The 57,671-nt window shown below is 55.9% G+C and carries 48 protein-coding genes and 2 pseudogenes (1 of these 50 only partly in view); 27 read left to right on the forward strand and 23 right to left on the reverse strand.

All coding sequences use genetic code 11. The features are described from left to right. Positions 1-136 precede the first annotated feature (136 nt). Complete coding sequence (locus tag BM155_RS17060) at positions 137-388, reverse strand: hypothetical protein (protein WP_139223206.1); 252 nt, start codon at positions 386-388, stop codon at positions 137-139. Between BM155_RS17060 and BM155_RS09265 the strand changes: the two genes are divergently transcribed. Continuing rightward, entirely contained in the window at positions 387-2,237 is a 1,851-nt protein-coding gene (locus BM155_RS09265) for an SLC13 family permease (protein WP_067155480.1), read from the forward strand. The two genes, BM155_RS17060 and BM155_RS09265, sit on opposite strands and share 2 nt — an antisense overlap. Positions 2,238-2,292: 55 nt before the next feature. Here the strand turns inward: BM155_RS09265 and BM155_RS09270 are convergent, their stop codons facing one another. Continuing rightward, on the reverse strand, positions 2,293-2,739 hold the full coding sequence (locus tag BM155_RS09270) for a CBS domain-containing protein (RefSeq protein ID WP_231902388.1): 447 nt from the start codon (positions 2,737-2,739) through the stop codon (positions 2,293-2,295). Between the two features lie 493 nt (positions 2,740-3,232). Here BM155_RS09270 and BM155_RS09275 point away from each other — a divergent pair, with 493 nt between their 5' ends. Both BM155_RS09275 and BM155_RS09280 read left to right on the forward strand, forming a co-directional pair. Further along, entirely contained in the window at positions 3,233-3,706 is a 474-nt protein-coding gene (locus tag BM155_RS09275; RefSeq protein ID WP_067155475.1) for a hypothetical protein, read from the forward strand. Between the two features lie 142 nt (positions 3,707-3,848). After that, entirely contained in the window at positions 3,849-4,400 is a 552-nt protein-coding gene (locus tag BM155_RS09280) for a SixA phosphatase family protein (protein ID WP_083421139.1), read from the forward strand. Here the strand turns inward: BM155_RS09280 and cobB are convergent. The 3 genes from cobB to BM155_RS09295 form a co-directional block, all read right to left on the reverse strand. After that, positions 4,336-5,073 carry a Sir2 family NAD+-dependent deacetylase gene (gene cobB / locus BM155_RS09285; RefSeq protein WP_067155470.1) on the reverse strand — a complete coding sequence of 246 codons (738 nt, stop codon included), beginning with the start codon at positions 5,071-5,073 and terminating at the stop codon, positions 4,336-4,338. The two genes, BM155_RS09280 and cobB, sit on opposite strands and share 65 nt — an antisense overlap. A 142-nt stretch (positions 5,074-5,215) precedes the next feature. Beyond that, complete coding sequence (locus tag BM155_RS09290) at positions 5,216-6,523, reverse strand: NAD(P)/FAD-dependent oxidoreductase (protein WP_067155467.1); 1,308 nt, start codon at positions 6,521-6,523, stop codon at positions 5,216-5,218. Positions 6,524-6,595: 72 nt separating this feature from the next. After that, positions 6,596-7,738 (reverse strand): FAD-dependent oxidoreductase, encoded by a 1,143-nt coding sequence (locus tag BM155_RS09295; protein WP_074902736.1) that lies wholly within the window; start codon positions 7,736-7,738, stop codon positions 6,596-6,598. Positions 7,739-8,701: 963 nt separating this feature from the next. Here BM155_RS09295 and BM155_RS09300 point away from each other — a divergent pair. From BM155_RS09300 to BM155_RS09335, 9 genes are all read left to right on the forward strand, one after another. Then, entirely contained in the window at positions 8,702-9,193 is a 492-nt protein-coding gene (locus tag BM155_RS09300; RefSeq protein ID WP_139223207.1) for a hypothetical protein, read from the forward strand. Positions 9,194-9,263: 70 nt separating this feature from the next. Next, a complete protein-coding gene (locus BM155_RS09305) occupies positions 9,264-9,611 on the forward strand; it encodes a hypothetical protein (RefSeq protein WP_139223208.1) in 348 nt (115 codons plus the stop codon). Then, on the forward strand, positions 9,589-10,233 hold the full coding sequence (locus tag BM155_RS09310) for a hypothetical protein (RefSeq protein ID WP_139223209.1): 645 nt from the start codon (positions 9,589-9,591) through the stop codon (positions 10,231-10,233). Before BM155_RS09305 ends, BM155_RS09310 begins: the two co-directional genes overlap by 23 nt. 213 nt (positions 10,234-10,446) lie before the next feature. Continuing rightward, the gene (locus BM155_RS09315; RefSeq protein WP_074902753.1) at positions 10,447-10,752 is read left to right on the forward strand and encodes a hypothetical protein; all 306 of its coding nucleotides are present in this window, start codon (positions 10,447-10,449) and stop codon (positions 10,750-10,752) included. A gap of 87 nt (positions 10,753-10,839) precedes the next feature. Continuing rightward, complete coding sequence (locus BM155_RS09320) at positions 10,840-11,082, forward strand: hypothetical protein (RefSeq protein ID WP_139223210.1); 243 nt, start codon at positions 10,840-10,842, stop codon at positions 11,080-11,082. A gap of 145 nt (positions 11,083-11,227) precedes the next feature. Then, complete coding sequence (locus BM155_RS17065) at positions 11,228-11,458, forward strand: hypothetical protein (RefSeq protein ID WP_139223211.1); 231 nt, start codon at positions 11,228-11,230, stop codon at positions 11,456-11,458. A 108-nt stretch (positions 11,459-11,566) separates the two neighbouring features. Then, positions 11,567-12,055, forward strand: a complete 489-nt coding sequence (locus tag BM155_RS09325; RefSeq protein ID WP_074902757.1) for a hypothetical protein — start codon at positions 11,567-11,569, stop codon at positions 12,053-12,055. 406 nt (positions 12,056-12,461) lie between these two features. Beyond that, entirely contained in the window at positions 12,462-12,779 is a 318-nt protein-coding gene (locus tag BM155_RS09330) for a hypothetical protein (RefSeq protein ID WP_074902760.1), read from the forward strand. A 159-nt stretch (positions 12,780-12,938) separates the two neighbouring features. Continuing rightward, complete coding sequence (locus BM155_RS09335; RefSeq protein WP_074902762.1) at positions 12,939-13,547, forward strand: hypothetical protein; 609 nt, start codon at positions 12,939-12,941, stop codon at positions 13,545-13,547. Positions 13,548-13,796: 249 nt separating this feature from the next. Here BM155_RS09335 and BM155_RS09340 read toward each other — a convergent pair whose 3' ends face one another. Beyond that, the gene (locus tag BM155_RS09340) at positions 13,797-14,564 is read right to left on the reverse strand and encodes a hypothetical protein (RefSeq protein ID WP_074902764.1); all 768 of its coding nucleotides are present in this window, start codon (positions 14,562-14,564) and stop codon (positions 13,797-13,799) included. Positions 14,565-15,109: 545 nt separating this feature from the next. Between BM155_RS09340 and BM155_RS17070 the strand changes: the two genes are divergently transcribed. Then, positions 15,110-15,718 (forward strand): hypothetical protein, encoded by a 609-nt coding sequence (locus tag BM155_RS17070; protein WP_139223212.1) that lies wholly within the window; start codon positions 15,110-15,112, stop codon positions 15,716-15,718. 433 nt (positions 15,719-16,151) lie between these two features. Here the strand turns inward: BM155_RS17070 and BM155_RS17560 are convergent. Then, a pseudogene (locus BM155_RS17560) lies at positions 16,152-16,223 on the reverse strand (nitrogen fixation protein NifB); the annotation flags it as partial. 267 nt (positions 16,224-16,490) lie between these two features. On the opposite strand from BM155_RS17560, the gene BM155_RS09350 reads away from it, so the two are divergent. Together BM155_RS09350 and BM155_RS09355 are read left to right on the forward strand one after the other, a co-directional pair. Then, positions 16,491-16,967: a hypothetical protein gene (locus BM155_RS09350; RefSeq protein ID WP_083421140.1), complete on the forward strand. Its 477-nt coding sequence runs from the start codon at positions 16,491-16,493 to the stop codon at positions 16,965-16,967. After that, positions 16,964-17,230: a hypothetical protein gene (locus BM155_RS09355; RefSeq protein ID WP_074902766.1), complete on the forward strand. Its 267-nt coding sequence runs from the start codon at positions 16,964-16,966 to the stop codon at positions 17,228-17,230. Before BM155_RS09350 ends, BM155_RS09355 begins: the two co-directional genes overlap by 4 nt. Before the next feature lie 71 nt (positions 17,231-17,301). Here BM155_RS09355 and BM155_RS09360 read toward each other — a convergent pair. Both BM155_RS09360 and BM155_RS09365 read right to left on the reverse strand, forming a co-directional pair. Beyond that, positions 17,302-18,025 (reverse strand): annotated as a pseudogene (locus tag BM155_RS09360) (IS256 family transposase). A 120-nt stretch (positions 18,026-18,145) separates the two neighbouring features. Then, a complete protein-coding gene (locus BM155_RS09365) occupies positions 18,146-18,526 on the reverse strand; it encodes a MerR family transcriptional regulator (protein ID WP_083421141.1) in 381 nt (126 codons plus the stop codon). An 82-nt stretch (positions 18,527-18,608) separates the two neighbouring features. Here BM155_RS09365 and BM155_RS09370 point away from each other — a divergent pair, with 82 nt between their 5' ends. The 3 genes from BM155_RS09370 (at position 18,609) to BM155_RS09380 (ending at position 26,984) form a co-directional block, all read left to right on the forward strand. Further along, complete coding sequence (locus BM155_RS09370) at positions 18,609-19,361, forward strand: RBBP9/YdeN family alpha/beta hydrolase (RefSeq protein ID WP_083421142.1); 753 nt, start codon at positions 18,609-18,611, stop codon at positions 19,359-19,361. A 353-nt stretch (positions 19,362-19,714) separates the two neighbouring features. Beyond that, positions 19,715-24,943 (forward strand): DUF748 domain-containing protein, encoded by a 5,229-nt coding sequence (locus tag BM155_RS09375; protein ID WP_074902772.1) that lies wholly within the window; start codon positions 19,715-19,717, stop codon positions 24,941-24,943. A gap of 94 nt (positions 24,944-25,037) precedes the next feature. Next, the gene (locus BM155_RS09380; protein ID WP_074902774.1) at positions 25,038-26,984 is read left to right on the forward strand and encodes an aconitate hydratase; all 1,947 of its coding nucleotides are present in this window, start codon (positions 25,038-25,040) and stop codon (positions 26,982-26,984) included. A 351-nt stretch (positions 26,985-27,335) separates the two neighbouring features. Here the strand turns inward: BM155_RS09380 and BM155_RS09385 are convergent, their stop codons facing one another. Genes BM155_RS09385 through BM155_RS09405 form a run of 5 tightly spaced genes read right to left on the reverse strand, consistent with a single transcriptional unit; the run spans position 27,336 to position 30,553 of the window. Then, positions 27,336-28,154, reverse strand: coding sequence for an ABC transporter permease (locus BM155_RS09385; protein ID WP_074902776.1), 819 nt, complete (start codon positions 28,152-28,154; stop codon positions 27,336-27,338). Continuing rightward, positions 28,151-28,750 (reverse strand): ABC transporter ATP-binding protein, encoded by a 600-nt coding sequence (locus BM155_RS09390; protein ID WP_074902779.1) that lies wholly within the window; start codon positions 28,748-28,750, stop codon positions 28,151-28,153. Before BM155_RS09390 ends, BM155_RS09385 begins: the two co-directional genes overlap by 4 nt. Before the next feature lie 17 nt (positions 28,751-28,767). Continuing rightward, a complete protein-coding gene (locus BM155_RS09395) occupies positions 28,768-29,220 on the reverse strand; it encodes a DUF2214 family protein (protein ID WP_067155406.1) in 453 nt (150 codons plus the stop codon). 11 nt (positions 29,221-29,231) lie between these two features. Next, a complete protein-coding gene (locus tag BM155_RS09400; protein ID WP_074902782.1) occupies positions 29,232-29,828 on the reverse strand; it encodes an imm11 family protein in 597 nt (198 codons plus the stop codon). After that, positions 29,828-30,553 carry an AHH domain-containing protein gene (locus BM155_RS09405; protein ID WP_067155399.1) on the reverse strand — a complete coding sequence of 242 codons (726 nt, stop codon included), beginning with the start codon at positions 30,551-30,553 and terminating at the stop codon, positions 29,828-29,830. Before BM155_RS09405 ends, BM155_RS09400 begins: the two co-directional genes overlap by 1 nt. Positions 30,554-30,687: 134 nt before the next feature. Between BM155_RS09405 and parC the strand changes: the two genes are divergently transcribed. From parC to BM155_RS09425, 4 genes are all read left to right on the forward strand, one after another. Next, positions 30,688-32,937 carry a DNA topoisomerase IV subunit A gene (gene parC, locus BM155_RS09410; RefSeq protein ID WP_067155396.1) on the forward strand — a complete coding sequence of 750 codons (2,250 nt, stop codon included), beginning with the start codon at positions 30,688-30,690 and terminating at the stop codon, positions 32,935-32,937. A gap of 778 nt (positions 32,938-33,715) precedes the next feature. Further along, positions 33,716-34,171, forward strand: a complete 456-nt coding sequence (locus BM155_RS09415) for a MarR family winged helix-turn-helix transcriptional regulator (RefSeq protein ID WP_067155393.1) — start codon at positions 33,716-33,718, stop codon at positions 34,169-34,171. A 1-nt stretch (position 34,172) separates the two neighbouring features. Then, positions 34,173-35,252 carry an HlyD family secretion protein gene (locus BM155_RS09420; RefSeq protein WP_197462988.1) on the forward strand — a complete coding sequence of 360 codons (1,080 nt, stop codon included), beginning with the start codon at positions 34,173-34,175 and terminating at the stop codon, positions 35,250-35,252. Between the two features lie 2 nt (positions 35,253-35,254). Further along, positions 35,255-36,757, forward strand: a complete 1,503-nt coding sequence (locus BM155_RS09425) for a DHA2 family efflux MFS transporter permease subunit (RefSeq protein ID WP_265965729.1) — start codon at positions 35,255-35,257, stop codon at positions 36,755-36,757. 42 nt (positions 36,758-36,799) lie between these two features. Here BM155_RS09425 and BM155_RS09430 read toward each other — a convergent pair whose 3' ends face one another. The 3 genes from BM155_RS09430 to BM155_RS09440 all read right to left on the reverse strand — a co-directional run bounded on the left by BM155_RS09430 (position 36,800) and on the right by BM155_RS09440 (position 40,285). Beyond that, a complete protein-coding gene (locus tag BM155_RS09430) occupies positions 36,800-37,216 on the reverse strand; it encodes a DUF2147 domain-containing protein (protein ID WP_197462987.1) in 417 nt (138 codons plus the stop codon). 103 nt (positions 37,217-37,319) lie between these two features. Beyond that, positions 37,320-38,786 carry a protein adenylyltransferase SelO gene (locus BM155_RS09435; RefSeq protein ID WP_074902786.1) on the reverse strand — a complete coding sequence of 489 codons (1,467 nt, stop codon included), beginning with the start codon at positions 38,784-38,786 and terminating at the stop codon, positions 37,320-37,322. A 29-nt stretch (positions 38,787-38,815) separates the two neighbouring features. Then, the gene (locus BM155_RS09440) at positions 38,816-40,285 is read right to left on the reverse strand and encodes a Ppx/GppA phosphatase family protein (RefSeq protein WP_074902788.1); all 1,470 of its coding nucleotides are present in this window, start codon (positions 40,283-40,285) and stop codon (positions 38,816-38,818) included. Positions 40,286-40,404: 119 nt separating this feature from the next. On the opposite strand from BM155_RS09440, the gene ppk1 reads away from it, so the two are divergent. Continuing rightward, on the forward strand, positions 40,405-42,462 hold the full coding sequence (gene ppk1, locus BM155_RS09445; RefSeq protein ID WP_074902790.1) for a polyphosphate kinase 1: 2,058 nt from the start codon (positions 40,405-40,407) through the stop codon (positions 42,460-42,462). Here ppk1 and BM155_RS09450 read toward each other — a convergent pair. Together BM155_RS09450 and aceK are read right to left on the reverse strand one after the other, a co-directional pair. Further along, entirely contained in the window at positions 42,449-42,946 is a 498-nt protein-coding gene (locus BM155_RS09450; protein ID WP_074902792.1) for a hypothetical protein, read from the reverse strand. The genes ppk1 and BM155_RS09450 overlap by 14 nt on opposite strands. Positions 42,947-43,063: 117 nt before the next feature. Next, positions 43,064-44,815: a bifunctional isocitrate dehydrogenase kinase/phosphatase gene (gene aceK / locus BM155_RS09455; RefSeq protein WP_067155371.1), complete on the reverse strand. Its 1,752-nt coding sequence runs from the start codon at positions 44,813-44,815 to the stop codon at positions 43,064-43,066. A gap of 294 nt (positions 44,816-45,109) precedes the next feature. Between aceK and BM155_RS09460 the strand changes: the two genes are divergently transcribed. Then, complete coding sequence (locus BM155_RS09460) at positions 45,110-46,813, forward strand: cation:proton antiporter domain-containing protein (protein ID WP_067155368.1); 1,704 nt, start codon at positions 45,110-45,112, stop codon at positions 46,811-46,813. 46 nt (positions 46,814-46,859) lie between these two features. Here BM155_RS09460 and pstS read toward each other — a convergent pair whose 3' ends face one another. Together pstS and BM155_RS09470 are read right to left on the reverse strand one after the other, a co-directional pair. Next, the gene (gene pstS / locus BM155_RS09465) at positions 46,860-47,927 is read right to left on the reverse strand and encodes a phosphate ABC transporter substrate-binding protein PstS (RefSeq protein ID WP_074902794.1); all 1,068 of its coding nucleotides are present in this window, start codon (positions 47,925-47,927) and stop codon (positions 46,860-46,862) included. Between the two features lie 144 nt (positions 47,928-48,071). Next, complete coding sequence (locus BM155_RS09470; RefSeq protein ID WP_074902797.1) at positions 48,072-50,000, reverse strand: PhoX family protein; 1,929 nt, start codon at positions 49,998-50,000, stop codon at positions 48,072-48,074. A gap of 416 nt (positions 50,001-50,416) precedes the next feature. Between BM155_RS09470 and BM155_RS09475 the strand changes: the two genes are divergently transcribed. Continuing rightward, on the forward strand, positions 50,417-53,023 hold the full coding sequence (locus BM155_RS09475; RefSeq protein ID WP_074902799.1) for a TonB-dependent receptor: 2,607 nt from the start codon (positions 50,417-50,419) through the stop codon (positions 53,021-53,023). A gap of 199 nt (positions 53,024-53,222) precedes the next feature. After that, positions 53,223-55,052 carry a phytase gene (locus tag BM155_RS09480; RefSeq protein WP_139223213.1) on the forward strand — a complete coding sequence of 610 codons (1,830 nt, stop codon included), beginning with the start codon at positions 53,223-53,225 and terminating at the stop codon, positions 55,050-55,052. 2 nt (positions 55,053-55,054) lie between these two features. On the opposite strand, the gene BM155_RS09485 is transcribed toward BM155_RS09480, so the two are convergent. Then, positions 55,055-55,921 (reverse strand): LysR family transcriptional regulator, encoded by an 867-nt coding sequence (locus tag BM155_RS09485; RefSeq protein WP_074902801.1) that lies wholly within the window; start codon positions 55,919-55,921, stop codon positions 55,055-55,057. A 93-nt stretch (positions 55,922-56,014) separates the two neighbouring features. Here BM155_RS09485 and BM155_RS09490 point away from each other — a divergent pair, with 93 nt between their 5' ends. After that, entirely contained in the window at positions 56,015-56,986 is a 972-nt protein-coding gene (locus BM155_RS09490; RefSeq protein WP_067155350.1) for a YeiH family protein, read from the forward strand. A gap of 4 nt (positions 56,987-56,990) precedes the next feature. Here BM155_RS09490 and BM155_RS09495 read toward each other — a convergent pair whose 3' ends face one another. After that, a protein-coding gene (locus BM155_RS09495; RefSeq protein WP_067155347.1) for an outer membrane beta-barrel protein crosses the window boundary here: on the reverse strand, positions 56,991-57,671 show its 3' portion. It continues 30 nt past the right edge of the window; 681 of the gene's 711 nt are visible here — the last part of the coding sequence; its start codon lies off the right edge, out of view; its stop codon occupies positions 56,991-56,993.

The raw sequence follows: 57,671 nt of genomic DNA on the forward strand, positions 1-57,671 counted from the left end.
GGTGGATATTTCGAAAATGCACGAACACTTCCCCTAGCCCCGACGGATACATCCCTGTATCCGACAGTTCCTAAATATCCATCCTGTCCCCTGGGCTTCTCATCCGCCCCCAGAAAGTGAATTAATCAGAGGTTCCTTAGGCATGGCCTCCTGCTGTCGGCTGGCCCGCACCTCTATTGTCTCTACAATCAGCACCTGCAGCGCCTGATTGGTCGCCGCTTTCTACCAGCGGATAGTCGATGCCCTTCGCGCGCACATCGAGCAGCGGGATATTGTTGAGGAATAATTTTTTAGTAATCAGCGGTGTTCTGGCGCAACGTCCGTCTCTTGAATAAGCACCGCAGTGTAATCTGAATAACGGCGGTAAAGCAGGGGCGCTATTTTTCATGACAATGGATCAGCTGGCCATTCTTACTATTCTCGCGGTCACCATCGGTTTGTTTATCTGGGGACCCTGGCGTCATGACATGGTGGCATTGGCGTCGTTGCTGGCCTGCGTTTTTACTGGCCTGATTCAACCTGAAGATGCCTTTAAAGGGTTTGGTCATCCCGCTGTGGTAACCGTGGCCAGCGTGTTGATATTGAGCCGCGGGCTGCAGAATACCGGCGCCATGGACGCGCTGGCACATCGCGTGGTGCCCACGCGGGGTAGCGCCACTTTGTCGATCGCTGCTCTGACCGGACTCGGGGCTCTGATGTCGGGGTTTATGAACAATGTGGGTGCCATGGCGCTGTTGATGCCGGTGGCCTCCGAAGTGGCGGACAAGCAACAGCTGCCACCGGGTAAGGTGCTGATGCCGCTTTCTTTCGGCACCATCCTCGGCGGTATGACTACGTTGATCGGCACGCCGCCAAATCTGATTGTTTCCGGTTTCCGCGCCAGCGCCGGAGCCGGCAGTTACGGCATGTTCGATTTTACCCCCGTGGGTTTGGCGGTGGCCCTGGTGGGGGTGATGTTCGTATCCCTGATTGGCTGGCGCCTGGTGCCTGCTCGTACCCAGGCGGGGGCGGCGACTTTTGATACCGGCACTTATCTGACCGAAGCGCTGGTGGAAGAAAAGAGCGCTGCGGCGGACAAAAGTCTGCGTGAGATCATGCATATTTTGGAGCGCGAGGACGCCCAGGTGGTGGGCGTGGTACACAACAATGCGCGAGTGTCTCCAGCCATTCCCTGGCAGCGGGTACACGCCGGCGACATTCTGGTGCTGGAAGCAGAACCCGAAGCCCTGTCGACGGCGATTTCCAGTCTGGGGTTGAAATTGGCCGGGGAGCAGGAAAAAGAGGAAGAAAAAACTCGTGGGAAAGATGGCGCGGGGGACGGGCGCGAGCAGGAATCGCCCGCGCCGAAAAAAGAAAAGGAAAAGTCCGGCACAGTGCACGGCGATGTACAGCTGCGGGAGCTGGTAGTGATGCCGGACTCCTCGCTGGTGGGCCGCACGGCGCAGTTTCTGCGGCTGCCGACGCGCTACGAAATCAACCTGCTGGCCCTGTCGCGCCAGGGGCGGCGCTCGATTCGCCGGCTCAAATCCACGCCCTTGTTGGCCGGTGATGCGCTGCTGATGATGGGAACGGACGAGGCCCTCAGCACCTTTGCCCACGAGCAGGGCTGCGTACCGCTGGCCCAGCGGGATATCAGCATTCCCAATAAAGAAAAGGCCGCGGTGGCGCTAGTGGCCATGGCCATCGCTGTGGGCGGTGCCGCCTTCGGCTTGCTGCCCGCGGCCATTTCCTTCGCCACCTGCGCCCTGGCGTTTATGGTCTTGAAGGTGGTGCCGCTGCGGGGGTTTTACGAGTCTATCGACGGTTCGGTGATCGTTTTGCTGGGTACGCTTATCTCGGTTGCGGAAGTGATGGAATATACGGGGGCGGCGGACCTGATTGCCCAGGGAGTGCTCGATACGATCGCCCAGGGCAGTCCGGTGATTGCGCTGGTGATACTGCTGGTGGTGACCATGACCCTGTCGGATTTTATGAATAATGCGGCCACCGCGGCGGTGATGTGTTCCATCGCTCTGTCCACGGCGGCACAACTGAATGCCAATCCTGACAGCTTTCTGATGGCGGTCGCCATCGGCGCTTCCTGCGCCTTCCTGACCCCGGTGGGCCACCAGAACAATACCTTGATTCTGGGGCCGGGGGGATTCAAATTCGGCGATTACTGGCGAATGGGACTACCGATGGAGATTCTGGTCATTCTGGTCAGCGTTCCCGTGTTGCTGAAAGTGTGGCCCTTGTAATGCTGGTACTTCGCAAAAGGGAATCGAAGTGCCGTGTTGAAAGTGCCGTCCGCCCTCAGGCCACGGAATCGTCCACCGGCTGTGTCAGCTCCGCCAGATATTCGCCGCAGAAACGCAGGGCATCGGTCACCGTTACTATGCCCGCCAGCTCCCCTTCGCGCATCACCAATACCGAGCCTATGCCGGTTTCCGCCATTGCCAGCAGTATTTTGTCCAGCGGGTCGTGGATATCGGCGATATAGGGCCGGCGGGCGCAGAGATCGTGAACATACAGCTGTTGTTCTTCCAGACGATGACCCGGCGCCCGGGCGCGTTCAATATCCCGCCGGGAAATGACCGTTTCCAGGTCACCGTCGCGGGTGACCGGCAGGTGGTGCACCTGGTGTGCCTCCATCTGAGCCAGGGCTTCCTCCACGGGGGCGTTGATATCGATATGGTAGGGGAAAGGGGTCATCAGCGCCGCAAGAGTCGGCATATGATGAATATCTCGGGTCTTGGACATGGAACTGAATCCGCTTCTAGACTGTCATGAAATGATTATCTCGATCTTCCCGCCGTCATCGTTTAATCGAATATGACCGGGAATATGCATTGGTACAATATAGCAATAAGTTGTTGATATTTGCCGGTGAAGTCTTATTATTCGCGACCTCGGTCGATTAATATGAACGACATTGCGGTTTGGGCCCGTTTCTAGGCCCTTTTCCGGCTACTCTTATTTCCTGTACTGGCTATTATTGGCGCAGTGTCCGGCTGCGTTACGGCTGGCGGCAGGCAGGTATCGTCGTTTTGTAAACGCATTTTTGTGCCGCGCACTATCGTGTAATACAGTTATTCGCATCGATATATCGCGTAAGCGCTATTGAGTGAGTACAGGTTGCAACGCTGTTTATATCGGCCGGGCAGCGTATGTCACAAAGAGATCTATCGCAAACTCTGTGCTGATAACGGGCACTGGTTGTGTATTATCAATAACAGTTGTAGAGGTTTATTGAATGTTTCACGAGTACGAACAGATAGAACAGCAAATAGCTGAACACCAGGCCAAAATCGAGGAGCTGCAGCAGCAGATGGCGCTTGTGGAGCGCAAAAAACAGGGCGCAATTGCCTTTGATAAGGCACTGATCAACCTCGCTGCCGAGTACGATATGGTGGAAGAGGAATTCTTCGTTGTACGCGGCAAGGAAATCGTCGAGTGGCTGGTTAGCCAGTTAAACGACGAAAATGCTCCGGACTTTGTTCACACCCTGAAGTCCCGGGTTGCCCGCGTGCTGAAGAAGGAGAGCGATACCCCCCGCCGCACCCGCCGCGCCACGGCCAGCAAATCCAGCGAGCCGAAGTTGGAAACCGGCCACTACCGCAACCCCTATACCGGCGCCACTGTGGAAAAGAAAAAGCGTAATCCTAAACAGTTGAGTCAGTGGATTGAGGAGCACGGCCTGGAAACCGTAAAAGAGTGGAAAATCTAATTCCGCATTGATCGAATCCCGGTATCGAAAAATTCGTTACCGGGATTATTTTTCTCTTTATTTTCCTCCATCGGTTCACCGCTATCCATATCGGCGCCGTTTGTCACTTGTCAGGCCGCTGAATTAAACAGGATTCTCGTTGATGCTACGTCTTGTCAGTATTGTAATGGTGCTTCTTGTGGGCGCGCCCTGGTCTGCGGCTCAACAGCTGGCTGAACAGGTGGAGCCCCAGGTGATTTACCTGGTGCGCCATGCAGAGAAAAGTGCAAGCGGCGACCAGCGCGATCCCGCACTGGCCAAGCTGGGCCGGGAAAGAGCGCGACACCTGGCTTATGTTCTGGGCGATGCCCGTATTGAAAAGATATTTACAACGGACTACACGCGTACCCGGCAGACCGTTGAGCCCCTGGCGAACCAATTGGGATTGACCCCAGAAGTCTACGATCCGCGTGTGCTGCGGGAATTTGCACAACAGCTGCTGCAAACCGGCGGGCGCAGCCTGGTGGTGGGGCACAGCAACACCACGCCGCAACTGGTTGCCCTGCTCGGAGGGGATGCCGGCGCGGCGATTGACGAAAAATCAGAATTTGATCGTTTGTATATCGTCATCCGCGACCGTGGCCATGTAACTACAATTCTGCAGCGCTATGGTCGCGAACCTGCCCTCCTAAAAGTTCGCGAACAAACTCCGTAACAACTTGCGAAGCCGGGCCGTGGCGGTGCTCGGCAAAGGCATCGCCGACACTGCTGCGCTCCAGGTTCAGTTCCACGCTGTGGGCGCCGGCCCTGTTGGCGCACTCGACAAAACCCGCCGCCGGATAGACATTGCCGGAGGTGCCGATGCTGACAAACAAATCGCAGTCTGCCAGCGCTGAATAAATCCGCTCCATTTCCAGTGGCATCTCCCCAAACCAGACAACGTGGGGTCGCAGCGTTCCGCTCCGTTTACAGCAGGGGCAGACCGCTTCCACGTGCAGGTCTTCGCGAATAGAAAAGCACTGGCCGCTGATAGCGCACCGGGCCTTCAGCAATTCACCGTGCATATGGATCAGGTTGCGGCTGCCGGCGCACTCGTGCAGATCATCGATATTCTGGGTTACCAGCAGAAAATCCCCGGGAAAATGTTTTTCCAGTTGCGCCAGGGCCCGATGCGCGGCGTTGGGGGTAATTTCCGGTGAAAGCAATTGCCTGCGGCGCTCGTTATAAAAGCGTTGTACCAGCTGCGGATTTTTCGCAAAAGCCTCTGGGGTGGCTACCTCTTCAAGGCGGTGGTTTTCCCACAGCCCGTCGGCACCGCGGAAAGTGCGGATACCGGACTCGGCGGATATACCGGCCCCCGTGAGTATTACGATACGGCTGTATTTCATTGGGGAATCTCTGATTAATTTATGTGAACGCCGGAATTGGTTCCGAGGTGCTCAGGCCTCGAAGTGTTTTTGCCTGCCGGAAGCGTATTAATCAGCGCTTCCCTAGACCTTTTCCCTCATCCCTCCCTAGCCGGGAGGTTCCTCAATGCATTTTCAACGGCGGTTTGACAAAGCGGTTCGCTTTTCCCACCAGATAAATAAGCATGGCCTTGCTCCATCCATGTACCGCAGCCAGGTGCATGCGGTATAGCGAACGATAGGCCAGACCGGCAATCCGCCCCTCAATGGTGAGCCTGCCCTTGACCAGGGTTCCCATCAGGTTGCCCACCGCCGTGTGCTGGCTCAGAGATACCAGAGAGCCGCGGTCGCGGTAGCGGAATGGTTTTAACGGGCGACCTTCGATTTTCGCAAGCAAGTTATATTCGGCCACGCCCGCCATTTGCTGGGCTGCCTGGGCGCGTGGTGGCACTTTTTGCCCAACCGCGTCGATACAGTCGGCGCAGTCGCCAAGGGCGAAAATATTATCATCGTCTACCGACAGAAGATCTGGTTTAACCTTAATCTGATTGATTTGGTTGACGGTGAGGCCGTCCAGCTGGGCGAGGAAGTCGGGTGCCTTGACGCCAGCGGCCCAAACGCGGATGGTGGCCGCAATCTTATCGCCATTTTGAGTGATCAGTCCGTCGGCCGTGGCTTCCGCTACAGTGCAGCCGGTGAGTACACGCACTTCCAGCTTGCGCAGCTCGCGTTCCGCATTTTTACCCAGGCGGGGCGGCAGCGCCGGCAGCAGGTGTGGGCCCGCCTCAATCAGAGTGATATCCAGGGCGTTACGGCGGATATGGCCGTAGTTTCCCATTTGTCGGCAGGCTTCCACCAGTTCCGCAGACAGCTCCACACCAGTAGCGCCACCGCCGACGATAGCGATCTGCAATTTTTTTTCGGTGTGTGTTTCCAATTGCAGAAAGCGATCCAGTAACAGCCGATGGAAGCGCTGCGCCTGTACACTGCTGTCGAGAAACACACAGTGCTCGTGTACGCCGGGGGTGTGGAAATCATTGCTGCGGCTGCCGATACACAATACCAGGTAGTCGTACTCGAGTTCTCGCGCCGGCACCAGCTGCTGGCCTTTGTCGTCTTCGACTGGCGCCAAGTGAATCACCCGGCGCTCGCGGTCCAGCTTCTGCAGACTGCCTAGCTGAAAAATAAAACCGTGGCTGCGCGCATGTACCTGGTAATTGAGCGAGTCCAGGCTGGAATCGAGGGCGCCAGTTGCCACTTGGTGCAGCAGAGGTTTCCAGATGTGTGTGCGGTTCTTGTCGACCAAGGTGACCTGTGCGGCGGGGGATTTGCGTCGGCGTTTGAGGTAGGGGGTGAAACTGAAATAGCGCCCCAATCGTGTGGCCAGTTGCAGGCCCCCCGCACCGCCGCCAACAATGATAATCTTCTTCATACTCACTTCTTCCTCTGCTTTACAACAACAGCGCAGGCGCCTCGTATCTACTCTGTGCTTTAGCCGTAAGTGTCACGAGGGCAGTGGCAGCTGGCTAAAGCGCCGCATAAATTTTCGGTCGATATGGTGTTTCAAGTGCCACAGGCTGGTACCGGCCAGGGCGAAGCCGTTGCGCACCGCGATGGCGCGCTTGTCTCCGCAGGAGAGCAGGCTCAGGAAATGCTTCTGTGGGCGGAAATCCCGGAGTCTTTTACCAGACAGAGCTGCGCGCAGATTGTGGAAAAGCACCGGTCCCTGGCGCACTGCATAAACACCGGCCTTGGGCAGGGGATTGTCAGAGAAGCTGGCGACATCGCCCGCCGCAAAAATATTTGGGTAACCGGGAGCGCGCAACTTTTCATCCACCCGTATAAATCCCCGCTTGTCCAACGCCAGCCCGCAGTCCGCCAGCCAGGGGGGCGCGGCGGCGCTGGTGCACAGTAATACATGATCCAGCGCCAGCCGTTGTCCCTCGGTGCTGCGCACGCCAGATTCACTGATCTCCCCAACCGGCCAGTTGCGGTGCAGATGCACGCCGAGCCTGTTCAGCTCCCGCGCCACAAGATCGCGGGCCCGCGCCGGATAACCTTCCGGCACGCTGTCACCACTGTGGATTAAGTGTATCTGAACGCGGTGTGAACGACGTTGTGTTTTAAGCGCGTAGGCCATGGCCATTGCCACTTCACAGCCGCCGGCGCCGCCGCCGATTACCCCCAGTGCCAGGGATGTGGAGCTTTCGCGCAGACGCTTTTGCAGCTGTTGCCAGTGGTGGTGGAACTGATCTATGGGCTTGACCGGAATCGCCAGCTCCGCTCCGGGCAAATCGCGTGCAGGCGTTGCGCCCACATCCAGAGACAGCAGGCCGTACTCCAAATCCGGATGCCCCTGCAAGAAGATCCGGCCCTCGCAGGGATCGATGCGGTGGGCGCGGGACTGCACAAAGCGAGCACCGGCGGCGCGACAGAGACGCACCAGGTCGATATGGATTTCATCGGGCCGGTAATGCCCCGCAATAAGACCCGGCAGCATACCGGAATAGGCGGTATCAACCTTGGGGGAGACCAGCGTCAGCCGCACACCGGGCAGAGGATCTTCCGCCCACATCCGCAGCACCACGGCATGGGCGTGGCCGCCGCCGACCAGGACGATATCGCGACAATTGGACTGCGCTTGCATAAGTTACCGCTGTATTAATTACAGGATCGTTTATGGCAAAACCAGTGATCGAGGGTGCCGCAGGAGCGGGATAAATGCCAGTGCTTAATTTAGTCGTTGCTGCGGTGGAATTCTTACGGAGGACTTCTGGTGCATTCGCTTGCTGACAAATGGGTATATCACTCCTCCAAATTATGAGTGCCTATAAGCTAGGGAACCTCTGATTACTTCGCGTGAACACCATGGTGGGTTCCGGGGCGCTCAGGCAATAGGCTGGATATTTCGAAAACGCACAAGTACTTCCCTGTAGCTCCGGCGGATACATCCCTGTATCCGACGGTTTCGAAATATCCATCCTATCACCTGAGCTTCTCATCCGCCCACGAAGAATCTCTGCCACCAGAAAACGAATGAATCAGAGATGCCCTGGCTGATTATGTATGCCGCATCTCCTTTGACCAGCTCCCTGTGTCCATCGCAGCTACACAGGAATGCGCGGCGCATCCAGGAGAGACACAACAATAATAGAACGTAGTATCGAGAGAAATCAGTGATTGGTACTAGTGTCTCATTTGGGTCATAGACATGCCTGTATATGTAAACAGTCTTGTCCGTGTAGTAATAAATATTGCAATATGACTGGCGTCAAAAGCGTTTTGTTTTGTAGGTGCTCACAAACTACCTGTTGCGGAGATAGTTATATCAAGTCCGTGCTCAGTAGCCAGTGGCTCTTGTTCACCGATGAGCCGCCGCTAAGTCGTTGACTTTAAAGGGTGTAGTAATAAAAATTTGAGCCACATAAATAAAAAGATAACCGAGCGTCTGGTTCGTTTAACGCCTGAATTTAAATCGAGTTTTAGGTTATCTCATTGATTTCAATGGCGTTTTTTCAGTATGTGGCATTGGGCGCTTGTGGGCAAGGGGCTGGGTGATATAGAGCTACTGGCTTTTGAATAAAACTGTTAAGTTTCAATGGAGGCCCCGATGGAGGCAAAAGATATAATCACGCTTACCATTTCGGGAGGTGCGCTGGCTGTTTCACTTATTTCATTGTATTTCAGCCTTTTCCATAAGCGGACTTCTCTTGTTGGAACTCTTGCAGCGTGGAATCCGAGAACCGAGAATTTTGAGAACTCTCAAGCCTGTGAGGTCGCAATTTCCAATACGGGGAATAGAGAACTTGTTCTTAGAGAAATCGAGATTCTGAGTTTCCCGGAAATAGAAGGTGAATTATTTCCCGTTTTGGAGTCAGAGCAAGTTCCCGCTGTCCTGAAACCTGGCGAGATGAAATTATTGACGTTTCCGATACCGGACCTTTATCTGCAAAAGCTCGCAAAAGAAAAGAGGGTGCTTCGGCTAAATTTCCACATCTTAACAACTGAGGCCACGCTTAAGCTGGCGACAAAGGATTTGACCCCGCCCGTTGGTGGTGCAGATATACCAGAATCCGACTGGAAGCCATTCAAGCTACAATGAAACTTAACAAGGCCAATCACGGCGACAGCTTTTTCGTTACGGCTTCGCCTTCTCTACAAAGCTGCGCGTGTTGGCGGCGTTAGCTTTAAATCGAACTATGATCAGAAAATGTATTTTATTTATGGTGGTTTGTCTTCTTCCGATGGTGACTATCGCAGAAGGAGAAACTGTTGATGTAGAATTTAGAGAGCCGATATTGCCAATCTTTGTAGGTGTGGCTCTAATTACGTGGGGCGCGTATGAGCTCGGTGATGATGTTGAGTCTAGCCAAAGAAACGTTAAGCTTCTCTGGGGCGGTGCTTTGGTAGCTTCGGCGGGTATAATTCTATATCAAACATCTAAAGATAAAGGCTCACAAATTGTTGCGGTTCCAATTTCTCAAGGTGGTGCTTCAATTGCCTATAATTACCGCTTCTAGCCAAAAAGCTAACAAGTGTAGCCACCTGACACAAATAGCAACGTCCTTTTTTGGTGGTCGCGTTGCTCCCAATATACCAAAAAAGTACGTCACTATTTGTGCAGGTGCTACAGGCGTTATGGTTCAAAATAGTATGGCGATGAAAATTACATATTTTATAGTGTTGATATTTTACTTTAATGTTGCAAACGCCATCGAAGTTTCTGATGTAGAAAGCAGTATTAGCAATAAGGGCGCAGCTGCAACGCTGGGTGAACTATCTTGGCCTTATGAAAAATGGAACGCATTTATCAAAGAGGTGGAGTCGGGAGACGCTCGTTGGGTTGCCCTTGCAATCAAGCTCCGTTCCGCATCAGATGCAGGAGCTTCATTTGAGCTGGATCATTCACTTGCGCATGCATATTCTAAGAATCCGAAAGCCTTTTCGGATCATCTAAATCCGAATCAACTATGCAACCCCAATTACATGGAGCTTAGCACCAAGCCAGAAGCTGAAGCTTACCTAAATAGGATGAAAACGATAATTAGTGAGCTTCCAGAATCAGCGTTTAAGAGCGAATGTAATAAGTTAGTTATTCGGTATGAACAATGGGTTTCCGAGTGGGATGGTACGCCACCATAACAAGTTGCTGCACGCTGGCGCATACTGCTACGCTCGTTTTGTTTCTATCGCTGCGCTCCATTTTTACACAAAACGCTCTCCGCAGTATGCGCAGGTGAGCAAAGCGTTATAACCTAAAAGTAGTCCTGTAGCACCTCTAGAAGGAAGAAGAAAAGATGGATTTAACAACTCCAAAGCCGCAACTTATGGCGGCGTTAGCAGCTAGATCTCGTGATGAAAAAAGAATTAGTATTTAGCTTTACTCTAGGTTGCTTCTGCACACTTTTACTTTTTATTTTCATGGCAGGGCTCATCGAAATTCAGGAAAGTGGAGCCGGTAACGATATGAAGTTTTTTGCCCTAGATGAAGACGTCATTTGCTCCTTTCCTTTGCTGTCTGAAAGAAATTTAATAGATGAGCCATGTTCTTGCTGGTTTTTAGGGGAAGGCGAAGGCTTTAGAGGCTGGGGTAACGGCTGTAATGCGCTTCACTTAAGTAGTGAAGAGTTGGGTAAGCTACCCAAGTGTGGTGCCAGATAAGGCTGTTAACAAGTCAAAGCACTCGAACGCAGCAGGGTTGCGCCGGTGTTTGAGGCATTAAGTATTCTTAGTCTGGAGAGAGAGTTCGTGGAAGAAGTAATTGGCAGTGTATTTAGATTTATCGGTCGATTGCTTGTTGAGATAGTCTTCACTGCTATCTTCGAGGTAATATTTCGATTTCCAGGAAACATTATCTGCAAGCCTTTCACGAAAGACGGTGAGGAACCAAATGGTTTTCTTGTGATGATTTCCAGTATTTTGTTTTGGGTGTTGGTTGTTGCTTTGGGCTACTTTGCATATCTTGCGCTTTCTAGCGACCCCAATGTTTAACAAACGAAAGCAGGATGCTACGGCCCTTTTGGCCTCCGCGGGACGCCCAACGCTATGCACGTTTTGTGCGGGTCGTTGCGCTCCCAATTTTGCACAAAACGTGCATAGCATTGGTCGCCAGTGTTGCGGGTGTTAAGAGGCAACAATGCCAAATATCAAAGTAGCACCATATAGTGGTATATATGATGACCGTTTGCTGGTTGATAGGCTTGTTGAAATTGGTATATCTATTTCAGAGGCTAATGAAATGGCTGAGGTCGTGGTGCGTGAAATGGGCCATGGGTTTGGTTTGAGAGCCAAGATTCATGAACACGCAGAAAAATTGGTAAATGCACTTAGGGCTACAGGTCTTGAGGTAAAGTGGGCTCATGGCTAAATATATTCTTAACTGCCAAGCCGCTCTTAACAAGCGCATGTTGTCGGACGGGCTTTACGCTACACTCCAAGCCAGCCGCGAATGCGAGCGTTATGTTCCTGAGGTGTCATGAGAAATTTAATACTTTTTTTCGCAATTTTTCCAATTTTTTCAGCTGCTTATGACACAACCAAATTGCATTCACATTATGTTTATGTGGAGGGCGTTCTCCCTGAACCATATAAGAGTATTTCTGTAAAAATAGATCTTGATCCGGAAGATGATGATCTAAAAGATATTGCTCTGAGCGTAGATGGGAAGTTGGTGAGTTTCTCGGAGTCAGAGAAGGCAAAGCTTACTGACCTTGATCTACAAACAATGGAAATTGAGCACGGTATCTTTAGTGCTCATGATAAAGAGATGGGTGATTTTCTCTATATAAAAATTGCAAAAGGAAAGAGAAAATCAATACAATGCAATTTTGATAAAGAAGATCTAAACCATGGGGTTTACGATGTCGCATTGATTCAGTACAACTTCGAAGACCCACCGATTGTGCGGTTGGATAGTCCGTACAAGTACTATCGGGACCGTTTCCTGTGGTGCTTCGAAGGATGAAAAACCATAACAATCAGCGGCAGAGCGACAGCCAACGCTACGCATCTTTTGTGTTACTCGCTGGCGCTCAAATATTAACACGAAAAGTGCTCCGCGCTGGACGTTATAAATCGAATGAGTAAAAAGAGCGTGAATAGGCTATCTGAGGAAGAAATCGCAAAGCGCTATCCGAATGAAAAATACATCAGAGATTACTCAGCAGTTTCACCATCCTTTTTGTTATGGCTCTCTGTCGGTCTACTTGTGCTCGTTTGCACTCTTCAAGAGTTAGGTGTGTTAGATCCTCTTCTTGTTGAGGTTAAGGAGATATCTAGTTCAGGTAGGTTCGGAGTTCGGTGAAAATTTATAACAAAACCTGGCAATTCGCTCCGGGCCGACGGCCCTCCGAGAAACATCGTTAAGTTCCATGAGTTCCGAAGATCTAAAAAATCTAGCTACTGTCGGTTTTCTCGCTTTTGTGATCGCTCCACTTGTTGTGAGAAAATTGGCTCTAGACATTCTGTGTGCATTCTATGAACCAAATTATCCTGGCGACTACTGGCTAGATTATGTAGAAAAAGGCAAGTTTCATTCTTCTTACAGTGATTTTGAGAAAATTTTGATTAAAGTGTATCTTCGCCTAGACAAGATTTTGATAGAGAAGATCAAAAGTATTCCTATTCTAGTAGTCGTGTTTTCAGGTTTCTTGGCGCTGTGGTTAATCTGGAAGTTTGTAGGAACTTAACAATCACGGGCAGTGAAGCTGCGGCCCTTCGGGCCTCCGCGGGACGGCTTACCTTATGCACGTTTTACGCGGGTCGCTTCGCTCCCATTATTGCGCAAATCGCGCACAAAGTAAGCTGTCCCTGTCGGCGGCGTTACGCGTACAACGGAATTTATTTGCATGATTAAACTGTTGATAAACAATTCGGATTCAGCCGAAATGAGCGAAACCTCTTTTGGTGGGAAGCCGGTCAAAAATATAGGTGAAGATTTTCATTGGCCTAAGTGTGCTTACTGCAAACTTCCAATGCAATTTTTGGCGAAGCTATCAGTTGATGAAAAATTATATCAAATATTCATGTGCCAAAACGATCCCGGAATGTGTGAAGAATGGGATGCTAATGGCGGGAGCAATGCTGTAGTCGTAATAAAGCCCTTCGAACTTGAACTTGTCCAAGAACCATCAGAAGGTGAAACTCTAAGGGAAACAGAGCACTCAGCGCAGGTGGTTTCGGTCGATGGTGATAACTACGAAACAGCAAGAATTGAATGGGCAGAAAAGAATGGCGTTAGCCCTCGAGAGGTTTTAGGTCAAATTTCTGGTGAGCCCTCATGGATTCAGGGTAATGAAACACCAAATTGCACCACGTGTAATAAACCAATGGAATTTGTAGCTCAATTGGAGCAAGGGCCAGACTGGAAAACTGAAATGAACTTTGGAGGCGGCGGGGCGGCGTATTTGTTTCACTGTCGTTGTAATGATTCTGCAAAATTTTTATGGCAGTGCTAATACCAACACGTAACAAGATATTGGGCCATACGGCGAGGAGCAAAATTGGAAAACAAAAAACAAAATTGGACACCCATCAATTGAAAATTTGATGGAAAGGCTCTGCATATTCGGTCCGCTGTTGCTAAGGCGTGCTATTTGGGTAAGTAGTCTCAGAGTCTTGTGTGGAATTGCGCCAAACCGTTTTGTTGTGGCGCAGCGGTCCTTCGTTGAAGTCCGCGATGGTGTTTTTCAAAGAAAGGAAAAACTTTAAGAAGTGATCAGCGGGGAGAGATAGCGTTCACAATCTCGGACTCCGTGGGCCCAGCGCTTGCCGAGCTGCTCGCAGACAGAGCGCACTGAATGGGCGGCACCAACCAGAGATTTGAAGCGGCTTTCGAAGTTACGGTTCAAGTAGAGCCAGTGTCGTGGGTTGATCTGCATCCGGTCGAGAATCGGCGGCAGTTGCTCGTCGATCGCGCCGCGCTTGTCTTCACGAAGGCAACGGCCACTCCAATCTACTAGCTCCAGATAGTCCTGTAACTGAAACGGCAGTCCTATTGGCATAGGTTCTCGTGGGCTACCAGCGAAGGGAAAGAGCTGATGTGGCTGTTTGCCATCCCGAGCTGCTGATGTACGCCGTTGTATGGAAGTGTGGTCTGAGGTTTCGGGTGTATCAGCCATCTTGGCCCGGATTGGGTTCAGGTCCACATAGGCCATACAGGCCGCCAGAGCTCGCTCGTCGAGCAGTGCTTGGGATTTGAATCTACCTTCCCAAAAGCGACCGGTACAGCCATCTTCCCGATTGGCTTGCCGGGCAATGGATTCATTGAGCATCCGCATAAACCAACTGATATCCAGCGCAAATGCCTCGGCCAATTCCAACAGCCGATCTTCGATCCACTGTCTCCGATGTTCGAAGCAGCGCCCGGTGCGCTCATCCCTGCCACACAGGAATGCACGGCGCACGCAGCGGGAGACGCAATGATAGTAGGGCGTAGCTTCGAGAGAAATCAGGGATTTGCGCGGGCGTCCCATTTGGATATTCACATATCTGTATAGATACACAGTATTTTCTATAAGATGAAAAATGTTGCAATATTACTGACGTCGAAAACTTTTTGTTTTATGGGTGTCCATGAACTTATCCATGAACTTATTCCCCAGCCAGTTCCGATAACCGATTTCCTATCCATTACCTCCTATGATCAAAGTAACGCCCTGTGTTTCCATTGCAGCTACATAGGAGTGCGCGGCGTACGAAAGAGGGACACAACAATAGTAATAGTGCGCCTAGTACCAAGAGAGATCACTGCATGGCACGGATGTCCCATTTGAATCGCAAACATAACTGTATATGTAAAAAGTCTTTTACGTGTGGCAATAAATGTTGCAATATGGATGGTGTTGAAGGCTTTATATTATATGGATGTCCATGAAATAGTACTACGCGCCTTTTGTGTTACTCGCTGGCGCTCAAACATTAACACAAAAGGCACTCCGCGCTGGCTGCGCCTGCGCTGAGCGTTATATTCGAAAAAAGTGATCATATTACTTCAAACAAGCAAAAAGGGAGTTTTAATATGCTAAGACAGTTCGGAAGATCTTTTCCTTCGCCATCGACTAGAACAGATCAATACGCTCGCCATATTGTTAATTTGCTGGACGCAATTAATGGAGGGAGTGGATTTATGGTAAGTGTAGGCGAGGTTGAAAATGGAAGATTAATAGTAGCTCTATCAGGAGAGCGGGATGAACTTGAAAACCATTTGGAAAGACAGTTGAGAGCCGTTCCAGCTCCTTATCCGGGATTCCGTCGCTCAGTATTTGAAGGGCAGTCATCCCTTCACAGCAGTATGATGAATTCTTATTCAGGAAGACAGTACGGTATGACCTATGGAGGTAGCAGAAATTGTGCAGAACCAAAAATTATAGAGATGGCGTTCATATTGAGGCAAAGGCTAGTTGCTATGACAACTATCTGGTATGGAAGCACTACTAATAGGGCAGCAAGAAAAGGGTATCATAAGTATATGGATAATCGACTCCCTCTAGGTTTGCCCCATCGGTTAAATTTTGCTTTGCCATGTGAGATTTGCAGTCAAAATGAGGCTCGATTAATGCTCTATTTAGAGGAAGGGTTTCCACAACGAACAGCGCCTCGTTTTGGAAGCTACGAAGCTCCTTTCTAGGTTGTATAAGATTAGCAATATAACAAACGCAGGTTGTCGGATCGCGTTTGTGCTGCGCTTCAAGGCGCCCGCAACTGCGGGCGTTAAAAAGGAAAAATCATGAACGGCTTAAAAGAGTTCGAGGGTGACGCCCGAATCGAAAAGCAAGATGGGGCTGTAATCGGCCCGTATAAGGCATCATTTCGCGGTAAGACCTTTCATTCGCGATGCGAAGTCGGATGTAAAAGAGGGTAACGTTATTCTTCGTGAGCTTCCCCGAGTAAAATTGGAAAACCATCAATCGGAAAAACGATAGGAAGACTACTAGATATTCAGTCCGCTGTTGCTAGAGCTTGCTATTCGGGTAAGTAGAGCCTGAGTCCTGTATAGAATAATGCCAAATAGTTTTGTTTTGCCCGGTTCGTTCATCCCGGCCGCACAGGAAAGCGCGTCACACACAGCGGGAGACGCAATGATAGTAGGGCGTAGCTTCGAGAGAAATCAGGGGTTTGCGCGGACGTCCCATTTGGTCCATTTACGTGTATGTATGAACAGTATTTTCCGTGTGATAAGAAATGTTGCAATATGACTGGCGTCGAAAGTTTTTTATTTTATAAGTTCCCATAAAACGGCGTTTTTTCTGCTATTTAAAAGATTGAACTTCTGTTTATTTTATGAGTATCCTTGAGTCGTGTGTTGCGAAGGTTGCTGCGCGTCTATTTGTACGCACAAGGTAAACCATCTCTGCTTCAGGGCGTTAATATTTGATCCGTTGGAATCATAAGGAGATAGAGTGGAGCAGTTTAAAACAATGGAAGATCTAAGGGATGCAATAAAAAGGCTTAGCAAATGGTTTGCTAGGCCGATTGTGGAGGGCGAGCATCCAACGTTACATCTTAATCCAAATAGTACAAACCGAGAAGTCGTAAATGGTATTCAAAGAGATGATTATATTTTTTCAGCTTGTGGGAACTGGATTATTCCTTCTGCTGAACATGGGCTGTCATTTTCTGCACACTGGCAACATTTAAAGGGTATTCACCGGATGAAGTCTAAACGAAATCCGGGTAAAAGAGTTCATGTGTATTGGGTATTGGAAAAGGCTGATATCCCTGATGGTTTGGAGTTCATCACAGATCCAAGAGATAGAAAGAAGCAGCATTACTTTCTTGCAGTAACAAAGAAAATGACCGTTTCAGAACTGCGCTCAAAACTTGAGTGGATTGCTGATAGAATGTCAGTAATTAGAGATGCACAGGATGCGTTATGATTGAGTTTAAAGATATAAGAGAGAAAGAAATTTTAATCCATTATGCTAATAAATTTGGAGATTCAGGCATTATTAAAGTTATTGAATCCGGTGTTAGTAGTAAAGAAGAAGCGTCTGCTTTGGCAAAATTCTACTGGAAAGTAGTAGATGAAACTGTTGATAAAAAAGATCTAGAGTATGTTTTGGAAAAAATATACACAACTTTGCACATTCATTGTGGTAACAATGGGTATTCAGACGTTTGGGATAGCGAGATACCTTGAGCGCAAACCTGTCCCTGTGGGTGCCGCAGGGTGGTAGTGAGGGTGTTCAAAATTCTGTGTCAGCCAAATAGTCACAGACTGATGTATTTCTCCAAGCGCTCTGGGAAGTGGATCGCCAGCTGTGACAGCGTCAGGTTCCAGTTCTGGATTGGGTGCGTCCAGCGCTCGGAGCGCCTTCAGTATACCGGCGTATAGCAGCTTGAGTAAGCTGTTCTCATTGGCGAAGCCACCCTTGGTTTTGGTCAGTTTCGAAACTGCCGGTGCACGGCTTCAACGGCGTTTGTGGTGTAAATCGGCTTGCGTACGTATTCTGGATATTTGAAGTAGGCCGATAGTGTGGGCCACTTGCTGCGCCAGGACTTGATCACCATCGGGTATTTGTCGCCCCATTTGGCTTCCAGCTCGTCCAGTGCGCTCTCGGCAGCATTGAGTGTTGCCGCCTTGTAGACACATTTGAGATCCGCCATAAAGGCCTTCTGGTTCTTCGAAGCCACGTACTTCATCGAATTGCGGATCTGGTGGATCACGCTGTGCTGGACCTCCGTCTGGGGGTAGATACTCTCGATGGCTTCGGGGAAGCCGTGCTGCCAGCGGAGTTCTTCATGGTCGTAGATGTAAGGCCATTCTTGCGGCTGGGTTTGTCCTCACCTGCGAGGTGCTCCTCCAGCTCCGCCTGTATGGCCGCTTCGGTAAGCTGTTTGATCAGTGGGATCAGGATGCCGTCTTTGCACTGAGGTCTTTGCCTTCACGCAGTGCCTTGATGGCGGCATCCATATCGAAGATAGGTTTGGTCATGGGGCATCTCTTTTTTGCTAATGGTAAAGAAATGACGCAGTATTCTGAATACTATTCAGCCTCTGGTGCTGCAAGTTTTTTAATTTATTGGTGCCCATAGTTGCTTGAATCCAAGAAGGATTATTTGCCCTTTCTGGGTGCTTTTTCTGGGATTAGCTCTTGCAAAAATCCAGCTACTAAATTTCGGCTATCGTTCAGTTCTTTTAATTTTAAATCTAACTTCTCTAATTCCTTCTGAAGGGTGGCTCTAACTTCAGGGCATCCAACAAATTGCGGATATCCTTCTTCACCTGATATACACGGCAATAGAATTTTAATGCTCTTTAGTTTTATGCCTGAATTGCTCAGGTTTCGGATATGACGCGCTAAGGCCACTAAGCGATCATTGTATTCACGATATCCCGTACTGGTTCGCCTAGGTTCAAGTAAGCCCTCTTGCTCGTAGTAACGCAGCATGCGTTGGCTAATTCCTGTTCTTTTCGATAACTCTCCGATACGCAAGATAATTCTCCTACATGCTTGACTCTGACAGTGCTGTTAAGGTTCACAATAACATAAATGAACTGGATAGGAGAAAAAATTTATGAACGTACTTAACACCTTAAGATTGCGAAAGGTAGCAGTACATCGATGTTTTCTGTTCGCTGTTGCATTTTGGGTAGCAATCACGCCACTTACATCCAGCGCATATAAAGAGGAAAAAGCTATGGGTGAGATTAATGTGTATATTGTTCATGGATTTATGGCGTCTCCCTCTGATCACTGGTTTCAATGGTTAAAGGAGAAACTAGAAGAGCGTGGAATTTCAGTAAAAGTTCTGGAGCTGCCAGATTCATCCGCACCTAACCCAATTGTCTGGCAGAAAGCGCTATATGAAAATATTGATAGGCTAAATCGAAACACATTCTTCGTAGCGCACAGTCTAGGTTGTGTATCATTATTAACATACTTGCAAGAAAATATAAATGATAAATCCATTGGAGGACTAATACTAGTCTCTGGTTTCGTGTCCCCACTACCGAAACTACCTCAGCTAAACGACTTTGTAGAATACCAGTTTGACTTTGAAAAAATCATTAGCGCAGTGAAACAACGAGCCGTTATAGGATCGCCTCAAGATTCGATCGTTCCATATTATTTAACTAGAGAGGTAGCTAAAAATCTCGAATCAAATTTGTATTCAATTGATGACGCAGGGCATTTTTTAGCCGATGATGGATATGATACTTTCCCTTACTTGTTAGAGATTTTGTTGACTATGATTTCTAGGGAACCTCTGATTAATTCGCTTCCTGACGGTAAAAATTCTTTGGAGCTAGATGAGAAGCTCAGGTGATAGGATGGCCATTTCGAAACCGTCGGATACAGGGATGTATCCGTCGGAGCTACAGGGAAGTACTCGTGCGTTTTCGAAATGGCCATCCTATTGCTTGAGCGCCACAGAACTAACCAAAGCGTTCACGCGAATTAATCAGAGGTTCCCTTACAATTTTTTACGCCAAAAATAAATGGCGCCAGAAACTCTTCACCTGTAGCAACGGATGCGTAAATGCGTCGGGACTGCTCTGTCAGGCCCATAGAGTAAAAAGGCGTATTGCCGGGAAAGCTGAGTGGCGCTGGTCTTTAATTAGTGGGCATAGCTGTTGGCTCAGGTTTCGCTAAATTCATTGCTTGCGTCGTTTTCCGGTAATGCCACTGAATAATTCTCCGCCTCTCGACATAACCCGGCGCCTGCTTTGGTGGCTGGTGGCGATATTGCTGTTGCTGGGTATTGCCAATTTGGCCGCCGGAACGCTGCTGGCGGCGCAGGTTGAGCGCTGGCTGAAAGAGCGCGGCCTGGATGCGGAAATCGGACATTTGCAGTTGTCTGTTGTGAATTTGCGGCTGGTGGTCAGTGATGTACGCGCAAAAAATGGCAGTGGTCGCGGTTTCCGCGCGCGGGAGTTGATGCTCGACTATAGCTGGTGGCAGTTATTGCGCGGTCGCATCCAGTTACAGCGGGCCTATCTGGACGGTGCCTATATGGATCTGGAATCCCGTTCGAGTGAAAGCGGCCGCCGCTGGGAAGTCGGCGGCTGGGCGCTGGGGCAGGGGCCGCGTCGAGACCGGGATTTCAGGTTGCTATTGGAGCAGGTGCGCATCCGCGACAGCACACTGTGCTACCGCCACCGTCCGGACTGGACCAGCCCCGGCTGTGTGGATTTCGGCGAACTACGGGTGCGGGATTTCCTGCTGGGATTGCAGCGGACAGGTGATGTGCCGCTGGATATTACCATCGGTGCGGACAAGCTCAATTTACGCAATTTGCTTATTACGGAAAAAGCGTCGGGGGCAGTTGATGCCACCTTAGTGGAATTGGCGCTGTCCGATGGATTATACCGCCGCCCCGGCAACCGCATCAGTGCCGATACCCTGAAGGCGCAGATGTTCGGCAGTTGTCCTCCCCAGCGTTGGGCCGATGCTTTACCGGCGCTGCAGCGGCTGGTAGGGCATTGCGGTGTTGCGCGGCGGTTGCAGTTAAAGGGGGATTTGCTGTTCAGTTTCGGCAAGAGCGGGGAGGTGCGCTGGCGCGCGGCCCTGGGGCAGGATATCGCGCTGCGCTACGCGAATCAGGTTTGGCACAATTGGCGTGCTCACAGGCTGGCGTTAAAAGAGTTTCACTACCGCCGCGCGCAGAAAACGCTGCGCTGGCAGAGCGCCGGCGCTTCTGATTTCGATTGGTGTCCGTCGGGCCTGCGCAATAAGCAGCATCACTACTGCAGCCGTGCCGGCACACTGACGCTGCCGGACCCGGTTACCTTTGACTGGCGTAAAAAAATCACGATCAGCACCGGGCCCAGCCGTTTGAAGCGGGTACAGCTGCTGGATTTGGCGCAGAGTAGGCGCAATCCGTTCAGCGCGAATCTGGCATTGCTGGGGGCTCTGGAGTATCGGGGTGAGACAGGTATTTTGTCCATCGACGGCGTGGATCTGGAAAGCGCCTCCGGCTGTATTCCGGGGCAGTTGTGGCACCAGCCGGATTACTGTGTGCGTCTGGCGGGGCTGAGCGGTAGCGAGCAATTCCAGGTGCAGTTCGGTTCGCGTATAGTGCAACGGCCCTGGGGGTTTGCCAGTGGTCCCCTGCGCCTGTCGCAGTTCAGCATGGCAACGGAAGGGCGGCCGCAGCTGCAGCTGCGCAAACTGCATTGGCAGCGCATTAACCTCCTCGGTGCCGGGGCGCCCTTTTTGTTACAGGATTTTGCTTTGCAGTTCTTGTCCGGGTGTTTGCCCGATGGATTGCTGCCGGAAAAATTGCGCCCTCTTTGTGGGGAGCTGGCGAACTTCAATGGCCGCGGTCATTTCGCCTGGCAGCGGGGCGAGGCGGGCTACCTGATCGCGGGCGAGCTGAGCCTCGGGCGGCTGCGACTTGCTGATCAACTGAGCGGCGGTGGTCTGCTGTTACAGAAGCTGCACACGGGCGAGGGGATTTTGCGCCGCAGTGCAGACAGCGACCACCCCTGGGTACAGCGGGGCCTCAGCGGTTCGGTGGATATCCCGATTACCGCAGGCCATCACGAAAATACGCCGGAGGCGATAGAGGATGATTCCGTTGATGAAAAGGGGTTGTTGCCGGAAGAACTGGCGCAGCGGCGCGAAGATGTGCAGACCGGGGACCGGGACGACGGTATGCCGCCACCGGATATCGCCAGTCCCAACCTAAAACTGGACAGCACTTCCCTGAGCCGCCTGCAGGGATGTCTGCCAAAAAGCTGGGCGCGCTTGTTATTCAGCAATCCGCAGCAAATGCCCGGTTGTTTCGATTTGCGCAACTGGCGTCAGCGGGGCCCGCTGGTCGTTGCCTGGCAGGGCGGTATCGATTTTTCCGCGGCGCAGCTTTCCCTGGAAAAAGTCCGAGCCTCGACACCCGCGGGAGCGGAGTTGCTGAATTTGTCCGGACTGCACTTGCCCGCCGCGCGGCTGCGCCACTTGCCGCCGCCCTATCGCAGTACTTTTGTTTCCCTGCCGGATTTTTCTCTGCAAGATTTCTATGGCTGCCTGCCGGTGGGTGTGAATGCGGCGGTGTTCGATATCCGCTGTGCGGAACTGCACAATCTGCACGCGGGCAAGCGCTTTGAATTGACTGTGGACCGGCGAAAAGTTTCTGCATATATGAGTGGCAGCCGGGCGCAGTGGATACTGCTGGCGGAAGAGGGCGAACACCCCATTTTCGAGCTGCAAAAACTGTCGGCGCCGCAACTGGAGGTAGAGTGGCAGCGCGGTGCCAACAGACCGGGAAAACTGGCGTTGAAAGATTTCTACGCGGCACAGCTGCACGCCTGTCTGCCGCAGGAATGGCAACTGCGCAGTGATTTGCCGCGCTGTATTTCCACGGCGGAATTGCACACGATCGGAGAACGCGGCCTGGCCGTCGCTGAAACACTTTTTAAATCTTCCCCCATTGCAAAACCCCTGTGGCGTTTCCAATCCCTGCGCCTTGCCGAGCTATCTCTCAGCGCGGATACGCTGGATCTACTGAATTTGCAGCTTCAGGGTCTGCGCTTCTGTGGTCTTGCGGATTTACTGCCACAAACTGCGCGGCAGTTGGGCATTGCCGACTGCGCAAGTGCGCAACAAATCCACCTCCCGGGCACTAACCGTATCGGTTTGACACCACAGGCACCGCGGATCGCACTGGGACCGCTGGTATCGCAACCCATTACGCTGGGGGAAGGGAAAACGGAAAATACGGGCACCGGCCTCAAACGGCTCAGCTGGAAACAGTTGCGCTGGGAAGGCGGACAGGTGCTCTGGACCACAGACCTGGAAGCTGTGGGGATGAGAGGCTGCGTTGCGGGCAGTGCTGCTGCGGTGGCGGAGGGGAGGGCAGATTTTTGCTGGCGTCTGCAGCAGCTGCGCCTGCCGGGTGGACAGAGGATATCCCTGTCCAGCCCCTTCTCTACGGATGGCTCCATTGAAGCTCTGGGGCTCAGCATCGACAGGGGCAGCGGTGATCCCTTGCAAATTGCGCGTATTCAATTGGACCAGCCCTCCTACGGCGGCGCTTCCGTGGGCAAACTGTCCGGTGCCAGTGGTTGCCTGACGGCCGGCACTCTGGGCGATAACCGCCTGGCGCCCTGCTATCGATTGGGACGGGTAAGCATTCAGGGAATCGATAGGGTCGATACGTCGTCCGGCAAGGTCACTTTACTGCGCGGTGTTGCTATCGAAGGCGTGGAACTGAAGCAGGGGGATTATCCCCAGGGGTTGCCGGCACAACTGTTGCAGCTGGAGCAGTTGCACACGGAGGAATTGCGTCTCGGCAGTGGTGAGATCGCTGTGCGTCAGCTGCGGTTGCAGGGCGTCGCCGGCTGCGTGCCGCCGGGTTATGTGGAAAGGCTAAACCACTGCCTGACACTCGATGCTGTTGATGTCAGCGGCAGCTATCGTTTCTCTACGCGACAATTGGCGCTGGCACAATTACAGCTGCACAAGGTACAGCTACTGACCGGAACGGGGCGCAGCCTGGTGCGCGGTGACAGCGTATCGGTGGAACAGCTGTTGAGTGGAGAATCGGAGTTCCGTTTTCTGCGTGCCGAGGCGGAAGGGTTTGCCATTTTCGATCGGCGCGAGGGGGCACCGGAATACGAGCGCCACTCTGTTATCGGCCGTCTGGCTGGCATGAGTGTTGCGCAATTGCATTACGACAGGCGCGGCAACCGCCTGGAAATCGAAAAAGTGGATGCACTGCGACCGCGCCTGATCGTTATGCGCGACCGCTCCGGCGAATACCCGCTGGCGCGGGATGTGGATGTGCTGACAGGCACACAGCCGCAGGAAAAACCCTTGATCCGCGCCGCAGACGCCATTACTGAAGGGATGAAAGTGCGCTATCACATCCGCGAGCTGGACGTGCGCCACGGTACCTTCACTTGGGTGGACCGCCAGGGCCAATATCGCGCGCGCTTGCCGATACGGGCAATTTATTTAACCCTGCGCAATGTCAGCAATTTGCCGCTTCACCCTCCGGCAACGGTATTGTTCAACGGCCGTCCCGGCGGTTTCGGTGAAATTCAACTGGCGGGCACCATCCGCTACCTCGAAACCAAAAAGTGGAACGCCGATCTGACCGGTTATATCGAAAATACCAACCTGATCCCCGCGACGCCTTATATGGCCAAGTTGCTCGGCTACAAGATTCTGCAGGGGCAGCTGGACGCGCGCCTGGATATCCGTATACGGGAGAACAAGGTAAACGCCTTTGCGGATATGAAATTGAATAAGATCAAGGTCCGCCGTGTGCAAGAGAAGGATAAGCTTCCGGTGAAGTCTTCCATTATCCCGCTGGATATTGCGCTGCTGTTGTTAAAAGACGGCCAGGGCAATGTGCGATTCGATATGCCGGTAAGCGGCGATCTCTATGATCCGAAATTTTCCTTCAGTTTTATCTTCAGTCATCTATTGCAGCGGGCAATTATTGAATCTTTGTTTGCTTATTTCACACCGGTTGGCTTCTATACTTTGGCGAAATTCGCTTGGGGGCGTTTCCGTGCGGTCAGATTCGAGCCGATTTTTTTCGAGCCCGGCAAGAGTGAGCTCGACGCCACAGCCTGGGAGCAGCTGCGGGAAATGGTTGTAAGACTGCGCGAGCGCCCGGACGCGCGCCCCGGCATCTGTGGCATTGCCAATGCCCGCGATTGGTATGCGCTTTATCCGGATTCCACGCCGGGGCTGGGCGGCAGCCGCAAAGCGCGGGAAAAGTTCTACCGGAATCCACCGCTGAAGTTATTTGAGGAGTTTGAACGTCTGGCGCAGGAGCGCAGCCGCAAGATAGAGCGCTTCCTGATAGACGAGGGAATAGGCGCCCAAGAGCTGATTCCCTGTGCGCCCGACTACAATGGACGTGATTTCGACGAACCGCGGGTGGAATTTTCGCGGTAGCGAGCCAGCGGAACCTGTGGTTCATCCGCTTCCCGGCGCTCAGGTTTTTTTCGGACCGGATAAGGCGCTGTAAACACTAAGGAAGGTGAATATTATGGCAATGAACCTCGCCCAAAAGCTGATCCAGAGCCATCTTGTCAGCGGCTCCCTGGAACCGGGCAGCACGATCGCACTGAAGATCGACCAGACGCTCACCCAGGACGCCACCGGCACTATGGTGATGCTGGAATTTGAGGCCCTGGGCCTGCCGCGGGTAAAAACGGAAATATCCGCCCAGTATGTTGACCACAACTTGTTGCAGACGGATTTTAAGAACGCCGACGATCACTTGTTCTTGCAGAGTGCCTGTCGGAAATATGGTCTCTGGTATTCGCGGCCGGGAAACGGCGTCAGTCACCCGGTGCATATGTCCTGCTTCGGCATCCCCGGAAAAACCTTATTGGGGTCCGACAGCCACACCTGTGCCGCCGGATCTATGGGCATGCTCGCCATAGGTGCCGGCGGGCTGCAGGTTGCCATGGCGATGGCCGGCCTGCCTTTCGCGATTAAGATGCCGAAAATTCTCGGCGTAAAGCTGGTTGGTGAACTGCCGCCGTGGGTCAGCGCCAAGGATATTATTCTGGAAATGCTGCGCCGCTATACGGTTAAGGGGTGCGTGAACACGATTGTTGAATATCACGGCCCGGGTCTGAAACAGCTCAGGGCGATGGATCGCCACGTGATTGCCAATATGGGCCAGGAAATGGGGGCCACCGCCAGCGTCTTTCCCGCCGACGAAGCGGTGCGCGCCTTTCTGAAACAGCAGCAGCGCGAAGCGGACTTTGTTCCGCTGCAGGCAGACGAGGGCGCGACCTACGACGAAGAGGACACTATCGACTTGTCCAAACTGGAGCCGTTGATCGCCTGTCCATCCAGCCCGGACAAGGTGGTGCCGGTGCGGGAAGTGGCGGGGCGGCCAATCTACCAGAGCTATATCGGCTCGTCCGCCAATCCGGGACTGCGGGACTTTGTCATACCCGCGCGTATGGTCGCCGGCAGGCGGGTGGATGACAGTGTGTCATTTGATATCAACCCCACATCGCGCCAGTTGCTGGAGGAAATCAGCCGCAGCGGGGATCTGGCGACACTGCTGGAAGCCGGTGCCAGATTGCATCAAACCGGCTGCGGCGGTTGCATCGGCATGGGGCAGGCGCCCGCCAGCGGCCGTATCAGCCTGCGCACCGTGCCGCGCAACTTCCCCGGGCGCTCCGGTACCGAGGAGGATCAGGTTTACCTGTGCAGCCCGGAAGTGGCCACTGCCAGTGCGCTGACGGGAAAGATTACCGATCCCCGCGACCTGGATATGGATTACCCGGAATTCACCGAACCGGAACAGTTGTCCGATATGCGCCCGCTGCTGCAGCCGCCCCAGGAAATCCCCGTTGAGGTGGAGCTGGTCAAGGGGCCCAATATCAAACCCTTGCCGGATTTTGAAAAGCTGCCGGAAGTATTGAAGGGGCCGCTGCTGCTCAAAGCGGGGGACAATGTGTCCACCGACGAAATACTCCCCGCCGGTGCCGAAATACTCCCCCTGCGCTCTAATATCCCCGCCATCAGCCGCTATGCTTTTTGCCGCGTCGACGAAAATTTCTATCAGCGTGCTATGGATCTAAACGGGGATTGCTTCGTGGTGGGCGGTGATAACTACGGCCAGGGCTCCAGCCGCGAACACGCAGCCATCGCGCCCCGCTACCTGGGGGTTCGCTGTGTGATCGCCAAAAGCATGGCCCGCATCCACCGTCGAAATCTGATCAACTTTGGCATCTTGCCACTGCTCTTCGATGATCCCGCGGATTACGACAAATTGGCGCAGGATGCCGAATTGGAAATTGACGCTCCCATGAAACAGCTGAAACCCGGTCAGCCGGTAAATATAAAAAACAACACTTCCGGGGAAACGATAGCACTTCGCCATGACCTTTCCCCCGAGGAGATAGAAACCATAAAGGCCGGTGGTTTAATCAATGAAGTGAGAGAAAAGCATCTTTTGATGGATTCGTAGCAAAATTTAAAAGCGCGAAACTTGTAGTTGGCTCAGGGGCTTCGGGCAATAGGAATCAAATGATGGCCAGACCCAGGGAAACTCTGATTAATTCGCGTGAACGCTTTGGTTAGTTCCGTGGCGCTCAGGCAATAGCATGGCCATTTCGAAAACGCACGAGTACTTCCCTGTAGCTCCGACGGATACATCCCTGTATCCGACGGTTTCGAAATGGCCATGCTATCACCTGAGCTTCTCATCTAGCTCCAAAGAATTTTTACCGTCAGGAAGCGAATTAATCAGAGGTTCTCTAGGGCATTTCTTCCAGAAAGCCAAGTGCGTTATTGTCCGCTTGTATTTTCTGCGTAGATGTTATGTGAAGAAACGGTCGTGCCCAGCTGTTGTCAGCCGATCCACCCGCAACCGTTCCCGCCTGTCAAACAGCCGCCGCGAACAGAGCGCCACCGCGGCAAAGGTACCGAACCCGGTACCGGCGGCGATGGTGAACATAATCAGGATCTGGTATTTAACCGCCAGTGCCGGCGGGCTGCCGGCGAGTATCTGGCCGGTCATCATGCCGGGGAGGGAGACGATGCCAGCGGCGGCCATGGCGTTAATGATTGGCATCAGCCCCGCGCGCATGGCTTCGCGGCGGAAGTCGCCGCAGGCTTCTGACCAGGTCTCCCCCAGCATCAGTCGGTTTTCAATAATATTGCGGGAACGCCGCGCGCTTTCAGTGAGCCGGTCCAGTCCGAGCGCGACGCCGGTCATGGTATTGCCCAGCAGCATACCCAGGAGCGGTATCGCATACTGGGGTTGATACCAGGGCTCGGGGCCGATGACCGCAACCAGTGTCAGCACAGTGACGCTGAAGGCGGAGATAAACATCGATAGTGTGCCTATGGCAAAACTCCAGCCGCCACGAAGCCGATATTTCTGCCGCGCGACAACTTCGCGGCCTGCGAGCAGCAGCATGGCCAGTCCCATCAGCGCCACCCAAAAGAGGCTGCCCACTGCGAAGAGCGCTTCCAGTACCAGTCCGATCAGCGCCAATTGAATGGCGGTGCGCAGCGCGGCGATCAGCAGGGATTTTCCCACGCCCAGGTGCGCCGCGAAGGTGCAGGCGGCCAGTGCCATCACCAGACAGGACGCCAGCGCCAGCTGCCACCAGGACAGGGCGATTGCATTCATTCCTGCAGCTCCAGCAGTTTCGAACCCTCGATGCAAAAGTGCCGCTTGGCCACCCGCCGGATTTGCTCTCGGCTGTGGGCTACCCACAGCACTGGGCGGTTTCGTGCGTGGATTACGGATATCAGCCAATCTTCCACTTGCCGGGTGGTCTTCTCGTCCAGATTGGCGGTGGGCTCATCGAGTAATAGCACATCGGGTTCGCGGGACAGGGCTCGAATCAGTGCCAGGCGTTGCTTTTCCCCGGAAGATAGTCGGGAGACGGACCATTCGCTCACGTCCTCGTCGAAACCCAGAGCGTGAAGGGCTTTTGGCATGGGCTTGTACAGATGTTCGCCGACAGTGTCGAACCACCAGGCGCTCTCCGCAGGCACCATCATCACCGAGCGCCGCCAGCGGTGGCCGGGTACTAAGCCCTGTGCCAAATTCCCCAGTTTCACAGTGCCGCCGTGGGGTTCCAGGTCCGCAACAGCCCTGAGCAGGCGGCTCTTGCCAGCGCCGGAAGGACCGGACAGGCACACTATCTCTCCCGGCGCCACTTCCAGGTTGATATTTTGGAGGGTGCCGATCGACACCTGGTGAAGTATGAGTTTGGCCAATGCACTTGCCTGTCGGTTCAGCCGAAGTAGCCGATTCCTCTCGCCATCATGGCCGCGCACAACAGAATACCGACTACCGCCGCCAGCTCGATATGCACAATGCCGCGCATCCGCTTCCACTGCCGCTCGCTGACATCCGGCAGTTTCCCCTGTTTGAGGGACTTGTTCCAGGAGACAAAGCGAAAGGTTGGGTAAATGGAAAGCAATGCGGCAAGAAAAAACAGCGCCAGCTTTGCGTGGAAGGCGCCGTTGTGAAAATAGTAGGCACTGCCCTTCTCGAAGTAGAAAACCCGCAACAGGCCGACCACCACGAGTAGCCCCGCGGAAATGCCCAGTACCCGATCGACGATTTGAAGCTTGCGCGCCTTCTCAAGCGTGAACTTTTGCCCCAGCAGCACTAGTTCTATGGCGATGGCGGAGACCAGGGCGAAGGCGGTGAGGTGGTGTAGGAATGCGAAAGTCAGAGGCATTTTTTTGAATTTTAGTAGATATTGGATATATCTTCGTCGAAAATCAAACCGTCCAAATCGAATTCTTCACAGGTTTGCTTGAATTCATCCGTGCAAAACACTCCCCCAAAAGATTTTTCGCCCGAGCGGAACAGGAACTTTCCCTGTAGATCGCTCTCACTGAAGACAAGCTTTTCAATTCCATCAGGGAAGGTTCGATCTTCACCGGAATATTGGTAAACGGTTTTTTTCTCGTCTACTTCGACATAGGTAAATAGGTTGAATATAAAGTAGTTGGTTTCCTGAACCTGTACGGGTAGAAACTCTCCATGCGGCTCAAGTATAAGGCTTAGCGCGGCCTTGGCTTTCTCGGAAAGTACTAATGCTGATCCTATCCATATGGAAATATTCGGGATCTTTACTGCAGAGGGGTACATGGGAGAGGCTTCGAAGTCGGATTTGACCCGTTTCCACGGGTGTGGAAATGGCTTGCCGCTAGTGCCCAGATCCGAACAATCAGACAAGCCGGATTCCGAATCTTCCAGGTGGAGCTGTTCATAAAGTTGGACGCAGTCTAAGGAAAGCTCTTTGAACGACTTTTCATCATTCTTTAATCTGTAGAGATTCATTATTTGCCGCTCCACAATGGATCTTTTGGGCTTTCGATTTTTACCGGATAGGTGCCGCTTTTAATTTTCATTTTGACGTCTCTCAATTTGGCGACGAAGGTTGGCCCGGGAGGGATTGGAAGAAATTGGACTGAAATCCAGTGCTCATAGTTTACGCCGTGTATGGATTTATGTGTTGGGGCTTCGGGTGTGGCCCAGTGATTTTTGTGTGTTTTCAAGTTTGGTATCCATACGCCATTTCTCGGATCGTTTATGCGGATGCCGGACAGATGCAGTTTGATGCGAGCCGCTAGCAGGTTTTTCTGCTTCCAGCGCCCTTTCCCCGGTATAAGGTGGTGGGCTACATGCTGTAGGCTGGGTTTTGGTTCTCCTTCTGCAAGCAGGTGACGGGCAAGCACCTTGGTTGGGTGATGCTTTTCCTTACGCATGCGCTCAAGTCTTTGGGAGGATGTCAGGGCGTTGAATTCCATCCGGTATTTAACCAACCCATCTTCAATAGACGCGAGCGTATTGATTCGTCTGCGCTCCTGCTCCAGATGCTCTCGTGCCTCACGCCACTCTCGTAGGCGTTTATCCCGTTCTTGCGGGGATTCATTGCTTAAGGAGGGGGAGTATTGGGCCGCGTGATAGGCATCACACTTCTTTTCAAATTCGTAGATGGCCATTTCCAGGGCTGTTGCGGCTTTGGGTGGGGCATTGGGAGCCGGAGGCTGTTCAAGCCACATATAGCACACTCCTTGCGCAGTGGATTCTTTGCGATTATGGCTAGCGGTCATGGTAGTAGCAAGATGTTGGACTTTGAACCCGGGCTACCTGTCGGCCATAATCCGCTCCTTCCGCACAAGATAACGAGAGTTGTATGACCGATACCTCCGTTTATGAGGCCAGCGAGCGGCAGTCGCTCGCGGAGTACACTGAGAAGGCGTACCTGGACTACTCCATGTACGTGATCCTGGACCGCGCCCTGCCCAATATCGGCGACGGCCTGAAGCCCGTGCAGCGGCGTATCGTCTACGCCATGAGCGAGCTGGGGCTCAAGAACACCGCCAAGTACAAGAAGTCTGCCCGCACCGTGGGCGACGTGATCGGTAAGTATCACCCGCACGGCGACAGCGCCGTGTACGAGGCCATGGTGCTGATGGCGCAGCCCTTCAGCTACCGCTATCCCCTGATCGACGGTCAGGGCAACTGGGGTTCACCGGACGATCCAAAATCTTTCGCCGCCATGCGTTACACCGAGTCGCGCATGGGCAAATACTCGGAAGTGCTCTTGTCGGAACTGGGCCAGGGCACCGTAGACTGGCAGCCGAACTTCGACGGCACTCTGGATGAGCCGGCGGTGTTGCCCGCGCGGGTGCCCAACATATTGCTGAACGGCACTACCGGCATCGCCGTGGGTATGGCCACCGATATACCGCCGCACAATCTGCGTGAAGTGGTCAATGCGACGGTGGCGCTGCTGGAAAACCCCAAGGCCACGGTGGCGGAGCTATGTGAGCATATTCTGGGCCCGGATATGCCCACCGAGGCGGAGATCATCACGCCGCGCGCAGAGATACAGAAGATGTACCAGACCGGCCGCGGCTCGATCAAAATGCGCGCTATCTGGGCTAAGGAAGATGGCGAAATTGTCATCAGTGCGCTGCCTTATCAGGCCAGTGGCGCCAAGGTATTGGAGCAGATAGCGCAGCAGATGCAGGCTAAGAAGCTGCCGATGATTACAGATCTGCGCGATGAATCGGACCACGAGAATCCCACCCGCCTGGTGATAGTGCCGAAATCCAACCGCGTGGACCTGGAAGCGGTGATGAACCACCTGTTCGCCACCACTGACCTGGAGAAGAGTTACCGGGTCAACCTAAATATGATCGGCATCGACGGCCGCCCACAGGTGAAGTCTCTCGATAAGATCCTGGGGGAATGGCTCAGCTTCCGCACTGTAACCACCCGCCGCCGCCTGCAGTTCCGCCTCGACAAGGTGGAAAAACGGCTGCACTTGCTGGCCGGTTTGCTGATCGCTTTCCTCAATATTGATGAAGTGATCGAAATTATCCGTACCCACGACGAGCCCAAGCGCGAGCTGATGGAGCGCTTCGAGCTGACTGACGTGCAGGCGGAATATATCCTCGATACCAAACTGCGGCAGTTGGCGCGGCTTGAAGAGATGAAGATCCGCGGTGAGCAGGCGGAGCTGGAGAAAGAGCGCGATATGCTCACCAAAACCCTGGACAGCCCGCGGCGCCTGAAAACCCTGATCAAGAAAGAACTGCTGGCGGCGGCGGAAGAATTTGGGGACGAGCGCCGCTCGCCGATTGTGGAGCGCGCCGAAGCCAAGGCCTTCAGCGAAGCGGAACTGCTTTCCAGTGATCCGATCACCGTGGTGTTGTCGGAGAAGGGTTGGATTCGGGCGGCCAAGGGACACGATATAGATCCGGCCGCCCTCAGTTACAAAGCCGGCGACCGCTTCAAGCTGGCCGCCCGCGGCAAGAGTAACCAGCCGGCGTTGTTGCTGGACAGTACCGGGCGCAGCTATGCGATCGCCTCCCATACTCTGCCGTCCGCGCGCGGCCAGGGAGAGCCCCTGTCCGGCCGCATCAACCCGCCTTCCGGTGCTGTCTTTGAGGGGCTCTTGATGGGTGCCGATGAACAGCGGGTTCTGCTGGCCAGCGATGCCGGCTATGGCTTTATTGCCAAGCTGGCGGATCTGCAATCGCGCAATAAGGCGGGCAAGGCGATGCTGACACTGCCGAAGGGCGCGCGGGTGTTGCCGCCCTGTGTGGTGGAAAACCCCGGCGAAGCGTTGCTGGCGGCGGTGACCAGCGAAGGGCGCATGCTGGTGTTCCCTGTCTCCGAATTGCCGGAACTGGCGAAAGGCAAGGGCAATAAGATTATTAATATCCCCGCCGCCCGCGCCGCCAGCCGCGAGGAGTTTGTGGTGGGTATCGCCGTGCTGGAGGGGGATGTCCAGCTGGTGATTCACGCTGGTAAACGCCATACCAAGATCAAAATCTCCGAACTGGAGCACTACCTTGGAGAGCGCGGTCGCCGCGGCAATAAACTGCCGCGGGGCTTCCAGAAGGTGGACCGGATCGAGGTGTTGAAAAAATAACGCCTCTGACAGTACCGGGCCCGGTAAATCTTTCCGGGCCCGGAGTCTGAATACGCCGCCTCTGCAAAAGAGGATGAAAGCCTCTGTGTCTGACGCTATGTAGATGGGGAATTGGCTGTAGGCCTGGAAACTCTGTTTTTTGATGACGGCGATGTTGCAGGCCGCTTTCTATTTAAGTCCAAGTTGCAGGGAACTGGCGTGCTCTACTGCTCCTCCTTCAAAGCATTATGTGAGGAGGCTGGCCTGAGAGGGCTTCGATTTGATGAGGATTTGCTTAGGGAACCTCTGATTAATTCGAGGGGATACTACGGTGGGTTCCGGGGCGCTCAGGCAATAGGATGGATTTTTCGAAAACGCACAAGTACTTCCCTGTAGCTCCGACGGATACATCCCTGTATCCGACGGTTTCGAAATATCCACCCTATCACCTGAGCTTCTCATACGCCCACGAAGAATCTCTCCCCCCAGAACGTGAATTAATCAGAGTTTCCTTAGACTTTTCTGACCAAGGGTAAGCAAATAGCGGTTCTGTTGAGGCAGCAGCACTGCCAATGAATTGATTTTTATAGGGGGGAACCTCGGGGGCGCTCCCTTTTTTGTTTTCAATGTGCGATCAACCCCGCTCCCGCCAAAAGTGTGAGCGTCCCTGCGTCAGCCGCGCGCCTGCATCTATTTAACATCGATTCCCTAAGGTCACGGTTGCATCAAAGGATGCACGAATTCTCATTGCGACATTTATAAGCATGCTTATAATAAGCGCCCTTCAAAAGGAGGGGGCATGTCCGAAGATTTCGATGCAGCAAAAGGCAGCGCCGCTGAGATGAGTATTGAGCTGCATTCCGCCGCGCGCCTGTTGCGGCGCAATTTCGATCGCCGAGCCAAGGCCCACGGCCTCAGTCGTTCCCGTTGGCAGGTGCTCTGGCATCTGAGCCGGGAAGAGGGGCAAAAGCAGGCGGAGCTGGCGGAACGTATGGATGTGGCGCCGATCAGTCTGACGCGACAGCTGGACAACCTGCAGCGGGAAGGGCTGGTGGAGCGCCGCCCGGACCCGGAGGACAGGCGTTGCTTCCGCATCTATCTCACCGAAGCCGCCCAGCCGGCACTGGAGCTGTTGCGCGGCCTGGCTCAGCAGACCCGCGCTCAGGCACTGGCCGGTTTTTCGGCGGCAGAGGTGCGGCAGTTGCATGGTCTGCTGGCGCGGTTGCGGGAGAATTTGACACGAGAGGAGGTATAGCTTGAGGGGCAAATTGGGGCTACAGATGGGGAATTTGCCGGCGCGGCAGCTGGGCTTTCTCCTCGGCATTGTCGTCGCTGTGGCGGTGGCAGGTTGGTGTGTGTTTGGCGGTGGCGGCCGCGTGGAGACCGAGAACGCCTATGTCAAAGCGGACAAGATTTCCCTGGCGCCGGAGGTAAGTGGCGTGGTGGCCGAAGTATTGGTAAAGGCCAATCAGGTGGTGGCGCAGGGGCAGCTGCTGGTGCAGCTGGACCCAACCCCCTTCGAGTTGGCGGTGGCCGAGGCTGAAGGGCACCTGGGGCAGGTGCGCAACCAATTACTCGCTCGCCGGGCTGAGTACGCTGAGGCGGAAGCTGCCCTGGAGCAGGCGACCAAAGACGCGGACTTTTATCGCCGCCAGCTGTCCCGCAATGAAAAGCTGAGCGACGTGGCCCTGTCGGAGGCACAGTTGGATGAATCCCGCCAGCTGCTGCAGCGGGCGCGGGCACAGATAGCGATCAATACAGAAAAACTCGCCAGCCTGCGGGCGGAGCTGGGCGGTAATCCGGAGATTCCCCTGGAGGAGCAGGCCGACCTCAAGGTAGCCCAGGCACAGTTGGACAAGGCCCGCTACCAGTTGTCCCGTACCCGTATTGTCGCTCCCGTGGCGGGGGTGATCGCCAACGAGGTCCCTGTGGTCGGGGAGATGATTCCAGCCGGTATCAACGTCATCAGCATGCTCGCCAGCGAGGGGCTCTGGGTGGAAGCGAACCTGAAGGAGACGGAACTCGGGGAAGTGCGCCCTGGTCAGCAGGCTGAAGTGGTGGTGGATGCCTATCCTAATTTCAAGTGGCAGGCCCAGGTGGACAGTCTTAGCCCCGCCAGCGGCAGTGAGTTTGCGCTGATTCCGCCGCAAAATGCCAGCGGTAATTGGGTCAAGGTGGTGCAGCGGGTGCCGGTGCGCCTGCGTCTTTATCCGGCCAAAAACGCGCCGGTGCTGCGCGCCGGTATGAGTGCCCGCGTGCGCATCGACACCGCTGAGGACGATAAGTTAGTGGCAGCGCGCGCGAGCGGCGGCGAGGACAGTCGGGTAGTGCTGTAGCCGTGAGTGGTGCAACGGGCATAACGGAAGGACGGCGCAGGTGGATTACTGTCAGCATTATGTTGGCCACAGTAATTCAGGTGTTGGATACCACTATTGCCAACGTCGCTCTTCCCCATATGCAGGGGAGTCTCGGTGCCGGCAGTGATCAGATTACCTGGGTGCTGACGTCGTACATCGTCGCCGCGGCCATTATGACGTTGCCGGTGGGGTACCTTTCTCAACGCTTCGGCCGCCGTCGCCTGTTTCTCTGGTCAGTGGCCGGTTTTACTGTCACTTCCATGCTGTGTGGTCAGGCGGGCAGTCTGAACGAGATGATTTTCTGGCGCTTGATGCAGGGTGTCTTCGGGGCCGCTCTGGTACCGCTTTCCCAGGCCACTCTGCTCGATACCTATCCGCCGGAGCAGCACGCTTCAGCCATGGGACTCTGGGGCGTGGGCGTGATGATTGGGCCCGTATTGGGGCCGACTTTGGGCGGCTGGTTGACGGAATATTACTCGTGGCGCTGGGTCTTCTACATTAATTTGCCGTTCGGCATTTTGTCGTTGCTCGGTATTTACTTTGCTCTCCCCGAGCGGGAAACCACCAGGCCGCGATTTGATGCGCTTGGCTTTGGCCTGCTGGCACTGGCGGTGGGCGCGTTGCAAATGCTGTTGGACCGTGGCGAACAGGTGGACTGGTTTGAGTCTCTGGAAATTCAGGGCTATGCCATTGCCTCGGCACTGGGACTCTATCTGTTCGTGGTGCACTCGCTGACGACAAAAAAACCCTTTCTTTCGCCGGGCTTGTTCCGCGACCGCAATTACGTATCGGGCTTGGTGTTTATTTTTGTGGTCGGCATTATTTTGTTGGCCACCATGGCGCTGCTGCCTTCGTACTTGCAGCAGTGGAAAGGCTATCCGGTGGTGGCGACAGGATTGGTTTTGATGCCCCGCGGCCTGGGGGTGATGGTGGCGATGATCTTGGTCGGGCGCCTGCTGAAATTTGTCGACGGTCGCGCGCTGATTGTCGCGGGTATGTTCCTGGTCAGTTTCTCCTTACATCTGATGGCTGGTTTTAATCTGCAGGTAAGCCGTTCCGCGTTGGTGTGGACTGGTGTTTTGCAAGGGTTTGGCCTGGGTCTGGTATTTGTGCCAATTTCCACGCTGGCCTATGCGACCTTGCCGGCGCAACTGCGCGGTGAAGCCACAGCGCTGTTCAGTTTGTCGCGCAATCTGGGCAGCAGTGTGGGCGTATCGATTGTGATGGCTGTGCTCACCCGCAATCTGTGGATCAATGAGCAACAACTGGGGGAACATTTACAAGTGCCGCGGAATTTGGCGGGCACGCTGCCGAATACAGGGGAGTTGCAGACGCTGCCGCTGAATATTATGCAGGAGCTGTCGCGGCAGTCGGCGGAGATCGCCTATGTGAACGATTTTCAGCTACTGATGTGGATCAACCTGGCGGCGGTGCCGCTGGTATTTCTGCTGGCGAACCCCCGGCGCGGGCTGGAGGCCGCCTAAGCCGGTTTTCCCTAACGGAAAACCGGTGATTCCGGTGACGGTTTACTCCACTCTCTGCCAGGTTTGGGTGCGGTAGAAGAAGCCGAGGTAGCCACGCACCTTTAGCTCATTCCCCTCGAGCCAGAATTTGCAGTCGTAGGTTTTACCTTTGGCCGGGTCCAAGATTTGGCCACCCTCGTAGGTATCACCTTTTTTCATCATATCGGTAATGATGTCCATGCCGACGATTCTCTGCCCTTTGCGTTCGCCGGGGCATTTGTCGCACACGGTGTCATCCGGCTTCATCAGTAGGTCCACCACACGACCATAGTATTTGTCGCCCTTTTGGTAGATTTCGATGATGGACTTGGGCTGGCCGGTTTCGTCGTCGATGGTACGCCATTTGCCCACAACTTCCTGGGCTCCGGCCTGCAGGGCGAACAACAGGCTGCACGCAGCGATTATTAGTGTTCTCATCATGTCGCTTACCTTTTTGGTTGAGTGACCAGGATATTACACCAGGTCACGCAAGAAGACAGAATCCCGTGTCCAGTGTAGTAGCGGTCAGGCATTGCCGTCGGCTTCAGGATGAGCAGCTGATCGGCATATGCTTGCCGGACTCCGGTGGCGCTGCGGCCCAGAACTCGTGTTGCGGGTGCTCGTCGAAGGGGTTCTGCAGCAGCGTCACCATCGTCTGCAAGGGCCGGTAATCGCCGGTCTCGGCGGCCTCTATCACTTTCTGTGCCAGATAGTTGCGCAGTATGAACTTGGGGTTCACGGCGAGCATGGCGCGGTTGCGTCGGCAGAAATCGCTGTTCTCGTGGGCCAGCCGCCGGTCGTAACCCTCCAGCCAGTGGCGTAGCGCACTGTGCCCCGCTGGGGGCAGCAACGCCAGTAACGCCGAAGGCGGGCGTTCGCCGCGGTAGTGGGCCAGGGCGCGGAAAAAATTGGTGTAGTCGACCCGGTTGTTGGCGAGCAGTTGCAGCAGATCCGCGCAGAGTTTCTGGTCGTTTTCTTCTTCTGTAGTCAGGCCCAGTTTGCGCCGCATCAGGGCGGCGTAGGTGTTGATCAGGTGTGGCTGGAATTCTTCCAGACACTCGCGCAGTGTCTCGGCACCGACGAAGGCGGACAGGGCATGGGCGAGGGCATTGAGGTTCCACAGTACTACGCCGGGTTGCTGCTCGAAGGCATAGCGGCCGGTGTGGTCCGAGTGGTTACAGATAAAGGCGGGTTCATAATCGTCGAGAAAACCGTAGGGGCCGTAGTCGAAGGTGTCGCCGATAATGGACATATTGTCGGTGTTGAGCACCCCGTGTGCGAAGCCCACCGATTGCCAGCCGGCGACCAGCTCAGCGCTTCTGCGCGTCGCAAAGCGCAGCAGTGCTTCAGCCTGTTCGCTGGTGCCCATGTCTCCGGTGTCGGGGATAAAGCGCTGGCAGACAAAATCGATCAGCCGTTGCAATGCCTCCAGTTGCTTGGTGTAGAAGAGGTACTCAAAGTGGCCGAAGCGTACATGGGTTTCCGCTACGCGGATCAACATGGCGCCGGTTTCGATTTCCTCCCGAACCACCGGCTCGTCGCTGCCGACAATGCACAGGGCGCGGGTGCTGCGGATACCGAGGGCGGTCAGTGCTTCACCGGCCAGATACTCGCGGATGGTGGAGCGCAGTACCGCGCGGCCGTCGCCAAAGCGAGAGTAGGGGGTTTTGCCGGCGCCTTTCAGGTGCAGTTCCCAGAGTCTGCCGCGGGCTTCTATTTCCCCCAGTAAGAGGGCGCGACCATCGCCCAGATCTGGGTTGTAGACGCCGAACTGGTGGCCGGTGTACTTCATTGCAAAGGGTTTGCTGCCCTTGAATAACTTTTTGCCGCAGCCGAGCTGCGCCCAGTCGGGATTGTGTGCCTCGCTTGCGTCTATACCCAGCAGTTGCAGCACCGCTGGGTTCACATGGATCAATGCGGGGTGGGCGAAGGGCGTGGGGGTGGTGCGGCTTCCGAAGGCCCCGCCCAGATCAGCGTATTGGTGTGTGAGGGTGACATCGCTGAGTTTCATGGGAACCTCTGATCAATTCGTGGGCGGGCTCAAACTTCGCTGATCTCCAGCGCCTGGGGTTGCGACTGCCAGTATTCCTCCTCCTGCCGGAGAAGGTCTTCAATCGCGGGGTTCTGATCCAGCCACTCCCGGGGCAGGCGCAGCCGGTAACCGTTGTCGCGGGCCTTGAGTTTGATGCCATCCAGGCCGCGGTCGGTGCGGTCGCGGTGGATAATACAGGCCAGGCGCAGACACAGCAGCAGGTCGGGGTTGGGGTGGAAGCCATAGTGTTCCCGCGGCGGCTTGATACGCCCGCGCTGATTGCGCAGCAGATAGGCCAGATATTCCTGTTCTGTCTTGGCGAAACCGGCCAGGTCCGCGTGCTCGATCATATAGGCGCCCAACTTGCGGAAGTCGCTGTGGGACAGTGCCAGGCCTATTTCGTGCAATTGCGCCGCCCAGCGTAGCCGCTGCAATTCCTCGCTGCCCGTTTTTGGGCGCAGCTGGTGCAGCAGGGCCAGGGCGGTGTCGCCAACGCGTTGGGCCTGTGCCGTGCCTACCTGCCAAAGTTGCATCAGCGCCGCCACTGTATCGGCGCGGCGGTCCCCACCGTGCAGGCGCCCGGCCAGATCGTGCACTATGCCCTCGCGGATGGCGTAGGGGGAAACCTGCATTGTCTGGATATCCAGCTCACAAAAGGTTGCGTGCAGTATCGCCAGGCCCGCGGCGAATACCGGGCGCCGCTCGCTGTCCAGGTCGGGCAGGTCCAGGTCGGCAATGTGCTTGGCGTCGGCCACTTTTGCCGCCAGCTTGTCGATATCCTCGCGCTTGATCTCCGCAAGCTCGCCGCCATAGAGAACCCTCGCCACCGCCTTGATGGTCCCGGAGCTGCCGATCACTTGAGCCCCTTCCGCCAAGTGTTGGAGCTCTTGTAGTTCCGCCCGAGCGGCGCGGTGGGCGCGGTTAAAATGGTTGACGGAGTTACTGGAGACGATGCCGTCGGCAAAGAAGCGCTTGCTGAAAGACACGCAGCCCATATAGAGGCTTTGCAGTTGTTGCGGCGTTTCGTAACCGCGCACCAATTCGGTGGAACCGCCGCCGATATCCACTACGCAGCGCAGCCTCGGGGGGCCGTCGGCGGCGGCCATAACGCCACTGTAAATCAGCCTGGCCTCTTCTATACCGCTGATAATTTCGATTGGCGCGCCCAGGATGGATTCGGCGGACTCGAGGAAGCCGTCGGCGTTGGCGGCGGCGCGCAGGGTGTTGGTGCCCACAACGCGGATGTGGTCCGCGGGCAGTTCCGCCAGTACCGGACGGAATCGATGCAGCGCGTCCAGGGCCCGTTCGGCCACGGCCGTGTCCAGATTGCGCTTTTCGTCCAGTCCCTCCGCCAGCCGGACCATGGCTTTGTCCGTGTGCAAGCGCACCATGCGCTGGTCGCGGAATTCCGCCAGCAACAAATGGAAGCTGTTGGAGCCCAGGTCGAGGGCGGCGTAGCGTTCGGTGTCGGGTACCATGCGGTTCTCTGTCAAAAAAATGTCATCTGAATGTAGCAAACTGCTCTACTATTTTTCGGGACCCGGTTCGGAGTCGCAGTCCCATCACCGCTATTCCTTGTGTAGATTAAGAAGCACGCATGTTCAATGATACGCCTCTGTACCCGAAAGAGCTAAGTTGGCTTTCCTTCAATGAGAGAGTGCTCCAGGAAGTGGAGGATAAAAGTGTCCCCATTATCGAGCGGGTGCGTTTCCTGGGCATCTTTTCCAATAATTTGGACGAATTCTACCGCGTGCGGGTGGCGGATGTGCGCCGCCTGGCCGCTTTTACCAAAGGGGAAAATAAAGAGCGGTTTGCAGAGCTATTGGCGGATATTAATGAAAAGGTATTGCGCCTGCAGCGCCGTTATCACACTGCCTACTTGAACGTGCTGTCGGATCTCGATAAGCACAATATTCATTTGGTCAATGAGAACCAATTGTGTGAAAAACAGCGCGCCTTCGTGGAGGCTTACTTTCACCGCGAGGTGTTGCCGGAACTGGAACCGTTTTTTATCGACGACCGGAACACCATGCCGCTGCTCAACGAGACCAGCATTTACTTCGCGATTTATTTGTTGCTGGAAGACGGCTCTGAGCGTTTCGCGGCGCTTGAAATTCCCACGGATACGCTGCCGCGTTTCGTGGTGATTCCACCGCGCAAGGGTAGGAAAGAAAAAGTTTATATCGTGCTCGATAATATTATCCGCGCCTGTTTGCTGGAGGTATTCCGCTATGTGTTGCCGATCCGGCGGGCCGAGGCCTATATGTTTAAAATCAGCCGCGATGCGGAGTTGGAGCTAGGGGAGCACGTCACACAAAATATTCTCGATCGGGTGGCAAAGTCCCTTAAAAAACGCAAGCAGGCGGAGCCGGTGCGCCTCGCCTATGACGCGAAGATGCCGGAAGTGTTGCTGAACCTGGTGAAGAAAAAACTGAAAATGGGGCGCTATGACAGCTTTACTCCGGGCGGGCGCTACCACAATTCCAAAGACTTTATGGGCTTTCCGGCCGATTCGGCGCGCCACAGCTACAAGGCGCTCAATCCACTGGCCACGCTGCCGGAAAAAGAGAGCGTGTTCAATTTGTTACGGGGACACGACCAGCTCTACTACTATCCCTACCACGACTTCCGGGCCATCACGAATTTTCTGGTCTCCGCGGCCATCGATCCACAGGTGAAGGAAATCCGTATCAACCTCTACCGGGTGGCGAAAAATTCCCGCGTGGTTGGGGCGTTGATCAACGCGGCGCGCAACAACAAAAAGGTCATTGCGGTAGTGGAACTGCAGGCGCGCTTCGACGAGTTGGCCAATATTCACTGGTCCAACGAGTTGCGCGAGGCCGGGGTACAGGTCATTTTCGGTGTTCCCGGCCTCAAGGTGCATTGCAAGCTGATTTCCATTGTGCGCAAGGAGGACGGCGGGGACCGGTTTTACAGCCATCTTGGCACCGGAAATTTCAATGAGAGCACGGCGCGCGTCTACTGTGATTTCAGTCTGCTGACCAGCGATCAGGCCCTGGGGCGGGATGTCTACAATGTCTTCGAATTTATCCAGTTCCCCCACCTGAGGCCCGAATATCGGCACATCGCCGTCTCTCCCTACACCAATCGCCCGGCGTTGTTGAGTGCCATCGATAGAGAAATCGCTGCCGCTGAGGCCGGTAAGCGGGCAGAGCTGTTTTTCAAGTGCAATAACCTGGTCGACGGCGAGGTGATAGAACATCTGTACCGCGCCAGCGCGGCGGGAGTGCGGGTGCGTATTATCGTGCGCAGCATGTGTTCGCTGGTGTGCGAAACCCCTGGGGTGTCGGACAATATTCAGGTGATCAGCCTGGTGGATAAATATCTGGAACACGCCCGCGTTTATATTTTTCACAATGGCGGTGACGAGCAGGTGTGGATGTCATCGGCGGACCTGATGACCCGTAATCTGGATCACCGTGTGGAGGTGACCTTTCCGGTCCGCGATGAGCAACACCGGCGCACGGTGAAGAAAATCATGGAGCTGCAGTGGAGTGACAATCAGAAAGCGCGGGTATTAGACAAGCTGCAGAGCAACACGCGCATCGCCAGTAATACGGAAAAGGGCTGCCGCTCTCAGGATGCCATTTACCGCTATCTGAAGCGTCAGACCTCACGGCTCAGCGGCGGCTGAACCCAACCAGTTCGCCGCGGCTGAATGAGAAGCGGTAGCGTTTGCCAACCTTGAGGCGGTTGCGGCAGGGGGATTGAATGGTGATGCGGGGATACTGGGGGGTGACCACCCAGGTGGTGAACGCCTTTCCGGGGCCGCGGCCGATCAACCAGTAGCGATCGCCGCCCTCGCATTGACCGGCCTCCATACAGTTGTCGAATCCCCAGACATAGGCATTGACGTCATATTGCGCCGGTGTGTTTTCCGCTTCGCGGAACGGCTGCTCAGAGTCGCCTGTAAAGACGTAGAGGTCGTCAAACGCCACTTGGCGGAAGCCCCGCGCCGGGGTTTTGCAGCTGACGGTATGGGGTTTGGCGACCGCGCGCGCATGTCCGCGGTCCTTGTCCTTTTTCTCCTTGTCCATTTCGCTGGGGAGGTAACCGCAGCCGCTGGACACCAGTAGTATCAGAGTGCCGGCAGCTGCCGCGAAGTCAATAAAACGCACAACTTGCCCCTCGCCTGTCCACCTCTTCCACTATAGACCCAATTGGCGCGGCGTTCAGGAGCGCCTTGGCGAGAGCCCGGGCGGCGGCAAAAACTTGCCATTATCTGTTCGATGCGGTCACTTCTGGAGCGCGCCGGAGCCACTGCGCTTAAAACGCCATTTGCGCCGGTAGGGGAAGGCGCTTTCGATGTGGCCGGCGCGGATGCGCTCCTGCAGCCGCTGCCAATAGCGGTAGTCGTAGAGGTCGCTGTGCTGTTCCTCGAACGCCTTGCGTGCCTCCGGGTTTCCTGAGAAGAACAGGCGGAACTCTTCCGGGAAGACGTCCATTTCATCCACTGTGTACCAGGGCTTGTCAGACAGCTCCTGCTCCGCGGTCTGGGGCTCGGGAATCTTGCGGAAGTTGCATTCGGTCAGCGGGCAGAGTTCGTCGTAGTCGTAGAAAACCACGCGGCCGTGGCGGGTGACGCCGAAGTTTTTCAGCAGCATATCACCGGGGAAGATATTGGCGGCCGCCAATTGTTTGATGGCGTTGCCGTATTCTTCCATGGCTTCGCGCACCTCTTCTGCGCTGGCGCCCTGTAAATAGAGGTTGAGCGGTTCCATGCGCCGTTCGACGTAGAGGTGCTTGATGATCACCCACTTGTCGTCGATATGCAGCTTAGACGGGGCCAGCTGCTTTAGTTCTTCCAGCAGTTCATCGCTGAAGCGGTTGCGATAGAAAATAAAATTGGTGTATTCCTGGGTGTCCGCCATGCGGCCCACCCGGTCGGAGCGGGATACGAATTTGTATTTTTCCTTCACGATTTCTTCGGTGACGGTTTTCGGACGGTCGAATTTGTCCTTGATCACCTTGAACACCACAGGGTAAGAGGGCAGGGTGAAGACGCTCATCACCATCCCTTTGATACCAGGGGCTATCACAAACTTGTCGTTGCTTACTTTCATATGCGCCAGCACGTGGCGGTAGAACTCTGTTTTGCCGTGTTTGTGGAAGCCGATAGAGTTGTACAGCTCCGAGCGCTCTTTGAGCGGCATGATCGTGGATAGGAAACGTACAAAACGCGACGGAATCGGCGCATCTACCATAAAGTAGGAGCGGGTGAAGCTAAACACGATACTGGCGGCATCTTGGTTGTAGAGTACTGTGTCTACAAAAATACCGCCGCGGCCGTTGTTCAGGCAGGGCAAAATCAGCGGTACTACCTCGCCGCCGAACATCATGCGGCCGACTAGGTAGGCTGCCTTGTTGCGGTAGAAGACAGACTCGAGCATATCCACCCGCAGCTGTTTTTCGTTTTCCAGGCCCGAGAGGGGGGCCTTGCGCAGGGCGGCACAGATATTTTTGATATCCCGCTGCTGGTTTTCCCAGGGCACTGAAAAGCCGTAGTCGTTGAGAATATCTTCGATCATATACTCCAGGCCGTCGCGGCCGCTGTAGCTGATGTAGATGCTGTAGTCGCGCAGTGGCTTGTCGTCTGGGGCGCGGGAGGGTTTAACGAAGATGTAATTATCGTGGATATTGTCGTGCTGAAACTGGCTGCAAAACACTGAGTTGAAAAAGGTTTCGGCAATTTCGTAGTTGCTGTGGTTGGCGATCAGCTGTGCGTAGGCGGCGCGGGCCTCTCGCCACAAATCCAGTTGGCCGGTGTCTTTGCTGGTGACCGAGTGAACCAGCTTCAGCACTTGGTTGACCTTGGTTTTGTAGAGATCTATGCGCTCGCGATTGGCTTGGTGTACCTCGTGCCACGCGGCGCGTTCAAAGCGTGCCTTGGCGCCGAGAGTGATGTTCTGGAAATCGGCGAAGTAGGCGTCGAAGCCGTTGAGGATGGTCTTGGCGATGCGGCGCGTTGTCGGTGAGTGATTGGTCATGCACTAGACTTTTGGCTGAAAGTGGGATTGCTCCTTCAGGGACAGCCTGCGGTCGCATTCAGTGCTTGGTGCGTGGACGCGGCCCTTCCGGCTGCGGGATTTGTCGATAGTAGCACGCCGCACCGGTGTATCACCTGGGCGATTGGATCAGATGTTTTGTCATTTTCGCAGGGTCTACCCGGTGTGTCGCCGCCATTTATCAAATTAGCCTGTGTGCATGACAGATTTGCCGCCTTTGCGGCCGTGTAAAACAGGTAAAATGGTTTTTTTGGCTGCCTGAAGGAAGAGAGCACTTTGCATCACGATATCACTTTGATCACCACGCTTTCCGCTGCCCTGGGACTCGCACTATTGCTCGGTTTTGCCGCTGTTCGCCTGCATCTGCCGGCGCTGGTCGGCTACCTGATCGCCGGTATTTTGATTGGCCCGGCAACACCGGGATTTGTCGCGGATATAGAGCTTTCGCAACAGCTGGCGGAGATCGGAGTGATATTGATCATGTTCGGTGTCGGCCTGCACTTTTCCATCGAGGACCTGATGTCGGTGCGGCGTATTGCCATTATCGGCGCACTGGCGCAGATTGCGGTGGCGACCGCGCTGGGGGCCGCGGTTGCCAGTTACTGGGGCTGGCCGCCGGGTGCTGCCGTGGTTTTTGGTCTGTCACTGTCGGTGGCCAGTACCGTGGTTTTGCTGCGCGCACTGGAGGCCCGCGGCCTGCTCGACTCCATCAACGGCCGCATCGCCGTAGGCTGGCTGGTTGTCGAGGACCTGGTGATGGTGCTGGTGCTGGTGGTGCTGCCGCCACTGGCGGGCTGGCTGGGTGGCGGCGGTGCCGATGTCGGCGAGGGCGACCTGTCGACCACGGTGCTCTGGACCCTGGTGAAAGTGACCGTCTTCGTGCTGCTGATGTTGGTGGTGGGGCGCAGGCTTTTCCCCTGGTTTCTGTGGCGAATTGCTCGCACTGGCTCCCGTGAGCTGTTCACTCTTTGCGTGATCGTATTCGCCATGGGGATAGCCTACAGCGCAGCGGAGGTTTTCGGTGTCTCCTTCGCCCTCGGTGCCTTCTTTGCAGGCAGTGTTCTGCGCGGTTCGTCACTCAGCCACCGCGCCGCGGATGAGTCACTGCCCCTGCGCGATGCCTTTGCCGTGCTCTTTTTTGTGTCGGTGGGCATGCTGTTCGATCCGGGGATGTTGCTCGAAGAGCCGCTGCGGGTTCTGGCTGTGCTGGCGATTATTATGCTGGGCAAGACCCTGGCCGCTTTTATCCTGGTATTGCTGTTCCGCTACCCGCTCAATACCGCGCTCACGGTGTCCGCGAGCCTTGCCCAGATTGGCGAATTCTCATTTATTCTCGCCGGCTTGGGGGCGTCCCTGAATCTGCTGACGGCGGATGCCCAGAATCTCATTCTCGCCGGAGCGCTCCTTTCTATCGCCCTCAATCCGCTGCTGTTTAACGCGGTGGAGCCATTGCAGCGCTGGATTCGCTCCCGTTCCCGCTTGGCGCGGGTGATGGAAAGATCGGCGGACCCCCTGGCGGAACTGCCGGCGACGGTGAGCTCGAAGTCGGTGACCGGCCACGCGCTGCTGGTGGGGTACGGGCGTATAGGCCAGAGAATTTGCGACGACTTGATCGAAAACGGCATCTCGCTGGTGGTGGCCGAGCAGAACCGGGAGATTGTGGAGAGTCTGCGCAGCCGCGGTATCCCGGCGGTTTCCGGGGATGCGGCGGAGCCGGAGGTGCTGATCCAGGCCCATGTGGCGCGGGCGCGGATACTCGTTATTACCACTCCCGATGCCGTGCGTGTGCGAAAAATGATAGAGACCGCCCGCATCCTGAACCCGGCGATCGAGATTGCCGTGCGCGCGTACAGCGACGAGGATGCGATGTTGTTGCGTAGAGAGCAGGTCGGCAATGTGCTGATGGGGGAGCGCGAGCTCGCTCTCGGCATGAGCCGGTGTGTCAAGGAGAGTTTTGGGGAAGCGGCGCGGGAAGGTTAAGAAAGCGCATTAATCAGAGGCTTTCCCGTGAGGGAGAAGGCAGTATTCAGCGGATAAAGCCGACAGTTTCCCGCGCTTGCTGCCTGAGTTCCTGTGGCAGCGGGATAAAGCCCAGCTCTCTGGCTTGCTGCTGTGCCTCATCGCTGAGTATGTAGATCACTAGTTTGCGCAGGGCCGCCGCTTTAGCGCTGTCCTGCCGGGCGTAGAGCAGCAGCCAGCTGAGGCCGATGACGGGATAGGCCGACTCTCCGTCTGGATCGGGAATATCGGCTACCAGGTTGGGAGCACCGCTGACCGGCAGCCTGTCCCGCGGAAACTCTACTTCTGATAGCGCCGCCGCACTTGCTTGTGGGCCGGGGGCAACATAGCTGCCAGACTTGTTCTGCAGCCGCGCCACCGGCAGAGCCAGCAGTTTGGAGAAACTGTATTCCACGTAGCCGATGGCGCCGGGGGTGTGTTTCACTCGTGTGGCGACGCCCTGGTTGCCGGGTGTGGCGATGAAGCGGGCGGCACCGGGCCAGCGGGGTTGGCGGCTTCTGCCGATGCCCTTCTCGAAAGCCGCGCTGATCGCACACAGGTGGTTGGTGAGTATGTCTGTGGTACCGGAGGGGTCCGATCGGGTCACGACGGTGATGGACATGTCCGGCAACTCGATACCGGGATTGGCTGCGGCGATTTTCGGGTGATTCCAGTTGGTGATTTCGCCGAGAAAAATTGCCGGGTACACATCCCGCGGCAATCGCAACCCATCTACGCCTTTCAGGTTATAGGTCAGCGCTACCTGTTCGGCGGCCAGGGGCAGCAGCACCACGCCCTGCTCGATTGCGGCGATTTCTTCCGCCGTCAGCGGCGTACCGGAAGCGGCGAAGTCTACGGCACCGTGGAGAAAATCCTGAATGCCTCCGCCGCTGCCCTTGTCCTGGTATAGCACTTTCACGTTCCCGTGTTTGCGCGAGAAATCCTTGAACCAGTTCGTGTAGATGGGGTAGGGGAAACTGGCGCCCGAGCCCTTGAGCTGGAGTTGTTCTTCGGCCGCACGGGCGGAGAACAGAAAAAGCATCAGGACTACTGCCGCGAGGCAGCCGTAGATAGTAGTGGTGCGCCGGAACTTCATGGAGATTCCCCAGAAACGGTTCCTTTGAGTCTAGACGACCGCAGTAATTGCCCCTGGGGGCGGAATTCGCTCCATGGTAGTAACGACCACTTGTGCGCGCACCGGGGTTAGCGGCAGCACCCGTGTGAATGAAACGGAAGCGCCTTAACTTCCGATCACCCTGCCGTCCTTGCGGTAGATGGCCAGCACTGACGGCCGCGGCGGCAGCGCCGGGTCCCCGTCCGGCCAGCGGTGCATGGGATGGTCGAAGGTGGAAGAGCCACCGTCTGCCGGGTGCTGCACGGCGACGAATAGGGTGGTGCCATCCGGCGTGAATTCCGGCCCGCACACTTCGGCGCCGCGGGGGCAACCGAAGAAGTGTTTTGGGGCCGCGCGCATTTCCCCTTCTGTGGCCATGGCCCAAAGGCCGTCGTGGAAGCCAAATCGCTCGCAGCCGTCGGTGGCGATCCACATATTGCCCTTGGGATCGAAGGCGACGTTGTCGGGATTGGCGAACCAGCCGTGGGTGGAAATGGCGCCGGGTGATTGCTGGCCGTAGGCGCCCCGCTCATTGGGATCTTCTGCATTGGGGTTGCCGCCGAGCAGGAAGGTGTTCCATTTGAAGCGGTTACTGCTGTGGTCGCGCCGGCCTTTCTTGCCCGGCGGTACGATTTCCAGGACGTGGCCCGCAACATTGCGCGGACGCGGGTTGGCAGCGTCGATATCTCCGTGTTTGCGTTTTTTGTTTTTGGTCAGCATCACATAGGTGCAGTCGTTGACCGGATTGGTTTCCACATCTTCTGGGCGGTCCATCGGTGTGGCCCCGAGCAGGGCGGCGGCGCGGCGCGTATCTATCAGCACATCTGCCTGGTTGCGGAAGCCGTTTTCCGGCGTCAGCGGACCCTGGCCAAATAGCAGCGGCAGCCAGCGGCCGCTGCCGTCGGCGTCGAAGCGGGCCGCGTAGAGGGTGCCTTCGGTGAGGAGCTGGCGGTTTTGGGTGTGGTCACCGGGCCGATAAATGCCGTTGCTGACAAAGCGGTAGACAAACTGGTGTTCGTCGTCGTCGCCGCCATAGGCGACAACCGGCGCACCCGGTTTGCACACCAGGGTAAACCCCTCGTGCTGGAAGCGGCCGAGACCGGTGAGCTTACGCGGGCGGGAGGAGGGGTCATAGGGGTCGTATTCCACCATCCAGCCGAAGCGGTTGGGCTCGTTCGACTCCACAGAAATGTCGAAACGGCGGTCGTACTCGCCCCAGTTGCGGTTGTGCGGTGATATGCCGAAGGCGTGGTGATTGCGCGCCTCCACGGGGTCGGCGACAGCGTCCGGGTCCCCCTGGAAGGCGCCGCCGAAGCCTTCCTCGGCGATCAACACGGTGCCCCAGGGTGTTTTGCCGCCGGCGCAGTTGCCGACCGTGCCCAACACCCGTTTGCCGGAGCTGTCGGCCCCGGTGCACAGGCGGCGGTCTCCAGCTGCCGGCCCGACGATCTCCATACCGGTGTTCAGGGTGATGCGGCGGTTGTAGGGGCTGTCCAACACCGGCCGCCAGCCATTGTCTGTTTTTGCGATTTCCACCACCGAGTGACCGCAGGCGGCCTGCTCCACGGCCACATGCTGCGCGCTGACGCCGCGGGTGGCGCTGTGTTCATCGTTGTAGCCGGAAAACATCAGGTGCGGTTGGGTGTACTCGTGATTGACGCACAGCAGACCGCGAGTACTGTTGCGGCTCTTGCAGTGGCGCTCCCCCTCGCCTGGACCCGCCCCCGGGTCCAGGGGCATAAAGGCGATGAAATCGTTGTTGTAGCCGAAGCGCCGCTCTTGTTCGCGCGGCGTCAGGGCTCGGGGATCAAAGGGCGTGGCGCCGGGGACAAGCGGATCTCCCCAACGCAGCAGCAGATCGGCGTTGTAGCCGACGGGCAAATGATGCCGGTCATCCAGGGCGTGGGGGATTTCCGCAAAGCTCAGGTTAGCGGCGCCGCTATCGCGTTTTTTTCCGCAGCTCGGCAACAGGCCGACCGTGGCGCCGACAGCTGTTGCGGCACCCAGTGCCTTGAACAGGGCGCGGCGGGTGGGATTTTTCGGTTCCTTGCTCATGAGTCACTCCGGGAGCGCGGGGCTGTGTCCTTGAATAAAAATTTTCAGCGCCCCTGATGAATTCGTATGGGCGCGCTGTTGATACCGGAGCGCTCAGGCAAGGAGGTATACATCTGGCCGCGGGGTTCCTTTTCCGCAGGGAGGCGAAATCATCGGAGGCTCCGTAATCAGAGAAAAATACCCTAAACGCAAGTTGTGACATTTATGTAACGCAAGCTTCACACCGCGCCGTTAGTCTGCGCCCATTCCACAGCAATCACCAATAAAGGAATCTCAGCTTCATTTCCCTCAGAGCCTTGTCGGGCAGCGGCGTAGCTCGGTGCCTCGAGCGCGAATCAATCTGCGGTTTTTGTAAGGCTCAGGCGCGAATGAATCCAGGGGTTCCCAAACGCCAACAATGGGGGAATGGGTATCTCATGAATAGCAAAATAATTCACGCGCGTTTGATGAATGTGCCTTTGGCGGCCATTGCCGCGGCGATCATTTCCTTTAACGCCGTTGCCGAGCAGAACCAGACGCTCGAAACCGTTACGGTAACCGCCCAGGCCGCCAATGCCAGCAGCGATATTGAGCGCCAGCGCAACTCGAACAAGATGGTGGCGGTCCAGACCTCGGAAGCGATCGGCGAGTTGCCGGATGCCAATGTCACCGAGGCGCTCCAGCGTATGCCGGGCGTGTTTATCGTGCGCGATCAGGGCGAGGGGCGATTTGTCGGTGTGCGCGGTATCGATCCCAACCTGAACGCATCCACCATCAACGGCGTAAGCCTACCGGCGCCGGAGACCGACAGCCGCGCGGTGGCCATGGACGTGATTCCATCCGACCTGCTTTCCAGCCTGGAAGTGTTTAAAACGCTCACGCCGGATATGAGCGCCGACTCCATCGGCGGTGCCATTGAAATCAAAAGCCTGAGCGCGCTCGACCGCGATGGCCGCCACTTCAAGCTGAGCGTTGAAAACAGCTACAGCGAATTGCAGGAGGAAAACAGCCCCAAGCTGGCGGGCACCTTCACCGATAGATTCGAGCTGGATGGCGGCCGCGAGTTGGGCGTCGCCATCGTCGCCAGTCACCAGGCGCGCAATTTCGGCTCGGAAAATATTGAAACCGACGGCATCTGGGAAAAACTCACCGCGGTGGATGGCAGTGAAGCCTTCGGCGCGGTGGAAATCGAACAGCGGGATTACACCATTACCCGCGAGCGCACCGGGCTCGCCGCCAATTTCGACTTGCGCCTGTCCGAGAGCAGCCAGTTATACCTGCACACCCTCTACTCCGATTTTTCCGACGAAGAGGAGCGCCAGCGCAACTCCTGGAAACTGGATGAAGAAAATGACGATCCCGCCAGCATCAGTGCCAGCGGCGCGGTCTGGGAAGACGCCGCGTTGGAAAAATCCCTGAAGGATCGTCTCGAAGAGCAGGAAATTCTATCTGTGGTATTTGGCGGCGAGCACCAGCTAGACCAGTGGGGCATCGAATATGCCTTGGGCTACTCTCAGGCGGAGGAAGCCGAGCCGCACCGGCGCGATACGGACTTCGTTCAGGAAGGCCTACTGCTCGGTTACACCAGTGCCGGCGAAAAGCCGCAAATGGCGGTCGGCGCCGATGACTTGGAAGCGGCTCTGACCGCGGCCAATTACGCGCTGGATGAATTGGTGATCGAGGACAACTTTACCGAAGATGAGGAAATCAGCTTCCGCCTCGATTTCAGCCGTGAGATCCAGCTGGCGGGTAAGCCTTCGGAACTGAAGTTCGGCCTGCACGAGCGCCGCCGTGAAAAATCCGGCGACCTGAACGCCACCGTCTACGACGGCTTCGGCGCCGATTACACACTGGCCGACTTTGCAATGGGACAGGTCGACTATGATCTCGCCGCCTTCGGCCCCGGTATCAACAAGGGGGCGCTGAACCGTTTTATCGATGCCAACCTGTCCAGCTTCGAAGTGGACGAAGCCGAAACCGCCCTCGGTTCCGCCCGCGACTATGTGATGAGCGAAGACATCTCCGCCGTCTACGTGATGAACACCATCGAGCTGGAGCGGGCGCAGCTGGTCTACGGTGTGCGCTATGAAGCGACGGATTTTAGCGCCGATGGTTACCGGGTGATTGAGTCAGAGGAGGCGGTGCCCGGTGCCGAAGAGGTGGCCGAGGATGTCTACGTCAGTCCTGTGCACTATCAACGCGATTACAGCAATCTCTTCCCGAGCGTCAATTTAAAGTACGATTTCAGTGACAACATCGTACTGCGCGCGGCTTACACAGAGTCACTTTCCCGCCCTTCTTTCGGTTATCTGAACCCATCACCGGCAGCGGTTGAGTACGATGAGGGCGAGCTGGAGGTCGAAGCGGGCAACCCGGCGCTGGACCCCTACGAAGCGCGCAATCTGGACTTTTCCGCCGAGTACTACGCCGACAGATTGGGTATGTTTTCGGTGAGCTTTTTCCATAAGCGCATCGACAACTTTATCGTGGTCGCGGATGTGGCGGGCGTGGTGGATGTTGCCGACTATGTGGGCAGCCTGCCGGTGGACGATGCGGAAATTCTGCAACCGGTCAACGGCGACACCGCCACCCTCACCGGTGCCGAACTGGCCTGGACCCAGGGCTTCGACAATGGCCTGCTGCTGCGCGCCAACGCCACCTTTACCGATTCCGAGGCCAGCCTGGGGCTGGGGCCGGACGCGGAGCGCAGCGACGATATCTCGCTGCCGAATCAGGCGGATTTAGTGGGCAATTTCATCATCGGCTACGAGCGCGACGCTTTCAGCCTGCGTCTGTCCACTACTTTCCGGGGAGAGCGGCTGTTGGAAGTCAATATGGAAGACGCGGGCGGCGACCGCTACGAGGACGACCATATGCAGGTGGACCTGTCGGCCAAGTACCGGTTCGAAAACGGCCTGCAGCTCACCTTCAGCGGCGTAAACCTGACCGACGAGCCTTTATTCGTGCACAACGCCGGCTACAACGGCCAGTACGAAGAATACGGCCCCACTTATGTGCTGGGACTGACCTACAGTACCTTCTGATTGCTGAAAGTCCCTTTTGCTGGATTTGGGTGGAAATGTGCCCCCCTGGCATTTGCTCCGGCCATGCTGTTGGATTTAACAAGCAGTGGAAAAAATGACGCGAAAAAAAATTCTCAAACTGTGTATTGTCGCGGCTCTTTTGGACTTTCTTATTGGGTGCGGAAAAACGACAGAGGTAACAACAAAGCACGTTGGAATATTGAAAGATCCGCAAACACTGTTGCTGCAGGATGTTGCCTCCAGCCAACTGGCGCCGCTGTCGTTGGGGGAAGCAAATTATCTGTTGCTGGCCAGCGAAACCCGCGGACTGGTGCTGATTGGGGAAGACGGCAGCGAGATCGCTGCGCTGGATGGCGGTAGTGTGGAACGCTTTGCGTTGCAGGCGCGCGGCGGGGGCCACTGGTTGGTGGCGGCCTACGACGAGGACAGCGGCAAGATCCAGCTGCGCGGGCTGGAGCCCGACGCCCAGGGCCGGCCCCGTTTTCAGTTTCTCGGGGATATGGCTGTGGACGCGCCCCAGGCCGCGCTCTGCTTTTCCCGCCAGAAGGATCGCATCCATCTGTTTGCCATCGATGAAAGCGGCCTCGGCCGAGAGTATTTGCTTCTTCCGCGGGCGTCGTCCTGGGGGTTCAGTGAAGTGCGCCCTTTGTATTTCGGCGAACAGGTCAGCAGCTGCGCGGTGGATAACGCTCGAGGGAAGCTGCTGGTGGCGCAGCCGCCGCTGGGGATCTGGCGGCTGAATGCCGACGCGGAGCGGGATGAGGCGCGGGAAGTTTTCGTCGCCCCCGACCGGCAGGGCACGGACTTTGGCGGCCTGTGGGTCGACGCTGCCGCCGGCCATCTATGGGTGGCGGCGGAAAGCGGCGTGTGGGCATACGATTTGAGAAGGCCTCTTTCCGAGCCGCTTTTTTCCCGGTCCCTGGATGGTGTGGCGCCGGTATCCGTGGCGGTGGCCGGCGGCAAACTGCTGGCGCAGGAAGAAGAGAGCAACGCGGTGTTGCGCTTTGCCGTGCCGCTGCCGGAACCGGTGGCGGAAATCCAGGCGTTCCGCGGCGCGGTTTCGATGCCACACGTGGCCGCCCGCGCGCAGACAGCGCCGGTCGCCTCCGGTGGCGATGCCGCCGACGATCCCGCCATCTGGGTCAATCCGCGCAACACCGAAGAGAGTCGTATCCTCGGCACCGATAAAAAGCGCGGCCTCAATGTGTACGATTTAAACGGGAAGCTGCTGCAAGCCCTGCCGGTGGGGCGGGTTAACAATGTGGATTTGCGCCCGCTGGATCACGCCCGTTTTGCCGCCCTGGCCGCTGCCTCCAACCGTACCACGCCGGGGGTCAGTCTGTTCGGTATTACCGCGGATGGCGAGGTGGAAAGCCTGGGACTGCGGGAGATGGATCTCGCCGATCCCTACGGCTTGTGCCTCTCCCGCAAAGACGGGGGCCTGTATGTCTGGATGTCCGACAAGCAGGGCGATCTGCATCTGGCGGAAATTCGCCTGGGGGAAAACCCGCTGCAGTGGCAGCTGCTCCCCCGCGCAAGGTTACCCCTGGCGGGGCTGGTGGAAGGCTGTGTGGCGGACGATGAGCGCGGGCAGTTGTTTTACGCCGAGGAAGATCGCGGAATCTGGCGTCTGGATATCGACGCCTTTGTCGCCGGCGAAGGCCAGCCGCAACTGGTGGCGAGGGTGGACGGCGACAAACTGGTGGATGACATCGAAGGTATGGCGCTTTACCTCAACGGCGACAGCAGCTATTTGGTGGTCTCCAGTCAGGGCAACAACAGCTATGCCCTTTTCAGTCGCGACGGCAGCGAGTTCGTCGGGCGTTTCCGTGTTGATATCAACCCGGAGCTGGGGATTGACGGCGTCTCCGAGACCGACGGTCTGGAAGTGACCAGCGCCGCGCTGGGCGCGGATTATCCACAGGGGGTGCTGGTCGTACAGGACGGGCGCAACCGCTTGCCCAGCGCGGCGCAGAATTTTAAGTTGATTTCCTGGACGGAAATCGCTGACGCGCTGGCGCTGCAGTGACGCTATTCCAACAGTGACAGAAAGGCATTCAGGGTGGTGTCGCGGCGCCTGCCCGGCGGCACCAGCCAGGACAGTTCGCGCTCCAGTTGCAGGGGTGTCGCCAGTTCGACAAATTGACCGGCGGCCACTTCATCGGCGATGGAGAGGGCGGATAGGCAGCCCACACCCAGCCCGGCGAGCACCGACTGCTTGATCGCCTCCTGGCGCGGCAGTGAAAAGGCGATGGTGGGGGTGATGCGGGCCGCGCGCATGGCGGCGTCGAATACCGAGCGGGTGCCGGAGCCGGGTTCGCGCACTATCCAGCGCTGTTGTCCCAGATCTGTGCGCTCGATTCTGCCGCTGCCGGCCAGTGGATGGTCGGCGGCGCAGAAAACACTCAACGTGTCCTTCCGCCACGAGTGCACTTCCAGCGCCGTGTGTCCTGCCGGCCCCTCGATAATCCCCAGGCGGGCGCGCCCCTTTTCCAGCAATTCGATGACTGCCTCACTGTTGCCGATAGTTACCCGCGGTTCTACCTGTGGGTGGCGTCGGCAGAACGCGGCCAGCAGGTGTGGCAGAAGATAACAGCCTATGGTGACGCTGGCGGCCACGTGAAAGTCCCCGCGGACCTGGTCGCCGCAGGGGTCTTCCAGCGTATCTACCAGAGACAGTATCTCCCGTACCCGCGGCAGTATCCGCTGGGTGGAGTCGCTCGGTTCCAGGTTGCGGCCCACCCGGTGAAACAGTGAGTAGCCCAGTGCGCGCTCGAGTTCGCGGATTGCCTGGCTGGCGGCGGATTGGCTGATCGCCTGTTCATCCGCCGCCTCGGTGAGCCGCCCGAGACGGCAGGTGGCCTCCAGAAGGCGAAGCTGACGTAGATTTAAATTCATAAGTAATACTTAATTTTTACATTAATAATATCCATTTTAGTTAAGTGTATGTGGCGGATAAAGTCACCTCGGAAATACGAGGGAGCTTCTGTCATGTGGATACATTTACTGCTGATCACCGGGAGTGCCGTGGCGCTGGCTCAGGTACCGCAGATTGCCGGGCTCGGTCTGTCGGCATTGCCGCTGGCAATCCTGCTGGGGATGCTGTACGGCAATCTCTACCCGACAAAAGGCAACGATGAAGGCGCGGTGAACTGGTGCCAGCGGCGCGCCCTGCGCCTCGGCATTGTGCTCTTCGGGTTCAATCTGAGTCTGCAGCAGGTGGCGGCACTGGGGTGGCAGTTAGTGCTGGTGGATACACTGGTGATCTGTGTTGTGCTCGCGGTGGGCATTGGGGTCGGTATGCGCCTGCTGGGGTTGTCGCGGGAGCTGGCGGTGCTCACTTCGGTGGGTAGTGCGGTCTGCGGCGCGGCGGCCATCGCCGCCGCCGAGCCGGTGGCCCGTGCACGGGAGCAAGACGTGGCGGTGGCGGTGGCAACCGTGGTGTTGTTCGGCACGCTGGCAACCTTTTGCTATCCGCTGATCTATTCACTGTGCGGCTGGGAGGAGTCGGTCTTCGGCATTTATATCGGCAGCACGGTGCACGAGGTGGCGCAGGCGGTGGCTGCGGGCCAGTCCATCGGCGCCGATGCCATGCAGAGTGCCCTGGTGGCGAAGTTGGTACGGGTGATGCTGCTGGCTCCGGTAGTGGTGTTTCTCGGCAGTGTACTGTTTCGCGCACGGGGCGGTGAACGGCGCGGGGCGCCAGCGCCCCTGCCCGGGTTTGTGTTCGGCTTCGCGTTGGCGGTGGGACTCAACAGTGTGCTGGTGCTGCCCCAGGCGCTGCAGACAGTTTTGCAGTTGGCTTCTCAGGGATTGCTGGCGCTGGGGATGGCGGCGCTGGGCGTCAAAGCGCGCTGGCGCAGTATCCGCAGCGCTGGTGCGCGCCCGCTGCTGCTGTCGTCGCTGCTGTTTCTGCTGCTGCTCGGGGGCGGGTTTGTCTTGAATGCTTACTTCTACCGTTGAGCATTCAGAAGTGCATACTCCAGCCGAGGGTGGCGCTTTGTGCATCGAAGTCGCTGCGGAAACTGTCGCTGCCGACTTCGGTAAAGGATTCCCACTCGGCGCGCAGCGTCCATTTGTTACGGTAGCGGTAGTCGATGCCGAACCCATATCCCCAGTGAAAGCCGTTGTCGCTGTCGTAGGCTTTGCCGCTGACTTCCTCCAGCCGCGTCTCCACTTCGTCCTCTGCGACCGGGTAGGCGAATAACAGCTGCCCGGACTGGCGTTCCGATAGCTCGGCGCTCCACAGGCCGCCGCCCAGTTTGCCGAACAGACTGAGCCCCTCGAACAGGGGGCAGTGACCGACGATAAAGGCGTTGAGCAGGTGGGTTTTGATCCTGTCTTCAAACTGTAGGAACTCGCCGTTGGTGGCATCGATGCGGAAGTCCAGGTCGGCTTTTGCCAGCTGCTGGTAGCTGGCTTCCACCGCCATATATGGGGTCCAGCGCCAGCCGGTATAGATTTTCCAGCTGTCGCCCTTCTCACCGCAGGCGCTGGCGCTGGCAGTCTGCCCGGAAGAGTTCAGGTTTCGTACAAATACTGCGGCGCCGTTGCAGAAACCTTGCAATTCCGTATTGCCGTAGCCGATACCGCCGTATTTATGGGAGTAGAAATCGGCCTGTGTTTGGGCACAGGCGACTAGGAAAAA

Source organism: Microbulbifer thermotolerans, from assembly GCF_900112305.1.
GTDB lineage: Bacteria > Pseudomonadota > Gammaproteobacteria > Pseudomonadales > Cellvibrionaceae > Microbulbifer > Microbulbifer thermotolerans.

Excerpts from the sequence above, each read along its gene's own strand:
- BM155_RS09265 (WP_067155480.1), top strand. The coding sequence starts at position 387 with ATGACAATGGATCAGCTGGCCATTCTTACTATTCTCGCGGTCACCATC.
- BM155_RS17060 (WP_139223206.1), bottom strand. The coding sequence starts at position 388 with ATGAAAAATAGCGCCCCTGCTTTACCGCCGTTATTCAGATTACACTGC.
- BM155_RS09270 (WP_231902388.1), bottom strand. The coding sequence starts at position 2,739 with ATGTCCAAGACCCGAGATATTCATCATATGCCGACTCTTGCGGCGCTG.
- BM155_RS09275 (WP_067155475.1), top strand. The coding sequence starts at position 3,233 with ATGTTTCACGAGTACGAACAGATAGAACAGCAAATAGCTGAACACCAG.
- BM155_RS09280 (WP_083421139.1), top strand. The coding sequence starts at position 3,849 with ATGCTACGTCTTGTCAGTATTGTAATGGTGCTTCTTGTGGGCGCGCCC.
- cobB (WP_067155470.1), bottom strand. The coding sequence starts at position 5,073 with ATGAAATACAGCCGTATCGTAATACTCACGGGGGCCGGTATATCCGCC.
- BM155_RS09290 (WP_067155467.1), bottom strand. The coding sequence starts at position 6,523 with ATGAAGAAGATTATCATTGTTGGCGGCGGTGCGGGGGGCCTGCAACTG.
- BM155_RS09295 (WP_074902736.1), bottom strand. The coding sequence starts at position 7,738 with ATGCAAGCGCAGTCCAATTGTCGCGATATCGTCCTGGTCGGCGGCGGC.
- BM155_RS09300 (WP_139223207.1), top strand. The coding sequence starts at position 8,702 with ATGGAGGCAAAAGATATAATCACGCTTACCATTTCGGGAGGTGCGCTG.
- BM155_RS09315 (WP_074902753.1), top strand. The coding sequence starts at position 10,447 with ATGAAAAAAGAATTAGTATTTAGCTTTACTCTAGGTTGCTTCTGCACA.
- BM155_RS17065 (WP_139223211.1), top strand. The coding sequence starts at position 11,228 with ATGCCAAATATCAAAGTAGCACCATATAGTGGTATATATGATGACCGT.
- BM155_RS09325 (WP_074902757.1), top strand. The coding sequence starts at position 11,567 with ATGAGAAATTTAATACTTTTTTTCGCAATTTTTCCAATTTTTTCAGCT.
- BM155_RS09330 (WP_074902760.1), top strand. The coding sequence starts at position 12,462 with ATGAGTTCCGAAGATCTAAAAAATCTAGCTACTGTCGGTTTTCTCGCT.
- BM155_RS09335 (WP_074902762.1), top strand. The coding sequence starts at position 12,939 with ATGATTAAACTGTTGATAAACAATTCGGATTCAGCCGAAATGAGCGAA.
- BM155_RS09340 (WP_074902764.1), bottom strand. The coding sequence starts at position 14,564 with ATGGGACGCCCGCGCAAATCCCTGATTTCTCTCGAAGCTACGCCCTAC.
- BM155_RS17070 (WP_139223212.1), top strand. The coding sequence starts at position 15,110 with ATGCTAAGACAGTTCGGAAGATCTTTTCCTTCGCCATCGACTAGAACA.
- BM155_RS09355 (WP_074902766.1), top strand. The coding sequence starts at position 16,964 with ATGATTGAGTTTAAAGATATAAGAGAGAAAGAAATTTTAATCCATTAT.
- BM155_RS09370 (WP_083421142.1), top strand. The coding sequence starts at position 18,609 with ATGAACGTACTTAACACCTTAAGATTGCGAAAGGTAGCAGTACATCGA.
- BM155_RS09375 (WP_074902772.1), top strand. The coding sequence starts at position 19,715 with ATGCCACTGAATAATTCTCCGCCTCTCGACATAACCCGGCGCCTGCTT.
- BM155_RS09380 (WP_074902774.1), top strand. The coding sequence starts at position 25,038 with ATGGCAATGAACCTCGCCCAAAAGCTGATCCAGAGCCATCTTGTCAGC.
- BM155_RS09385 (WP_074902776.1), bottom strand. The coding sequence starts at position 28,154 with ATGAATGCAATCGCCCTGTCCTGGTGGCAGCTGGCGCTGGCGTCCTGT.
- BM155_RS09395 (WP_067155406.1), bottom strand. The coding sequence starts at position 29,220 with ATGCCTCTGACTTTCGCATTCCTACACCACCTCACCGCCTTCGCCCTG.
- BM155_RS09400 (WP_074902782.1), bottom strand. The coding sequence starts at position 29,828 with ATGAATCTCTACAGATTAAAGAATGATGAAAAGTCGTTCAAAGAGCTT.
- BM155_RS09405 (WP_067155399.1), bottom strand. The coding sequence starts at position 30,553 with ATGTGGCTTGAACAGCCTCCGGCTCCCAATGCCCCACCCAAAGCCGCA.
- parC (WP_067155396.1), top strand. The coding sequence starts at position 30,688 with ATGACCGATACCTCCGTTTATGAGGCCAGCGAGCGGCAGTCGCTCGCG.
- BM155_RS09415 (WP_067155393.1), top strand. The coding sequence starts at position 33,716 with ATGTCCGAAGATTTCGATGCAGCAAAAGGCAGCGCCGCTGAGATGAGT.
- BM155_RS09430 (WP_197462987.1), bottom strand. The coding sequence starts at position 37,216 with ATGATGAGAACACTAATAATCGCTGCGTGCAGCCTGTTGTTCGCCCTG.
- BM155_RS09435 (WP_074902786.1), bottom strand. The coding sequence starts at position 38,786 with ATGAAACTCAGCGATGTCACCCTCACACACCAATACGCTGATCTGGGC.
- BM155_RS09440 (WP_074902788.1), bottom strand. The coding sequence starts at position 40,285 with ATGGTACCCGACACCGAACGCTACGCCGCCCTCGACCTGGGCTCCAAC.
- ppk1 (WP_074902790.1), top strand. The coding sequence starts at position 40,405 with ATGTTCAATGATACGCCTCTGTACCCGAAAGAGCTAAGTTGGCTTTCC.
- aceK (WP_067155371.1), bottom strand. The coding sequence starts at position 44,815 with ATGACCAATCACTCACCGACAACGCGCCGCATCGCCAAGACCATCCTC.
- pstS (WP_074902794.1), bottom strand. The coding sequence starts at position 47,927 with ATGAAGTTCCGGCGCACCACTACTATCTACGGCTGCCTCGCGGCAGTA.
- BM155_RS09470 (WP_074902797.1), bottom strand. The coding sequence starts at position 50,000 with ATGAGCAAGGAACCGAAAAATCCCACCCGCCGCGCCCTGTTCAAGGCA.
- BM155_RS09475 (WP_074902799.1), top strand. The coding sequence starts at position 50,417 with ATGAATAGCAAAATAATTCACGCGCGTTTGATGAATGTGCCTTTGGCG.
- BM155_RS09485 (WP_074902801.1), bottom strand. The coding sequence starts at position 55,921 with ATGAATTTAAATCTACGTCAGCTTCGCCTTCTGGAGGCCACCTGCCGT.
- BM155_RS09490 (WP_067155350.1), top strand. The coding sequence starts at position 56,015 with ATGTGGATACATTTACTGCTGATCACCGGGAGTGCCGTGGCGCTGGCT.